Consider the following 57,671-nt stretch of genomic DNA (forward strand, 5'->3'; position numbering starts at 1 on the left):
CGGGGCGCGGCGGGCAGGGGAGGCGGGGCGCGGCGGGCAGGTGAGGCCGGGCTCGGCGGTCAGGTGGGGCCGGGCGGCGGCGGGCAGGTGGGCTAGGCGGCGGTGGGGGCGAGCAGCCCGGGCCACCAGGCCAGGGCGAGCGGGTAGCCCACGAACGAGACGATGTCGAGCACCCAGTGCGCGATCACGAGCGGCATCGTGCGGCCCCAGCGGAGGTAGCACCAGCCGAACACGACGCCCATCACGGCGTTGCCGAAGAACGGGCCGATGCCCTGGTACAGGTGGTAGCTGCCCCGCAGCACGGCCGACGACACGATGATCGTCCAGGTCGACCAGCCGAGCTCGCGCAGCCGGGTGAAGAGGTAGCCCACCACGATCAGCTCCTCCGTCAGCGCCGAGCGAAGCGCCGAGAGCACCAGGATGGGGACCGTCCACCAGAACGTGTCGATCGGCGACGGCACGACCGCGACCGTGAAGCCGAAGAACCGCCCGGCCAGGTACAGGCCGAGGCCCGGGATGCCGATGGCCGCGACCAGGCCGAGCCCGCGCAGGAGGTCGCGCCGCGGCTCCGTCAGGTCGAACCCGAGTCGCCGGAACGCGCTCTGCCCGGGACGCCACAGCAGGTACAGCACCAGGGCCACGGCGAAGAAGGCGAAGAAGATCCCGAGGAACTGGTAGGTGAAGTCGAGCCATTCCCGCGGCGACTGCGAGCCGTTCAGCGTGGCCGACTGCTCCGAGAGCGGCCGCGTGTCGGTCAGGCGGGCGATGATTGAGACCACCGAATAGATGGCGGATGCCCCGAGCGAGAGCCCGAGGACGATTCCTACCTCCCAGCGAAGAGCGTTCCGAGTCACGTGCCCGGCTTCATCCGGCAGGCCGGCGTGCCCCCGGGAAGCCGGTGGCGGTAGCGCGCCACCAGCCGGTAGCCGAGTTCGGCGGCCCAGGACCACGGCGGAACCGTGCCCAGCCAGCCGAGGATGCGCAGAACCGTGTTCGGCTGGTGCCGCAGCAGGGCGGCGACGGCCGCGGCGCCGCCGTACTGGTGCCCGTCGATCACGAGCCAGACCCGCGACTGGGCGTCCTTCGTCGTGAGGGCGTACGACCCGAGGTCGGTCCACTGGTACGGGGCCGCATCCGGCATGGCCGGAAGGAGGCGGGTCATCAGGTTCACGGAGGTGGTGCAGAACGCGCAGTCGCCGTCGAAGATCAGCAGCGGCGGGCGGGCGGGGGAGACGAGCGTCATGTCTCAATCCTCCCACTGCCCTCCGACTGCGCAGAACGCGGATGTTGCGGGGTACGGCGGAAGGATCGGCCGAAAGAACCTGCCGTGGTGCAACTATCCTGCGCAGAATGTTTCGCCTGTGTAACGTTTCCTCATTAGATTGTGCGAACGCAGTCCCGGCTCTTTAGGGTCAATATAACTGACGTGTCGGCGCGGTGATGAGCCGCGTGGCACATCCCTGCGCACAGGAGGAAAATTGAAAATCAGGAGACTGGGCATACCAGCCATCGCTCTGGCCGCCGCGGGAGCACTCATGCTCTCCGGGTGCGCGAGTGGAGAATCCACCCCGAAAGCCGCGACCGGCGACACCGCGGCGATCATCAGCACGAACGGCTCTGAGCCGCAGAACCCGCTGATCCCGACGAACACCACCGAGACCGGTGGCGGCAAGATCACCACCTCGCTCTTCGCCGGACTCGTTTCCTACAACGCCAAGGGCGAGACCGAGAACGAGGTCGCGAAGTCCATCGAATCGGACGACGCGCAGAACTGGACCGTCACGATCAACGACGGCTGGAAGTTCACCGACGGCGAAGCCGTCACCGCTTCCTCCTTCGTGGACGCGTGGAACTTCGGCGCGAAGTTCAGCAACGCCCAGAGCGCTTCCTACTTCTTCGACGACATCGCCGGCTTCAGCTACGACGCCGACTCCGAACTGACCGGCCTCAAGGTCGTCGACGACAAGACCTTCACGGTCGAGCTGGCTTCCCCCGAGGCCGACTGGCCGCTGCGTCTGGGCTACACGGCGTTCATGCCGCTGCCCTCCTCCGCGTACGCGGACATGGCCGCCTTCGGTGAGAACCCGATCGGCAACGGCCCGTACATGCTGGCCAAGAAGGGCGCCTGGGAGCACGAGGTCAAGATCGACCTCGTCACCAACCCCGACTACGACGGCGTGCGCAAGCCCGTCAACGGCGGCCTGAGCATCGTCTTCTACGCCTCGCAGGATGCCGCCTACGCGGACGTCCAGGGTGGAAACCTCGACGTGCTCGACGCCGTCCCGGATGCCGCATTCGCCTCCTACGAGTCGGACTTCCCGGACCGCTTCGTCAACCAGCCGGCCGCCATCTTCCAGGGCTTCAACATGCCGTACTACCTCGAGCACTGGAGTGGTGAGGAAGGCAAGCTGCGCCGCGCCGCCATCTCGATGTCGATCGACCGCAAGGAAATCACCGACGTCATCTTCCAGGGCACCCGCACCCCGGCCACCGACTTCACCTCGCCGGTCATCGACGGTTACTCCGACTCTCTCAAGGGTGCCGACGTCCTCGCCTACAACCCGAAAGAGGCCAAAGCCAAGTGGGCCGAAGCCGACAAGATCGCGCCCTACACCGGCACGTTCGACCTCGCCTACAACTCCGACGGCGGCCACGCGGCCTGGGTCGACGCTGTGACCAACAGCATCAAGAACACCCTGGGCATCGAAGCCATCGGCAAGCCGTACCCGACCTTCGCCGCAGCCCTCGACGACCGCAAGGGTGACAAGCTGACCGGTGGAACCCGCGCCGGCTGGCAGGGCGACTACCCGTCGCTGTACAACTTCCTCGCCCCGCTGTACCAGACCGGTGCCGGCTCGAACTACGAGGACTACAGCAGCCCCGAATTCGACAAGCTGATCAAGGATGGCGCAGCGGCGTCGTCCGTCGAAGCCGCAACCAAGAAGTACCAGGAAGCTCAGGAAGTCCTGCTCAAGGACCTCCCGACCATCCCGCTCTGGTACTCCAACGTCACCGGCGTCTGGTCTGACAAGGTCGATAACGTCGTCTTCGGCTGGGACTCCGTGCCGCTGTACAGCAACATCACCAAGAGCGAGTAATACTCGTTCAATCCGTTTGACAGCAGTGAATAGATAAGACGTGTGGGGCTCGGGGCGTCAGCCCCGGGCCCCACACTGACTAGACTCAACCAGTGATTGTGAATCTCATGTACATACGTTCTGGCTTGGGAACCTGATGCTCTGGTATACGGGCAAACGCCTGCTCCAGATGATCCCGGTGTTTTTCGGTGCAACGCTGCTGATCTACTTCATGGTGTTTTCGTTGCCCGGGGACCCCATCGCGGCTCTCTACGGCGACCGGCCCCCGGCGCCCGGCGTGATCGAACAGATCCGCGCCCAGTACAACCTGGACAAGCCGTTCATCGTGCAGTACTTCATCTACATCGGCAACTTCTTCCAGGGTGACCTGGGCACCACGTACTCCGGCCGTCCCGTGAGCGACGTGATGGCCAAGGCCTTTCCGATCACCGCCCGTCTGGCTCTGCTCGCGCTGGCCATCGAGGCCTTCTTCGGCATCCTCGTCGGACTGATCGCCGGCCTCCGCAAGGGCAAGTTCTTCGACGCGAGCGCCCTCGTGGTCAGCCTCCTCCTGATCAGTGTTCCCACGTTCGTAATCGGCTTCGTGCTGCAGTACGTCTTCGCCGTCAAGCTCGGCTGGGCTCGTACGACGGTGAGCAGCGAGGCTCCCTTCAACGAGCTCCTCCTCCCCGCGCTCGTGCTGGCCTCGGTCTCGTTCGCCTACATCGTGCGGCTCACCCGCGCGAGCGTCTCCGACAACCTCAACGCGGACTTCGTGCGCACCGCGACCGCGAAGGGGCTGTCCCGCCGCCGCGTCGTGGGCGTGCACGTGCTGCGCAACTCCCTTGTTCCCGTCGTCACCTTCCTCGGCGTGGACCTCGGTTCACTCATGGTCGGTGCCATCGTCACAGAGGGCATCTTCAACATCAACGGCGTCGGCGGCACCGTCTACAAGGCGATCAAGCTGGGTGAAGGCCCCACCGTCGTGTCGTTCATCGCTGTCATGGTCGTGATCTTCGTGCTCGCCAACCTGCTCGTCGACCTCCTCTACGCAGCACTGGACCCGAGGATTCGTTATGCCAAATAAGAACCCGAACGCACAGACGCACTACGTCGCCGCGCTGGAAGAAACCCCGGTCGAAACCGTCGACCGCCTCGACGAGTCGCAGAAGGCACGCAGCACCTGGGCGGATGCCTGGGACGCGATGCGGGTACGGCCCTCCTTCTGGATCTCCTCGGCGCTGATCTTCCTGATCGTGATCGTCGCTCTGTTCCCGAGCCTGTTCGCCCACGTCTCGCCCACATCCTGCGACCTCGGCGACAGCCACGGTGCACCCTCAGACGGGCATCCGCTCGGCTACACTCGCCAGGGCTGCGACATCTACGCCCGGATCATCTTCGGCACGCAGGCCTCGCTCACCGTCGGCCTGCTCGCCACGATCCTCGTCACCTTCACGGGCATCATCGTCGGCGCGCTCGCGGGCTACTACGGCGGCATGCTGGACTCGATCGTCTCCCGCATCGGCGACATCTTCTTCGCCGTCCCCACCGTGCTGGGCGCCATCGTGCTCATGTCGGTCCTGCCGGAGCGCACCCCGGTGACCATCGCTCTCGTGCTCTCGCTCTTCGCCTGGCCGCAGATCGCCCGAATCATGCGCGGCGCTGTGCTCTCGGCCCGCAACTCGGACTACGTGACGGCATCCATCGCCCTGGGCGTCAGCAAGTTCAAGATCCTGCTGCGTCACGTGGTGCCGAACTCGATCGCGCCCGTGATCGTCATCGCCACGGTCTCGCTGGGCACGTTCATCGTGGCCGAGGCCACCCTGTCATTCCTCGGGATCGGCCTTCCGCCGAACGTCATGAGCTGGGGTAACGACATCGACGCAGCGAAGAGCTCCCTCCGCACCAACCCGCAGGTGCTGCTCTACCCCGCGGCGGCGCTGTCCGTGACCGTTCTCGCGTTCCTCATGCTGGGCGACGTCGTGCGCGACGCCCTCGACCCCGAAGCGAGGGCCCGCCGATGAGCCAGACCGTCATCGAACCCGTCAGCGAGAACGCCGACGCGTCCACGGAGCCTCTGCTCCAGATCCGCGACCTCGAGGTCGGCTTCCAGACCCAGCACGGTGTCGTCCCTGCCGTGCGTGGGGTCAGTCTGACCCTCTACGCCGGCCAGACCCTCGCGATCGTCGGTGAGTCCGGCTCGGGCAAGACCACGACCGCGCAGGCCATCATCAACCTCCTCGCCGGCACCGGCAAGATCACGGCCGGACAGATCCTGTTCGAGGGCCGCGACCTCACCGCCCTCTCGGCCAAGGAGATCCAGGATGTCCGCGGCCGCCTGATCGGCTACGTGCCGCAGGACCCGATGAGCAACCTGAACCCGGTGTGGAACATCGGTTTCCAGGTCGAGGAGGCCATCAAGGCCAACAACGTCGCCCAGGGCAAGGCCGCACGCGAGCGCACCATCCAGGTGCTGCAGGAGGCCGGGCTCAGCGACGCCGAGGACCGGCTCAAGCAGTTCCCGCACCAGTTCTCCGGCGGCATGCGCCAGCGCGTGCTGATCGGCATCGGCCTGTCCGCACGGCCCAAGCTGCTCATCGCCGACGAGCCCACCTCGGCACTTGACGTCACCGTGCAGCGACAGATCCTCGACCACCTCGGCACCCTCACCCGCGACTACGGCACCTCCGTGCTGTTCATCACGCACGACCTCGGCCTCGCGGCCGAGCGGGCCGAACAGCTCGTGGTGATGTACAAGGGCAAGGTCGTCGAATCCGGCCCGTCGCAGGAGATCCTCGCCAACCCGCAGCACCCGTACACCCAGCGTCTCGTCGCGGCGGCCCCCAGCCTCGCGTCCCGTCGCATCCAGTCCGCCAAGACGGCCGGCGCCGGAGGAGAAGCCATCTTCTCCGAGGGCTCGCTCGACGCCACTCTCGTGGCCCGAGCGGCCGAGCGGGAGGCGGATGCGGCGGCGAAGGACCTGATCTCGATCCAGAACATCTCCAAGCTGTACCGCATCCGCACCAAGGGCCTGAAGTACAACGAACTGCTCGCCGTCAACGACGTCTCCTTCGGCATCAGGAAGGGCACCACCACGGCGCTCGTCGGGGAATCCGGGTCGGGCAAGTCCACCGTCGCGAAGCTCATCCTGCAGCTGGAGAGCATCACCAGCGGCCAGATCGAGTTCGACGGCCAGGATGTCGCCGGGCTCAAGGGGGCGGCGCTGCTCAAGTTCCGCCGCCGCGTGCAGCCGGTGTTCCAGGACCCGTACGGCTCCCTCGACCCGCAGTACAACGTGGGCAACACGATCGCCGAGCCCCTGCTGGCGCACAAGATCGGCTCCTCCAAAGAGCGCCAGGACCGCGTGCGCGAGCTGCTGGACCAGGTATCCCTGCCCTGGGCCACCCGGTACCGCTACCCGAGCGAACTGTCCGGCGGGCAGCGCCAGCGGATCGCGGTGGCCCGTGCCCTCGCGCTCAAGCCGGACGTGCTCGTGCTCGACGAGGCGGTATCCGCCCTCGACGTGCTCGTGCAGGGCCAGATCCTGAACCTGCTCACCGAACTGCAGACCGAACTCGGCCTGACCTATTTGTTCATCACGCACGACCTCGCAGTCGTGCGGCTCGTGGCCGACAACGTCTGCGTCATGCAGAAGGGGCGGATCGTCGAGACCGCGTCCACGGACGAGGTCTTCGACAACCCGCGTGAGGCGTACACCCAGGAACTGCTCGCAGCCATCCCGGGCGGCAACTTCCAGTTTGGCCGCTGACCGCGGTTCGGCGGCGCGGGAGTGACTCCCGGGCGCGCGGCGATCGTCCTGCGGTCGCCGGCATCCGTCGCCGTCTTCGCGGCCGTGGCGCTGCTGTGCGCCGCGCTGCTGGTCGACGCGCTCCTGCGTGCGCGGGGGGCCGTGGCCCTGGTGTCCCTGCCGGCGGTGACGCTGGTGCTGTGGTCGGCCTGGCTCGTCTTCGCCCGGCCGTGCCTGCGGCTGTCCGGCACCGGGCTGACCATCGTCAACGTGCTGCGCACGACGACCGTGCCCTGGGGTGCGGTGGACGAGATCGTGCTGCGCCACCAGGTCGTCGTGGTGACCCGGTCAGGCGAGCGGCTGCGGTGCTGGGGAGCGCCGTCATCCGCCCGGTCGTCGATGCCGGTCCGGTCGTCCGGGCCGGCCCCGCGGGCGGCGCAGGTGCGCGAGCCCAGCGGACGGATCAGCGGTAGCGCCGCCCACCGGGCGATCCAGGGCTATTGGGAACGGCATGAGCGGCCGCAGGGCCCCACGGATGCCGCTGCACGCCGGTGGAACGGATGGTCGCTGCAGGTCGGCGTGGCGCTCCTCCTGGTCGTCGTCGCGCAGCTGATCTGGGCGGCGCAGGTCTGAGCGTTGCTCAATCCTCTGACCCCGGACTCAGCAAATTGCGACTTAAGTTTCGAAAATGTTACATGTTTTGTCAGGATCTGCCGCAGACTGTGATCTGGGGCAAAGGAGCTTCGCGCAGGCACAGGCTCGCCCCGTAACAACATTTGAAACGGTTCTGCCGCCGGGAATCCTTCGGGCGGGAGCGCGACGGGGGAGTAAACAATGGGATCACTTCGTAGAACCATTCCGGCTGCCGTCTCTCGTTCCCCGTTCTAGGTTGACCGCGCGTGGCCTTCTACATCTTCCGACGTTTCGTCAACTACTTCTTCCTTTCGCTCATCGCGACGTGTCTGGCGTATGTCGTGTCCAGCCTGGCCCTCGACCCTGCTGCCAAGTACTACGGCCGCAACCCCCAGCCGACGCAGCAGACGATCGACAACATCCTGGACGGCCTCGGCGTCAACCCGAACGTGCCCGTGCTCCAGCGGCTCTGGGACTGGCTGGTGAACCTGGTCGTGCACGGCTCGCTGGGCACCGGGGTCAACGGCGTTTCCATTGGCGACCAGATCATCTCCCGCGCCGGTGTCAGTCTGCGACTGCTCCTGATCGGCTCGCTGATCGGGGCCCTCGTCGGGGTGACGCTGGGCGTCTGGGGCGCGGTGCGTCAGTACAAACTGAGCGACCAGGTCGTCACCTATGGCTCCTACCTGATTTTCGCCACGCCGACCTTCGTGATCGGGGTCCTACTCATGATCGCGGCGACCGCGCTGAACGGCGCAGCGGGAGCCCAGCTGATCAACTTCACCGGCGAATACTCGGCCGGGCTGAGCGGATCCTGGTGGGATCTGACCCTGGACCGCGGCGTCCACCTGCTCCTGCCCACGATCGCGCTCGTGCTGATCGGCGCGGCCGGCTACTCCCGCTACCAGCGCAGCGTCATGCTCGACGTGCTCTCGGCCGACTTCATCCGCACCGCCAGGGCCAAGGGGCGCTCCCGCAACTCGGCGCTCGTTCGCCACGGCGTGCGGGTCGCGCTCATCCCGATGTCCACGTTCTTCGCCTACAGCTTCGGCACGCTGGTCTCCGGCTCGATCATGCTCGAGATCGTCTTCTCCTTCCACGGGATGGGCGAATTCGCCCTGAACGCGATCAGCCAGAGCGACATCAACGCGGTCGCCGGGACCACGCTGTTCGTGGCCATCCTGATCCTGTTCTCCTCGACGCTCTCCGAAGTGCTCTACGCCGCGCTCGACCCGAGAGTGAGGAACTGAGATGTCCCTGGTCGAAGAAACCAACGCCGAGCTCGGCTCCCCGGTCGTTCCGCTTCCCCCGCAGCCTCTCGGCACCGAGGTCACCCCGCCGAAGAAGGCGCGCTCCCGCGGGCGGCTGATCTGGTGGCGGCTGACCCAGACCTCGCGTTTCTGGGTGGGGGCGGTCACCATCGCCGTGATCCTGGCCTGGGCGCTGCTCGGTCCCCTGCTCTACCCCTACAACGCCACCGGCCGTGACCCGCTCAACATGGGGCTCGGCCCGACGCAGCTGCACTGGTTCGGCACCAACGGCATCGGCCAGGACCTCTACGCGCAGACGCTGGTGGGGCTGCAGAAATCCCTGGTGATCGGCCTGATCGCCGGCCCGCTCGGCACGCTCATCGCCGCGGTCGTCGGCTCCGTGGCCGGCTACATGGGCGGCGTCGTCGACCGGGTCCTGGTCTGGTGCATCAACCTGCTGCTGGTGCTGCCGTCGTTCATCCTCCTGGTGATCCTGAGCCCCCTCTTCAAGGGGCTGTCCTGGGTCTTCCTGACCGTCTTCATCGCGGGCTTCAGCTGGATGATCATGGCCCAGGTGGTGCGGTCGCAGACCAAGTCGCTGCGCGACCGCGACTTCGTCAAGGCCGCCCGGTACATGGGCGTGCCGATGCGGAAGATCCTCGGCCGCCACATCATCCCCAACGTCGCGTCGCTCCTGATCATCGACGCGACGCTCGGAGTGGTGGCGGCGATCCTCGCCGAGACCAGCCTCAGCTACTTCGGCTTCGGTATCCGGGCACCCGACGTGTCCCTCGGCACCCTCCTGGCGGAGGGGACGAGTGCGGCCGTCACCCGGCCCTGGCTGTTCGTGTTCCCGGCCGGCGTGCTGATCGTGACCCTGTTCGCCGTCAGCCTGATCGGGGACGCCCTGCGCGACGCCGTCGACCCTACCTCGGGAGTCAACCGTGACTAATCTTCTGCTGAACGGGAGCCCGGCGCGGCCCGGCCGTGGCCAGACGCCGCTGCTGGAGGTCACCGACCTCTCGGTCACGTTCCCCCAGCGGGGAGGCCCCGCGGTGCAGGCCGTGCGCGGGATCAGCTACCAGGTGCACAAGGGCGAGTTCCTCGGCATCGTGGGCGAGTCCGGCTCCGGCAAATCGGTGTCCTCGCTCGCGTTGATGGGTCTGCTGCCCAGTTCGGCGGTTGTCACCGGCAGCATCATGTTCGGCGGCCGGTCGCTGCTGGACCTGAACGACCAGCAGCTCTCCCGCATCCGTGGCCGCGAAATCTCGATGATCTTCCAGGACCCGCTGTCGGCGCTGACCCCGGTGTACACCGTGGGCGACCAGATCGCGGAGGCCCTGCTGCTGCACGACCCCGCGTTGACCAAGCGTGCGGCGCAGGTTCGGGCGGTCGAGCTGCTCACGGTGGTCGGGATCCCGGCGCCCGAACGACGCGCGCGGGCCTTCCCGCACGAGTTCTCCGGCGGGATGCGCCAGCGCGCGATGATCGCCATGTCGATCGCCAACGACCCCCTGCTGATCATCGCCGATGAGCCCACCACGGCCCTGGACGTCACGATCCAGGCCCAGATCCTGGAGGTACTGGAGACGGCGAAGAACCTGACCGGCGCCGCCGTCGTGCTGATCACCCACGACCTGGGCGTGGTGGCCGGCCACGCCGACCGGATCGCCGTGATGTACGCCGGGAAGCTCGTCGAGAACGGCACCACCCAGGAGGTCTTCGCGGCCCCGCACATGCCCTACACGATCGGCCTGCTGCGCTCGGTGCCCAATATGCAGACCGCCGGAACGGAACGACTGGTGCCGCTCGAGGGACGCCCGCCGTCGCTGACGGCCCTGCCGCGCGGCTGCCCGTTCGCGGCCCGCTGTCCGATCTCCCTCGACGCCTGCCACGAGACCGAACCGGTGCTTCTCGTGCACGGGAACGCCGGCCCGGCCGGCATGACCGCGCCCGGCACGGCCGCTCCCGGCGCGCCCGTGGCCGGTCTGGCGGAGGCCGCGCACGTGGCAGCCTGCCACCGCTCGGACGAGATCGCCGACGGTGTTTTGACCCGCCCCGACGTCTTCCCCCGCCCGGCACCGCTGGCCGTGGCGCACCGGGAGAAGGACCAGGATGCCCAGCCGGTCCTGACGGTGACCGGGCTGGTGCGGCATTTCCCGCTCACCAAGGGCGGGGTGTTCTCCCGCCAGATCGGCACCGTACGCGCGGTCGACGGGGTGTCCTTCTCGATCCTGCCCGGCCAGACCCTGGGCCTGGTCGGCGAGTCCGGCTGTGGCAAGTCCACGACGATCCTCGAGATCCTGGAGATGACGAAGCCGCAGGCCGGCCAGATCCTGATCGACGGCCGGGATGTCACCGGGCTCGGCCGGGCCGAGCTGCTCCGGTTGCGGAAGGACGTGCAGATCGTCTTCCAGGACCCGATGGCCGCCCTGGACCCGAGGCTGCCGATCGGCGACATCATCGGCGAACCCCTCACCGTGCACGGGGTGAAGCCCGCGGCCCGGCGCGCCCGGGTGGCTGAACTGCTCGACCTCGTGGGACTCGACCCGCAGATGGCGGACCGTTACCCGCACGAGTTCTCCGGCGGACAGCGGCAGCGCGTGGGCATTGCCCGGGCTCTGGCGACCAACCCCCGGCTCGTCGTCCTCGACGAACCCGTGTCCGCCCTGGACGTCTCGATCCAGGCCGGGGTGATCAACCTGCTCGAGGACCTCAAGGAGCAGCTGAACCTCTCCTACCTGTTCGTCGCGCACGACCTGGCGATCGTGCGCCAGATCGCGGACACGGTCGCCGTGATGTACCTGGGACGAATCGTCGAGTACGGGCCGGTCGCCGAGGTGTTCGCCCGCCCGCGGCATCCGTATACCCAGGCCCTGATCTCGGCGGCGCCGATCCCGGACCCGGTGATCGAGCGCAGCCGCAAGCGGGTGCTGCTCCAGGGCGACCTGCCCAGCCCGACCGAGCAGATCGACGGCTGCAACTTCCGCAGCCGCTGCCCCCTGTACGCGCTGCTCGCGCCGCAGGACCGCTCGCTCTGCGAGAGCGTCGACCCGGTTCTGGAACTGCACGCCACCGTGCAGACTGCCTGCCACCACGTCGAGCAGAACGAGCTGGCCATCTCGGCGTCGCTGGCCGGCCGCGAGGAAGACCTCGTGCTCTAAATTCTCAGTACTTCCATCCTTACGTCCCTCACCAGGAAAAGTCCCCACCAAGAAATGGAGAATCACATGAAACGGAAAACTACTGTTTTTGCAGCAGTGGCCGTTCTGAGTGCGTCCGCCTTGTTGCTCACGGCGTGCGCCCCCGGAAACACCGCAGGCAGCACCTCCCCGAAGGCGAGCAGCAAGGCGCTGCCCACCACCGCGTGGGAGGCTGCCGCCGCCGCCGACGTGCAGGTCGGCGGAACCCTGAACCTCGCCATCAACGCGATGCCCTCGAACTGGAACATCTACGAGGTCGACGGCAACGAGTCCGACACGGTCAACACCGTGGCGCCGACGTCCGGCGGCCCGATCCGGGTCGCGGGCGACGGGACCACCCTGGTCGACCCCAACTACGCGACCAGCGTCGAGGTCGTCAGCGACGACCCGCAGGTCATCGAGATCAAGTTGAACCCGAAGGCGGTCTGGGAAGACGGCACCCCGATCACCTACAAGGACTACGCGGCCACCTGGGCGGCCATGAACGGCAGTAACGAGGCCTATTCCCCGGCGTCCACGGCCATCTTCGAGCAGATCAGCGCGATCGAGTCGAAGGGCAGCGATTTCGACTTCACGGTGACCTTCGACTCGATCAACGCCGACTGGGCGTCGATCTTCACGGGTGTTCTGCCCGCGGCGGTCGCATCCGATCCTGAGGCGTTCAACGCGGGGTACGTCACCACCCCGGTGCCGTCCTCCGGCCCGTTCGTGATCTCCTCGATCGACACGGTCGGCCAGGTCGTCACCCTGACCCGCAACCCGAAGTGGTGGGGCGAGGCGGCCAAGCTGGACACCATCGTCGTCAAGGTCGTCAGCGGCGCGTCGCAGGCCACCTCGTTCGGCAACTCCGAAACGGACGTGCTCTACATCTCGTCCAACGCTGACGCCTACCAGACGGCCGAGAAGCGAAAGGATGCCGAGATCCAGGCATCCGGCGGCCTCACCTGGACGCACGTCACCATGAACGGCTCCAAGGGTCCGCTCAAGGACGTGTTGGTGCGCCAGGCCATCGGCCACGCGGTCAACCGCGAGCTCATCTCCGAGTCGGCCAACACCCCCGTCGGCGTGGACGCCACCACCCAGGGCAGCTACATCTTCATGCCGGGACAGAAGGGCTACGAAGACAACGTGGGCGACGCGATCGGCTATGACGTCGACGCGGCCAAGAAGCTCCTCGACGAGGCCGGTTACAAGGCCGGAAGCGACGGCACCCGCGAGAAGGACGGCAAGGCACTCAAGCTGTCCATCACCGTGCCCGCCGACACCCCGACGAACAAGCAGCGCGCCGTGCAGGTGCAGGCCGACCTCAAGGAGGTCGGCGTCACCGTCGAGCTCAACGAGGTCCCCGCCGCGAAGTACTTCTCGGATTACATCATCCCGGGCGACTTCGAGATGACGAGCTTCTCCTGGGTCGGCACCCCGTGGCCGATCTCCTCGAGCGAGGCGCTGTTCTCCCCGGTCGATTCCGAGTCGAACTTCACCGGCATCACCGACAAGAAGCTGTCCGCACTCTTCGACGAGGCCAACACCGAGCTCGACGCCGACAAGCGGATCGTCATCGCCAACAAGATCGACAAGGTGCTCGCCGCCTACGTGCCGATCATCCCGATCGCCCCGCTGCCGAACGTGTACGCGGTGAAGACCGGCCTGGTCAACTACGGCGCCACCCAGTTCGAAACGGTCGACTGGAGCATCGTCGGCTGGAAGAAGTAAGCAGCAGAACCAGCGATACACCCGAACAGTGACACGCGGGGCGGGAACTTCGGTTCCCGCCCCGCGTTTCTTTTTGCCCGGTTGCCGGGCCGATTTTCCTGTCACGATGTCGAAGCTGAATCCGCACTCAGCCTCCCGGCAGGGAGAGTGCGGTAGGATTATCCGTTGGGTCGGACCCTGACCACATACATCCACTCTTAGTCGCACGCGGTACTCTGCGGCATCATTCTTCGTAAGGATCTACTTCATGGCGATTGCCACGCGCAATAACCTCCGAAATGTCGCAATCGTCGCCCACGTCGACCACGGCAAGACCACGCTGGTTGACGCGATGCTCCAGCAGACCAACTCGTTTGCCGAGCACTCCCACACCGAGGAGCGCGCCATGGACTCGAACGAGCTCGAGCGCGAAAAGGGCATCACGATTCTCGCCAAGAACACGGCGATCTCGTACAAGGGCATCCACGCGACCGACGGTCCCATCACCATCAACGTGATCGACACCCCCGGCCACGCCGACTTCGGTGGCGAGGTCGAGCGCGGCCTGTCCATGGTCGACGGTGTCGTGCTCCTCGTCGACGCCAGTGAGGGCCCGCTGCCGCAGACCCGTTTCGTGCTGCGCAAGGCCCTCGAGGCCCACCTGCCCGTCATCCTCCTGGTCAACAAGACCGACCGTCCCGATGCGCGCATCGACGAGGTCGTCGAGGAAAGCCAGGACCTGCTCCTCGGCCTCGCCAGCGACATGGCCGACGACGTGCCCGACCTCGACCTCGACCTGGTGCTGAACGTGCCCGTCGTCTACGCGTCCGGCCGTAACGGTTCCGCCAGCCTGAACAAGCCCGAGAACGGCCAGCTGCCCGACAACGAAGACCTCGAGCCGCTGTTCGAAGCCATCCTCCAGCACATCCCGGCGCCGGTCTACGACGACGAGCACCCGCTGCAGGCCTGGGTCACCAACCTCGACTCCTCGCCGTTCCTCGGTCGCCTCGCGCTGCTGCGCATCTTCCAGGGCACCATCAAGAAGGGCCAGACGGTCGCCTGGATCAAGCACGACGGCACCATCGCGAACGTGCGTGTCACCGAGCTCATGATCACCCGGGCCCTCGACCGCTACCCGACCGAGAGCGCCGGCCCCGGCGACATCGTCGCCGTCGCCGGATTCGCGGACATCACCATCGGTGAGACCCTCGCCGACCCCGAAGACCCGCGGCCGCTGCCGACCATCACGGTCGACGACCCCGCCATCTCGATGACCATCGGCACCAACACCTCGCCGCTGATCGGCAAGGTCAAGGGCCACAAGCTCACCGCCCGCATGGTCAAGGACCGTCTCGACAAGGAACTCGTCGGCAACGTCTCGCTCCGTGTGATCGACATCGGACGCCCGGACGCCTGGGAGGTTCAGGGCCGAGGCGAGCTCGCCCTCGCCATCCTGGTCGAGCAGATGCGCCGTGAAGGCTTCGAACTCACCGTCGGCAAGCCGCAGGTGGTCGTGAAGCGCGTCGACGGCAAGATCCACGAGCCGTACGAGCACCTCACCATCGACTCGCCCGAAGAGTACCTCGGCGCGATCACCCAGCTCCTCGCCGCCCGCAAGGGTCGCATGGAGAACATGGCGAACCACGGCACCGGCTGGGTCCGGATGGAATTCATCGTTCCGTCGCGCGGCCTGATCGGCTTCCGCACCGAGTTCCTCACGGACACCCGCGGAACCGGTATCGCCAACGCGATCTTCCACGGCTACGAGGCCTGGGCCGGCACCATCACGACCCGCACCAACGGCTCGATCGTGGCCGACCGCTCCGGTGTCGTCACGCCGTTCGCCATCATCGCCCTGCAGGAGCGGATGTCGTTCTTCGTCAACCCGACCGAAGAGGTCTACGAGGGCATGGTCATCGGCGAGAACTCGCGCGCCGACGACATGGACGTGAACATCACCAAAGAGAAGAAGCTGACCAACATGCGTCAGTCCACCTCCGACACGTTCGAGTCGATGACCCCGTCCAAGCAGCTCACGCTCGAGCAGTGCCTCGAGTTCGCCCGCGAAGACGAGTGCGTCGAGGTCACCCCCGCCGTCGTGCGCATCCGCAAGGTCGAGCTGGCCGCTTCGGCACGTCAGCGCAACGTCTCCCGCTTGAAGAAGCAGGACGCGAACTAGCACCCCAACGTAAACCGCAGCGGGTCTGGGGATGGATTCTCATCGCCCGGCCCCTGCGGTTTCGTGGTTTAACGACAACGCGTGGTTTCACGACCACGCACAAACGACACCAGAAACGAGCCTGACGATGGAAATGAAATGTGCACGAGTGGCGGCCGTTGCCGTGGCAGCGATGCTCCTGCTCTCCGGCTGTTCCGGCGCAACGGTCGGCGGTGCGGTCAACGGAGCCGTGAAAGAGGCCACCGGCGGCGACGTGAGCCTCGCCGGGGAGCTGCCGGCGGGCTGGCCCAAGGAGATCCCGGTCATCGACGGGAACCTCGGCTTCGGCGCCGCAAACACGACGAACGGCGACACGGGCTGGGTGGTCACGGTCGCCACTTCGGCCGCCGACCCCCTCGCCGATGCCAAGAAGAAGCTCGAGGACGCCGGCTTCAGCTCCGACACGAGTGCCACCGCGAACGTCGGCGAGGCCGGCGTGGCCGCTCTGACGAACGGCACCTGGTCCGTCGTGCTCGCCGGCACCCCCGAGGGCGTGCTCTACACGGTCAACCCGGCCGCCTAATACCCGGCCCCTCCCCGCCCTCCCTTTAGTGCCCGTTCCGGTCGAGAGTGACCGCTTCGCCGGTCACTCTCGACCGGAACGGGCACTGTCGGCGGCAAGCTCGGGAACGGTCAGTGCGTGACCGAGGCGGGCCCCCGGTCGGACGCCGCCTGTTCCGGAGCGGCGAGGCGCGGCCGGCTGCCCTGGCGGCCCTGCCGGATGAAGAGCGTCATCACCGGGATCGTGTACCCGAGCCAGGCGACCAGCTGCAGCCAGGTGGTGGCGGGGGAGAAGTTGATGGTGCCCGGTCCAGGTGAAGAACCTCGCGAGGTTGATCTTCACCATGCCCGCGTAGATCAGCCAGCCGAGGACGACTGCGGTGAGGATGCCCAACGCGGCTCCGGCCAGCGGCAGCGTGGACTCGCCGGTGGCCTGAACGGCGGCCGATCGTCGACGTCGGCCACGAGGATGGTCACGATCAGAGCGGCTTCGAGACCTTCGCGGAGGCCGATCAGGTAGTTGGCGAGCACGGTACGTCCTGGTTCACATTGCTGGTGGCCTGGCGGGTAAGTGTGGTTAGGTTAACCTAACCCAGCACACTCTAGCTTCGATTCCGCGCCTGTGTCCAGCTATTATGCATCGGTGGGTGTCCGCCCGTCACAACCGCAGTGGAGCTCATCGATGGTCATGTCCGGCAGCGCAGAGCGAGTCGTGTTCCTGCACGACCGTCCCGGTCAGGAGGCCCTGCTCACCGGAGGCACTATCTCCCGGCTGCGCTCCGACGGAGCCGAGGTCGTCGTGCTGTTCGGGGCGTCCGGCGCCGCCGCCGGGGGCGACGACGCCGCCGTGGGCTCGGCGATGGCGGAGTTGGACGTGAGCGACTGGCGGATGCTGCCCGCGGCATCCGTCGCCTCGCCGGAAGCCGGGCCGGACCGGCAGGCCCTGGCCGCGGCCGTGGCCGACGTGCTCGACGAGATTCAGGCCACCGCCCTCGTGATCGGCACCGAGGACGAGCGCCTCCGCGACGCGGCCGTCGGGGCCGCCGACACCCTGCACGTGCCCGTCTTCGCCAGCCGCAGCGTGTCGGGGGCCATCGGCCAGCGCATCGTCGCGATCGACGTCAGCGACCACGTCGAGCAGAAGCTGCGAGCCGTCTGGGCCTACCCCGGGCGCTGGAGCGTCACGGGTCACACCGTGCTCCCGGTCGGCGCCGGCACGGGCCCAAACACCGGCACGGGCTCAGGCACGGGCGCCGTGCCGGTCGTGATCGGCGGCACCGAGACCTATCTGCGCCTGGAATCCCCGCACCGGGCCGCCGCCGAGGTCGCCGCGGAGCCGGGACTGGTCAGCCGCGCCCTGGCCGGCGTCTTCGCCCTGCTGATCGGTGCGGCCTTCGGCGTGGTCGGCACCATCGCGCACCAGGCCACCGTGCCGATCGGACCGGTCACGATCCCGGTGGGACTGATCCTGGCCCTGACCGGAGTGACCGCGCTGCTGGTCGGCCTCCGTCTGGTGCTCGGCGACCGCATGATCGTCCTGTTCTGCGCGCTGGGGCTGCTCGGCAGCATCTTCCTGCTGTCGCTGCGCAGCACGGGGGGCTCCGTGCTCGTTCCCCAGGGCCTTCCCGGCATGCTGTGGACCGTCGTGCCGGCGCTGGTGGCCACCCTCGTGCTCGCCTGGCCTCGAATTCCGGCCCGGCCGGGTTCGCAATAGACTGATATTCCGCTCGTGAAGGGAGCTCCCCACCCGTGACATACGTCATTGCACTGCCGTGCGTCGATGTGAAAGACCGCGCCTGCGTCGACGAATGCCCGGTCGACTGCATCTACGAGGGTGACCGCTCGCTCTACATCCACCCCGACGAATGCGTCGACTGCGGTGCCTGCGAGCCCGTCTGCCCGGTCGAGGCCATCTACTACGAAGACGACACCCCCGAGCAGTGGGCCGAGTACTACAAGGCCAACGTCGAGTTCTTCGACGACCTCGGCTCTCCCGGCGGCGCGGCCAAAATCGGCGTGATCCACAAGGACCACCCCATCATTGCCGCCCTGCCCCCGCAGGTCCAGGCGTGACCTGCGCGTGCTGAAGCCGCTCCCCGACTACCCGTGGGACCAGATGGTTCCGTTCGCGGCCCGGGCCCGCGCCCACGCCGACGGCATCGTCGACCTGTCGATCGGCTCCCCGGTCGACCAGACGCCCGAGGTCATTCGCACGGCGCTGGCGGCCGCCACCGACGCCCACGCCTACCCGCAGACCGCCGGGACCCCGGAGCTGCTGCAGGCGATCATCGCCTGGTACGGGCGCCGGCGCGGCGTCATCGGCCTCACCGAGAAGAATGTGCTGCCGACCATCGGGTCCAAGGAGATGGTGGCGCTGCTGCCGTTCATGCTCGGCGTCGGTGAGGGCGACACGGTGGTGCACCCTTTGGCCGCCTACCCGACCTACAGCATCGGCGCGGCCATCGCCGGGGCCGAGGCGCTCGCCTCCGACGACCCGGCCGAGTGGCCGGCCACGACCAGGCTGATCTGGCTGAACAGCCCGGGCAACCCGGACGGCCGGGTGCTCCCGGTCGCGCACCTCCGTGCCGCGGTCGATCGGGCCCGGGAGCTCGGCGCGGTGATCGTCTCGGACGAGTGCTACGCCGAACTGGGCTGGACCGACGGCTGGGACACCGAGCCGATCCCCAGCATCCTCGACCCTCGGGTCGCCGGCACCGACCGAAGCAACGTGCTGGCGATCTACTCCCTGAGCAAGCAGTCGAACATGGCCGGCTACCGCGGGGCGTTCGCCGCCGGCTGCGCCGACCTGCTCGCGCGGGTGCTGACCGTGCGCAAGCATGCCGGCCTGATGCTTCCCGCACCCCTGCAGGCCGCCATGGTGGCCGCGCTGGGCGACGACGAGCACGTGGCCGTGCAGCGTGAACGGTACCGGTCACGCCGTGCCGTGCTGCTGCCCGCCGTGGTCGCGGCCGGCTTCCGCGTCGAGCACAGCGAGGCGGGGCTGTACCTGTGGGCCACCGAGGGTGTCGACGCGTGGGAATCGATCGCCCGTCTGGCGGATCTGGGCATCCTCGCCGGCCCCGGCCATTTCTATGGCGACGGATATCCCCAGCACGTGCGCTTCTCGCTCACGGCCACCGATGAGCGAATCGGGGCCGCCGCAGCGAGGCTCCGGGCCGGGTGAATCAGGCATCCGCGGCCTTGTCAACTACCTCTAACCGAGAGGGGGCATTCTTGGCGAATGCAACAGTAGGCGGCTGAGCCTATTAGGCTGTATCCGCGTTGACGTCTACAGACACATCGGTGTGCTGTGGCCAATCGCCACAGACGGTCAGTCACCAGACGGTTAGGTAGTGATATTCAGTGACACTCAGTCAGACCCAGGGAGCCGCCGTGAGCGACATTGCGCAGCGAACACCAGCCAGCGAGCCGGCCGATGAGGCCGCGAACGTACCGGCCGGCGAACCGTCCATCGAACCCCAGCGAGCCACGCTGACGTTCCCGGGCGGGTCCGCAGACTTACCGATCGTGCGCGGCACCGCCGGCGCGTCGGGCATCGACATCTCCACCCTCACCCGCCAGTCGGGCCTGATCACGCTCGACTCCGGGTTCGTGAACACCGCGGCGACCCGCTCGGCGATCACCTTCATCGACGGCGACAAGGGCATCCTCCGCTATCGCGGCTTCCCGATCGAGCAGATCGCCCAGAACTCGAACTTCCTCGAGACCGCCTGGCTGCTGATCTACGGCACCCTGCCCAGCGCGAGCGAACTCGAAGCGTTCGACACCCGCATCCGTCGCCACACCCTGCTGCATGAAGACCTCAAGGGCCTCTTCGACGTGCTGCCCTACAACGCCCACCCGATGGCCGTTCTGTCCGCCGGCACGTCGGCGCTGGCCGCGTACTACCAGGACTCGCTCAACCCGAACGACCCGGAACAGGTCGAACTGGCCACCGTGCACCTGCTCGCCAAGCTGCCCGTGATGGCCGCCTACGCCTACAAGAAGAGCATCGGCCAGGCGTTCCTCTACCCCGACAACTCGCTCGGCTACGTGGACAACTTCCTGCGCCTCATCTTCGGCACCCTCGCCGAACCCTACGAGGTCAACCCCGTGGTCAGCAAGGCGCTCGAGCGCCTGCTGATGCTGCACGAGGACCACGAGCAGAACGCGTCGACCTCGACGGTGCGCCTCGTCGGCTCCACCGAAGCCAACCTGTTCGCCTCGGTGTCCGCGGGCATCAACGCGCTCTCCGGCCCGCTTCACGGCGGCGCGAACGAAGCCGTCCTGAAGATGCTCGGCGAGATCAAGGCATCCGGTGAAGGCGTCGAGAAGTTCGTCGAGCGCGTCAAGAACAAGGAACAGGGCGTTCGCCTGATGGGCTTCGGCCACCGGGTCTACAAGAACTACGACCCGCGGGCGACGCTGGTCAAGGAGAGCGCCGACGAGGTGCTCGCCGCCCTGGGCGTCAAGGACGACCTGCTCGACATCGCCAAGGAACTCGAGCACATCGCCCTGAACGACGACTACTTCAAGGAACGCAAGCTGTACCCGAACGTCGACTTCTACACCGGCGTCATCTACAAGGCCATGGGATTCCCCACGAGCATGTTCACGGTGCTCTTCGCGATCGGCCGCCTGCCCGGGTGGGTCGCCCACTGGCGCGAGATGAACGAGGACCCGACCACCAAGATCGGTCGCCCGCAGCAGCTCTACATCGGTTCCCCGGCCCGCGACTTCCCGCGCCGCTAGGCAGCCGAGCCGGCACCGCTCACCTGGTTCGGGTGAGCGGACGCAGCACGAGGGTGTTGGTGGCCGCCGCCTTGACGGCGCCGAGCGAGAAGAGCCACGGCCGGGTCTCCTGGCGTTGCCAGAGCTCGGTCTGGTCGTCGTAGTTCGGGTGGAACGCATGCCCCGAACTGCCGGTCAGGTTCAGCCAGGTCGACCTGTCCCAGTCCGCCAGGCTCACGACCTGGCGCATCGACGGCACCCAGTCGACCGCGTAACCGGCCGTCGCGTCCCAGCCGACCGCGTCGACGACGGATGACCCGCCCGCGACCTGATACGGCCCGCGGTTGAAGAGCCACTCCAGCGGTGCGATCCCGGATTTGCCGAAGCTCGCATGCGTCATCTCGAGGGTGTGGATGCGGCCCCACTCCCAGCCGGAGACATCCGGCCCCATCAGTTTCTCGGCCTCCGCGGCGGCCTGACCGACCACCTTTTTGAGCATACTGTCGCGGCCCGCGGCCCCGACCTTGTCGTTGTTCCACCAGGGCGAGTCGGGGGTGTTGAGCAGTCCGATCACGATCGCGAACGAACGGTCACCGCCGGTGAGCGAGGTTCCTTCCGGGAGCTTGCCGTCGAACATGTTCACGAGCAGGTTGCGCCAGATGATGTTGAAGTAGGCGGCTGCCGCGCTGTCCGCGTCGAGGTGGTAGTCCCAGTGGTCGAAGAGGGCGAGGGCGGCCCGGGTCTTGTCGGTGGGCGCGATCTTCTTCAGCGCGGGCACGAGGGCGGCCGCCAGGGGGCTGTAGGTGTCGGCCTGGATCTCGCTCATCATGGCTGTGGTGAGGGGGGTGGCGGCATCGATGCTGGCCTGCAGGCGTTTCGTGATCTCCGTCGCACGGTAGCCGAGGTCCCAGTCCTTGGTGATGAGGTACGGGTAGTCCGGGCCGACGGGGGAGTTGTTGGCGGTCACGATGAAGCCGGCCGGCGGGTTGTATGACTGCGGCAGCTCCTCGAACGGGATGTAGCCGGTCCACCCGTACTGGCTGGTCCAGCCGGGCGCCGGCACGGTGCCGTCCCCGGCGCGGCGGATCGGGATCAGGCCGGGCGCCTGGTAGCCGACGTTGCCGTCCACGTCCGCGTAGACGAGGTTCTGCGACGGCACGTCGAACAGCTGGGCCGCCGCCCGGAAGCTCGCCCAGTCGGTGGCGGCGTCGAGAGCGAAGACAGCGGATGCCGTGCGCCCGGGTGTCAGTGCCGTCCACTGCAGCGACAGCTGGTAGCTCGTGGGTTCGGGAGCCGGCGCCGCTGCGGGTGCCGCCGCGGCCGGGTCGGCCGGGGCTGCCGGGGCCTCCGGCACGGCGAGGTCGGGCAGGTCGATCGCCGACGGGTACTCCGTCGCGATCCCCGGAAAGGCGGTGCCGTCCAGGCCGCTGACGATCGGGCCGTGCTCCGTCGCCCGGATCTGGATCTTCACCGGGTCGCCGCCCGCCACCTTGATCCGCTCGTTGCGCACCAGCAGGGGCTTCTGTGCCCCGTCGTATTCGTAGGTGCTGCCGGTGACCTTTTCCAGGTAGAGGTCCGCGACATCCGGCCCCAGATTCGTGAAGCCCCAGGCGATGCGGCTGTTGTGGCCGATGATGATGCCCGGCAGCCCGGAGAAACCGTACCCGGCGAGGTCGAACGGGCACTCCGCGCTGAGGGTGCGGCACCGCAGGCCCACCTGGTACCAGACCGAGGGCATGACCGCGCCCAGGTGCGGATCGTTGGCCAGGATCGGTTTGCCCGTGTCCGTGTGCGCGCCGGACACCACCCAGGAGTTCGAGCCGAGCTCGTTGTCGGCACCGGCCGGGCCGAGCAGCTCCGGCACCCCCGCGAGCGTGCCGTGCAGCCCGGTCAGGGCGGAGGCGAGAGCGGTTTGGGCCGGCTCCCCGGTTATCCCGTCGGCCGAACCGTCGGCCGAACCGTCGGTCTGTCCGTCGCTCACGTTCCCGTCGTCCGCTGCGGCCTCCGCCTGCTCGGGAGGCGCCCCGTCGAGGATCGTCGGATGATCCGCGTAGGAGTACGACGGATGCAGCTGCGCCACCTCGTCCGGGCTGAAACTACCGGCGAGGAGGGCCCGGTCCACCTCGTCGTCGAGGTTGGAGCGCAGGTCCCAGGCCATGGCCTTCAGCCACGCGACCGAGTCGGCCGGGGTCCACGGTTCGGGCGTGTAGCCGGGATTCTGCAGGGCCAGCGCCACGTACTCGAGGGAGAGGTCGGCGCCCTCGTGCGTGGCCAGGTAGGAGTTCACGCCCTCCGCGTAGGCCTGGTAGTAGCTCAGCGTGACGGGGTCGAGCTGGGCGACCTCCTGCTCGGCCACCGCGCGCCAGCCGAGGGTGCGGATGAACGTGTCCGTGCCGACCTGGCTCGCCCCGAAGAGCTCGGAGAGCCGCCCGCTGGTCACGTGCCGGCGAAAGTCCATCTCCCAGAACCGGTCCTGGGCGTGCACGTAGCCTTCGGCGCGGAACAGGTCGGTCGCGGTGTTCGCGACGATCTGGGGGATGCCGGCCTCGTCCCGGTACACCGTGACATCCGCTGCCAGGCCGCGCAGCGCGATCTCGCCGAACACCGTCGGGAACGACCGGGTCACGGTCCAGACGCCCGCCCCGGAGGCCAGCAGCACGAGGCTCAGGCACACGGCCAGGACGGTGACGGCCAGCCCGAACCTGCGGTGGCGTTTACTGCGCGGTGCGTCGGTTCCCACGTCACTCCTTCTCGATTCGCAGCGTACCCCGAGAAGGATGCCGGAATCGAGGTTATGCGTGCAATTGGTCGTTCAGGACGATGCCGGTTCCGTCGCGCTGCAGGACCTCGACCGCGCCGGAGACCGAGTTGCGACGGAACAGCAGGTTGGGCACCCCGGAGAGTTCGACGGCCTTCACAGCGCGCAGGGCGCCATCCGCCGTGCGCGGCGCGCCGGGCAGCAGCACCTTGGTGCCGGCCGTCACGTAGAGGCCCGCCTCGACCACGGTGTCGTCGCCGATCGAGATGCCGACGCCCGAGTTCGCGCCGAGCAGGGCGCGCTTGCCGATCGACACGCGTTCGGTGCCGCCGCCGGACAGCGTCCCCATGATCGAGGCCCCGCCGCCGATGTCGGCGCCGTCGTCGACGACGACGCCCTGGGAGATCCGGCCCTCCACCATGGAGGTGCCGAGCGTGCCTGCGTTGAAGTTGACGAACCCCTCGTGCATGACGGTCGTGCCGGGGGAGAGGTGGGCCCCGAGGCGCACCCGGGACGCATCCGCGATCCTGACCCGGTCGGGCGTGACGTAGTTGAGCAGCGGCGGGAACTTGTCGATCCCGGTCGTCTGGATGCCGTGACGCTGCAGCGAGGGGCGAAGCCGGGTGAAATCGGCGGGCAGCATGGGGCCCGCGTTGGTCCAGGCCACGGCGGGGAGGTGGCCGAAGATGCCGTCGAGGTTGATGCTGTTCGGAAGCACGAGGAGGTGGGATAGCAGGTGCAGGCGCAGGTAGGCGTCGGAGGTTCCGGTCGGCGCGGCAGCGAGATCGATCTCCACCGTGACGGCTTCCACCCGGACGTTCCGGCGCGGATCCTCGCGCGCGAATTCCTCCAGCTCGGACGGCACGATCCAGCGGTCGCGGCCCGCCGGCAGGGTGCCGAGCCGGGGAGCCGGAAACCAGGTGTCCAGCACGGTGCCGTCGCCAGCGACCGTGGCCAGGCCGTAGCCCCAGGCGTTCGAGGGGACGGCGGGCGGCGGGGACACGGCGGTGGTCATGGCTCTAGATTAGTAGAGTGCCCCAGAACCCCGTGACTCTAGACCTGTCCGCGTCCTCGATCGAACTCACCCGCGTGATCTGCGACATCGAGTCGGTCTCCGGCAACGAAACGGCCCTGGCCGATGCCATCGAGCAGGCGCTCGCCGGGTTCGATCACCTCGAGATCATCCGCGACGGCGACACGGTGGTCGCCCGCACGAACCTCGGCCGGGCCCAGCGCGTGGTCATCGCCGGCCACATCGACACGGTTCCGCTGAACCGCAACCTGCCGACCCGGTTCGAGACCATCGACGGTGTCGACTACCTCTGGGGCCGCGGCACGGTCGACATGAAGGCCGGCGTGGCCGTGCAGCTGAAGCTGGCCGCCGAACTGACCGAACCCGTCGTCGACGTGACCTGGATGTGGTACGACCACGAGGAGGTCGCCGACGACCTCAACGGCCTCGGCCGCCTGGCCCGGAACCGGCCCGACCTGTTCGAGGGCGACTTCGCTATTCTCGGCGAGCCGACCAACAGCCGGATCGAGGGCGGCTGCAACGGCAATGTGCGCGTCGAAATCCGCACCTTCGGTTTGCGCGCGCACTCGGCGCGCAGCTGGGTCGGCGACAACGCCATCCACAAGGTCGGACCCATCCTCGAGATCCTTGCCGGCTATCAGGCGCGCGAGGTCGAGGTCGAGGGTCTCGTCTACCGGGAGGGCCTGAACGCGGTCGGCATCAGCGGCGGCATCGCCGGCAACGTGATCCCCGACGAGTGCATGGTGCACGTCAACTACCGGTTCGCCCCCAGTCGCACGTCGGCGGAGGCCGTCATGCACCTGGAGGACCTCTTCCAGGGTTACGAGATCACGATCGTCGACCGGGCGGAAGGAGCCCACCCCGGGCTCGACGCGGTCCTGGCCCGGGAATTCATGGCCGCGGTCGGCGGCGAGGCGCGCCCCAAATACGGCTGGACGGATGTCGCACGCTTCTCCGCGCTCGGCGTCCCGGCCGTCAACTACGGCCCGGGTGACCCGCTCAAGGCCCACGCGGACGACGAGCGCGTCGCCCTGCAGCAGATCACGGAGTGCGAGGACGGCCTCCGTTCATGGCTGAGCGCACCCGTCGGGTAGCCGTGCTGCCCGCCCCGTGGCGGGCCCGTTATTGCGCCACCCCGTGGTGGGCGCGGGTCACCCTGATCTGGGCGGCGTCCCGGATCGTCACCACCGCGCTGGTGCTGCTCCTGGCGAACGTGCAGGGACCCAACGCGTGGACGTCCGCTTCGCCCGGATACGCGGACTTCGCGAACATGTGGGACGGCCGCTGGTACAACATCGTTGCCGTCGTCGGCTACCCCTCCACCCTGCCGTTCACCGCGGACGGGCACGTGGGGGAGAGCGCCTGGGCGTTCATGCCCGGATATCCGGCGATCGTGCGCCTGCTGATGGTGCTGGTCGGGCAGCCGTGGGCGCCCATGGCCGTCCTCGTGTCCGTGGCCTTCAGCCTCGGCGCGGCACTGCTGTTCTACCGGCTGATGCGACGGGTGCTGGACTCGTCGACGGCTCTGTTCTCGGTGGTGTTGTTCTGCGTGGCGCCGCTGTCGCCGCTCCTGCAGTTCGGCTACGCCGAGTCGATGTACCTGTTCCTGCTGACCCTGGCCCTGCTCCTGCTGCTGCAACGTCGCTACGCCTTGCTGTTCCCGGTGATCACCGTGATGGCCCTGACGCGGCCGAGTGGCCTCGCCTTCGCGCTCGCCCTGGGGCTGCACACGGTGTGCCGCGCTGTCACGCGCCGGCAGGACCCGTTCCCGGCGGCGGACCGGGTGCTGGCGGCATCCGTCACCGGGTACAGCCTGCTCGCGGGACTCGCCTGGCCGGCCATCGCCTGGATCGGCACCGGGTCGATCACCGCGTACACCGACACCGAACTCGCCTGGCGGGCGCCGTACATCGGTTACCAGGAGCTCATCCCGTTCACCGCGTGGTTCCAGAGCGGGGTCTGGTGGCTGGGGATGCCGCTCGGCATCGTCGCCGTCATCGTGCTGATTCTCCTGTTCGGCGCGGCGTTATTCCTGCCCCCGGTGAAGCGTCTCGGCGTCGATCTGCGCCTGTGGTTGGCCAGCTACGCGCTGTACCTGCTCGCGGTCTTCTTCCCGCAGTCGAGTACGTTCCGGCTGCTGATGCCGATGTTCCCGCTGCTCGGAGCGCTCGCCCCGCCGCGGAACACCGGGTACCGCATCGCCCTGGTGCTGGCGGGCATCCTCGGGCAGTGGGGCTGGTTGTTGCTGTGCTGGGGCGTCGACGGCGCGGACTGGACGCCGCCCTAGCGGCTGGCGGGGCCGCTAATTACTGTCTCGGGCCGCAATGGTCGATAATGGAGGTTCAGACGAATGAATGGAAGGGGAGTTCATGGCGGCCATGAAGCCACGGACCGGAGACGGGCCAATGGAGGCTGTAAAAGAGGGGCGCCTCATCATCGTGCGGGTTCCGCTCGAAGGTGGAGGCCGACTCGTCGTCTCTGTGAACGACGCTGAAGCAAAAGAGCTTCACGATGCACTCGCCGGCGTAGTCCAGTCGACCGTGTAGTCACGTCCCAAAACATCACCGAAATCGGCTACGCGGCTCAGGCTGCGTGGCCGATTTTCTTGTGCCCAGGCGGACGGCCGCTTGGCCGGACGGTCGCCGATCAGCTCAGGCCCGGATCTTGGTGATCTGCAGCAGCCCGTCGCCCACCGGCGAGAGCGCGCTGATCACGGCGGTCGAGGATGCGATCTCGGTCAGCAGGGTGCGGAAACCGGTGGCCACATCGTCGCGCTGGGCGGGGTTGGCGACCCGGCCGCGCCAGAGCGCGTGGGCCACGAGAACGGTTCCACCCGGACGCGCCAGGCGCAGGGCATGCTCGACGTACTCGATCACGGACTGCGGGTCGGCGTCCACGAAGACGATGTCGTAGGAGTTCTCATTCATCCGCGGCAGCACATCGGCGGCGCGGCCCGTGATCAGGCGCACCCGGTTCGCGGGGATGCCGGCCTCGAGGTAGCTGGCCCGGGCGTGCAGCTGGTGGTCGACCTCGGTGTCGATCGACGTGAGCGTGGCGCCGGGAGCGCCCCTGAGCAGCCAGATGCCCGAGACTCCGGCCCCGGTACCCACCTCGAGGATGCTCCGTGCCCCGGTCGCCGCGGCGATCACGGCGGATTGCGCACCGACGGCCGGCGAGATCGAGTCGATCCCGAGCTCGAGGGATTGCTGCCTGGCCCTGGCCACAGCGTCGGATTCCACGACGGAATCGTCGGAGAACTTCCAGTTCAGATCTTTGTCAGACACAGTGCAACTCCAGTAGGTGAATGGGTCAAGCCTAGGGGTGGGCCGGGCCTGGTCGGGGGAGGCCTCGCCGGGGGTTATTCTGAGTGAATGTTTGGACTGACGTTCGAGAAGATCCTCCTGATCGGGATTGTCGCCGTCTTCCTGCTCGGACCGGAGAAACTGCCCCACTACGCGGCGCAGCTCGCGCGCCTGGTGAAGCAGCTCCGGAACATGGCGAACGGCGCCAAAGACCGGATGCGGGACGAGATGGGTCCGGACTTCGACGACGTCGACTGGAAGAAACTCGACCCGCGTCAGTATGACCCGCGCCGGATCATCCGGGAAGCACTCAGCGATGACGAGCCGGTGAAGGAACAGTCCGCCGTCGTCTCCCGGGCCGGCGTCAACCCGGACGGGGCCTACCTGCAACGCAAGCGCGCCCGTGAAGCGGCCGCCTCGCAGCAACCGGCGCCGTTCGACTCCGAAGCCACCTGACCGGTTCGCGGGGCGCCGAACCAATTCGACGGAGATTTTGAGTTCGAAGTCGGTTTCAGGGCCGATTAGGGCCGATTTGGGGCTGATTCGGAAAAATCTCCGTCGAATTCGTTAGGGGAACCGCGGGGAGGGCGTGCGGGAGGGGGAGCGGGGGAGGGCCGCCGAGGTGGGCGACCCGGTGGGCCACTAGGTCAGGGGGGAGGCGCCCAACTGGCACGAGAGGATGTCGGCGGCGACCCGCAGCCGCCGCACCACGGCTCCGGCGTCGACCCCGTCACCCGGCACGGAGACGGCCAGGACCGCGATCAGGCCGGGGGCGCGAACCGGGACCGCGATGCAGGCGGCGAGCCGGTCCGGATCGGGCGAAACGGGGGCATCCGTGCCGGGTGGTCGCTGGCCCCGAAGCACTCGCCGGTTGCCGGCGGAGTGCGCGGGCGGCGGCTCCGACGGATGCCGGGACAGGTAGTCAGAGCGCTGCTCCCGGCTGAGCTGGGCCAGGATCTGTCGCCCGACGGCGGCCGGCGGTGCACCGGCCCGGAAGCCGACCCTGGGCGCCCCGGCGGCGTCGACGCTGTCCACCAGGTGCACCTCGCCGGCCTGGTAGCGCGTGAACTGGGCCGGTGAGGCGTGCTCCCGGGCGACCCGGCGCAGGGTCTGCCGCACGAAGGCGGTGAACACGCCGGGACCGTCGTCGCCGCGCAGGCTCGGGAAGCGCGCCCCGAGCACGAGGCCGTCCGGCTCGGCGGCCAGGTAACCCTCGTGCACGAGGGTGCGGGTGAGGTTGTAGGCGGTGCCGAGGCTGAGTCCGGACGCGCGCGCGATGGCCTTCACCGGCAACGGCCCGGCCGCGTCGGCGACGATGTCCACCAGCTTGAGCGCGCGCTGGACCGACGAAATGAGGGTTTGGGGCTGTGGCAAGATCCTGCTCCCGTGTTCGTCGGCAGGTGCTGGACACACCTGTCCTGCACAGAGTAATCAGGCCGTCCGGATCGGGCTAGGCGCTCACGCTACGCTGAAGCCAGGTGTATGAGGAGCGTGCCCATGTCGAACCCCGAGTCGAATCCGCGAACGAAGCCCAAGCGGGTCAACCTTGCCGTCTACAGCGCCGAACTGCGGCGTTTGCAGACCGAACTGGTCGCCATGCAGGAGTGGGTCAAGGATTCCGGGGCCCGGATCGTCGTGATCTTCGAGGGCAGGGACGCGGCCGGAAAAGGGTCGGCGATCAAGCGGGTGACCGAGTTCCTCAACCCCCGGATCGCTCGCATCGTCGCGCTGCCCGTGCCGACCGAGCGCGAGCGCGGGCAGTGGTACTTCCAGCGCTACATCGAGCACCTGCCCTCGACCGGTGAGATCGTGCTGATGGACCGGTCCTGGTACAACCGCGCCGGCGTCGAGCACGTGATGGGCTACTGCACGCCGGACGAGTACCGCCGGTTCCTGCACCAGGCACCGCTGTTTGAACGGATGCTGGTCGAAGACGGCATCCTGCTCGTCAAGTACTGGTTCTCGGTGTCCGACCACGAGCAGGAGGCGCGCTTCCGGTCTCGGTTGAAGGACCCGATGCGGCGGTGGAAGCTCTCGGGGACGGACCTGTTCTCGATCACCAAGTGGGTGGACTACTCCCGGGCCAAGGACGAGATGTTCGTGCACACCGACCTGCCCGAGGCGCCCTGGTGGGTGGTCGAGAGCGAGGACAAGCGCGCAGCCCGACTCAACATGATCAGCCACCTCCTGTCGATCGTGCCGTATGAGCACCGTGAACCGCCCACGGTGAACATCCCGTCGCGGCCCGTCGCGGCGGACTACGAGCGCCCGCCCCGCGAGCTGAACCGTCCGGTTCCGGACTACGCCGCGACGCTGGCCCAGCCGGGGCAGACGAAGCCCGCGTCCAGGAAATCGAAATCGGGGTCCGCGTCGAAATCGAGGTCCGCGTCGAAGTCGGCCGCCAAGGAGACCGCCAAGAAGACGGCGGCGACGTCCAAGTCGCAGTCGAAGCAGGAAAAGTCAAAGCAGGAGAAGTCGAAGCAGGACAAGGCCGCCAGGAAGGCGGCGGCAGGGCAGGCCGGGTCCCCGGCGGAGACCGCAGCCCCCTAGCGCGGCGCCGGACGCCCGGCCTCAGGGCCTCCGCCTCAGGGCCGCCGGAGGCCCTTCAGTGCGGCGGACAGCAGCAGCATCGGGCCTGCCAGCCGCTCGAAGTCACGGCCGGTGCGCGGCAGCTGGAGGATGCCGGTCGCGCGCGAGATCGTCACCGGCTCCACGAACCGGAGCAGGCCTTCCGGGCCGTTGCGCCGGCCGAGGCCGGACTGCTTCACCCCGCCCATCGGGGCGGCGACCGAAGAGAGCGAGCCGCGGTATCCCTCGTTGATGTTCACGCTGCCGGCCTCGATGCCGGCGGCCACGCGCAGGGCCCGTCGCACGGAGCCGGAGAACACCGACGCGTTGAGCCCGTAGTCGCTGTCGTTGGCGGCGAGGATCGCCTCCTGCTCCGTGTCCACCACGGACACGGCCACCACCGGCCCGAAGGTCTCCGACGCGAAACACTCCATCTCGGCGGTGACCCCGGTGAGCACGGTCGGTTCGTAGAAGTAGGGTCCGAGGTCGGGGCGGGCCCGGCCGCCGGCTTCGAGCACGGCGCCTGCGGCGACCGCGTCGGCCACCTGCCCGCTCACCCGGTCCAGCTGGGCTTGCGAGGTGAGGGAACCGACATCCGTCGAATAGTCGTAGGCGGCGCCGGACACGAGGGCGCGCGTGACCGCCACGAATTCGCGCAGGAACGCGTCCGCCACGCCCCGCTGCACGTAGATGCGCTCGATCGACACGCAGAGCTGGCCCATCGCCGTGAAGCAGGCCGTGGCGGCGTCGGCCGCCGCCCGGGCCGGATCGGCGTCATCGAGCACGATCAGGGGGTTGTTGCCGCCGAGTTCGAGGGAGACGCCGGTGAGATTCCCGGCCGCCTGGGCCGCGATCGTGCGCCCGGTGGCGGTCGAACCCGTGAAACAGATGTAGTCGGCCGCGTCGGTGACCGCGCCGCCGATCTCGGGACCGTCGCCGGTGACCACCGACCAGAGGGCCTCGGGGACCCCGGCGTCGATGAACGCGCGCCGTAGGGCGAGGATGCTCAGGGCGCCCTGGTCGTCCGCCTTCTGCACCACCGCGCAGCCAGCGGCCAGGGCCGGGGCCACGTCCATGGCGCCGAGGCTGAGCGGATAGTTCCATGGCGTGATCACGCCGACGGTGCCCTTGGGCCGGTAGCGCACCCGCGTGGTGATCACGAGGGGGAGGGCGGAGGAGCGCCGATCGCCCCGCAGCACCCGGCCGGCGGCGATGGCGTTGTACCGCGTGGCGCCGGCCGCCTGGACGACCTCCTCGAAAGCCTGGCCGCGGGTCTTCCCGCTCTCCGCCTGCACGATGTCGAGCAGCAGCTCGGTGCGCTCGAGGATCAGGTCGTGGGCGCGCAGGAGCACCGCGCGGCGGTGGGTGAACCCGGCCCGCGCCCAGGCCAGCTGGGCGAGGCGCGCCCGGGTGTAGGCCTCCTGCACATCGCTGACCCGGCTGACCGGCAGGTCGTGCAGCAGCTCGCCTGTGAACGGGGTGATCACCGCGATCGTGGCGCCCGCCCGCGAACGGATGTCCCGGGTGAGCGCGGCGATGTCGGCGGCGCCCAGCCTGGCGGGAAGCAGCGTGGCGGGAGTCGACGCGGCGGGGGTCAGCGCGGCGGGGTTCCGCGGGGAGGGGACAGGCGGGTTCGGTGGGGAGGCAGGCATGCCCGCAGTCTAGGCGGGCGGCGGCTGCCGGGGAGTGACGCCGAGATTCATCCCGGAGAGGCCCCTGGCCCGGGTGGCGAGCCGGTCGGCGACCGCCCGGATGGCGATGGCCGCTGGGTCGTCCGGGTCGCCCAGCACCACGGGCACCCCGCTGTCCCCGCCGCTTCGCAGCGGCACGCTCAGCGGCACCTGCGCGAGCAGGGGAACGGGAGCATCCTGGCCGGCGCCGAGCCGGCGGGCGACCTCCGCGCCGCCGCCCGACCCGAACAGCTCCAGCACGCTGCCGTCCGGCTGCACGATGCCCGCCATGTTCTCGATCACGCCGTAGATGCTCTGGCCGGTCTGCCGGGCGACGACGCCGCTGCGTTCGGCGATGTCGGCGGCGGCCGGCTGCGGGGTCGTGACGACGATGACCTCGGCCTGGGGGAGCAATTGGCCGATGGAGATGGCCACGTCTCCGGTTCCCGGCGGCAGGTCGAGCAGCAGGATGTCCAGGTCGCCGAAGTAGACGTCGGTGAGGAACTGGGTGATGGTGCGGTGCAGCATCGGACCGCGCCAGGCCACCGCGACGGACGCGTCCTCGACGAACATGCCGATCGAGATGACCTTCACGTCGAAGGCGATCGGCGGCAGGATCATCTCGCCCACCTGGGTCGGCTTCACCGCGGCGGCCTTGCCCGTCTCGGGGGAGGGCGCGGTGACGAGACCGAGCAGTCCGGGGATCGAGAACCCGTAGACATCCGCGTCGACGATGCCGACCCGCAGCCCGCGCGCGGCCAGAGCGACGGCCAGGTTCGCGGTGATGGTCGACTTGCCGACGCCGCCCTTGCCGCTGGTGATGGCGTAGACCCGGGTGAGTGACGTGGGACCGAACTGGTTGCTGCGCTGCGAGGCGCCGCCGCGGAGCTTCTCCGTCATGGCCCGGCGCTGTTCGGGGGTCATCACGGTCACGTCCACGGTGACGTTGCCGGCCCCGGCCACGGACTCCGCGGCCTGGAGCACGTCGCGCTCGATCTGGCGGGCGGCCGGGCAACCGGCGATGGTCAGGCGGATGCCGACGGCGGCGTGGCCGTCGACGACGTCGACCCCGGCGACCATGTCCAGGTCGGTGATCGGCCTGCGGATTTCGGGGTCGATCACCCGGCCCAGAGCCGTCAGGACCTGGTCGGCGGAGAAATCAGGCACCCGGCGACCGCTCGTCCCGGTCGCGGTCACGGTCGCCCTTGCGGGAGCGCTTCCGCGCGGGCTTGTCCTGATCCTCGCGTTCTTCCAGGTTCTCGAGCAGGGCTCGCAGTTCGGACCGGAGGAAATCCTTCGACGCGAGGTCCTTCATCCCGAGGCGCAGGGCCACGACCTCGCGGGCGAGGTATTCCGTGTCGGCGAGGTTGCGTTCGGCGCGCTGCCGGTCCTGTTCGAACTGCACCCGGTCGCGGTCGTCCTGGCGGTTCTGCGCCAGCAGGATCATCGGCGCCGCGTAGGAGGCCTGCATCGACAGGACCAGGGTGAGCGCGATGAAGCCGAGCGAGACGGAGTCGAAGCGCCACGCCGGCGGGGCCAGCGTGTTCCAGGCGATCCAGCCCACGGCGAAGAAGGTCAGCCCGAGCAGGAACCAGGGCGTGCCCATGGCGCGGGCGATGGCCTCGGTGAAGCGGCCGAACCGGTCGCGGCTGGCGCGGTCGCGGTTACGGCGGCGCTTGCGGCCGAGGGCGGGGGTGCGGAGACCCTTCGGTGAGTCGAGACGGAGATCGGAGCGGTTAGCTCGGGCCATTGCCGGTCCTCCTTCCGTGTTGCAGCGGGATGCTTCCCGTGGTCAGTTCGGTGCGGGCGGCGGCCCGGCGGCGCACATCGTCGTTGCCGTCGTGGCTGCGCCAGTCGTCGGGCAGCAGATAGTCGAGGACATCGTCAATCGTCACCACCCCGACGAGTCGGTGGTTGTCGTCGACGACGGGCACGGAGACGAGGTCGTAGCTGGCGAGGATGCGGGTGACCTCCGCCGCCGACGTGTCAGCGGTGACGGGATCGAGACCCTGGTCGAGCAGCGTGCCGAGGCGTTCGTGGGGCGGGTAGCGCAGCATCCGTTGAAAATGCACCATGCCGAGAAAGCGGCCGGTCGGCGGCTCGTAAGGCGGCAGGGTGACGCAGATGGCCGCGCCGAGGGCCGGGGCCAGATCGTGGCGACGGATGAGCGCGAGCCCCTCCGCGACGGTGGCATCGGCCGAGACGATGATCGGCTCCGGCGTCATCAGGCCGCCCGCCGTGTCGGGGGCGTAGGTCAGCAGGAAGCGGACGTCGTCGGCCTCCTCCGGTTCCATCAGGTCGAGCAGCTGCTCGCCGAGTTCTTCCGGCAGCTGCGCGATCAGGTCCGCGGCGTCGTCGGGCTGCATGTGGTCGAGAACGTCGGCGGCGCGGGCGTCGCCGAGCCGGGTCAGGATGCTGACCTGCTCGCGCTCGGGCATCTCCTCGAGCGCGTCGGCGAGGCGGCCGTCCGGCAGCTCGCCGGCGACCTCGTGCATGCGCTCCGGCGGCAGGTCGAGCAGCGTGTTCGCGAGGTCGGCTGGTTTGAGGTCGGAGTAGGTCGCGATCAGCTGTTCGGCCGACTGGGCCTGGCCGGCGGTGGTCTGCTCGCGCACCTCGTTCCAGGCGGCGAAGGTCGTGGCGCCCTTGGCGAAAAGGGACAGGCTGGTCTTGGGCCGGCGCACGAAGAGCTGGCTGATCGCCCAGCCGCCCTGCGGGGCCTGCTCGATCGAGACGTCCTCGATCGTCGCTTCGCCCGAGCCGTCGTTGAAGACGACCGTGCGGCCGAGCATCTCGGCGATGACGCGCACTTCGCCGCCGCGCTGCTCGAACCGGCGAACGTTGATCAGGCCGGTCGTGATGATCTGGCCGGAGCCGATGCTGGTGACCCGTCCGATGGAGACGAACACGCGGCGTTTGCCCGGGATCTCCACGATCAGGCCGACGACGAGGGGCGGGTCGTTTTTTCGGTAGACCACCAACACGTCGCGGACCTTGCCCACGCGGTCTCCCGCGGGGTCGAAAACGGTACACCCGGCCAAACGGGCAACAAAGACTCTGGTGGCACTCACAGTACAAATCTAGGCCACCTTCAGGGGATATCGGTCCTGTGGGAGAATGGCGCCATGAGTAACCAGAGTCCGTTCGGCGGGCGGAGCCCCGCATTGTTCCCCGTTCTGCCCAAAGGCGAGGTCCTGGCGACGTATGCGACGTACTTCGAGGCGCAGGAAGCCGTGGACCAGCTGGCGAAGGCCGACTTCCCCGTGAAGCAGCTTTCCATCGTCGGAAACGACCTCAAGAGCGTCGAGCGGGTCACCGGCAAACTCACCTGGGGGCGCGTCGCGCTCGCCGGGGCGGCATCCGGGGCCTGGCTGGGCGTCTTCTTCGGACTGCTGTTCTTCATCTTCTCGCCCGCCGGGGCCGGCCTGCCGTTCGTGCTGGCCGCCGTGCTGATCGGCGCCGGGTTCGGCATGCTGTTCGGGCTGGTCAGCTACGGGCTCAACCGTCGCCGCCGCGACTTCACCTCCACCATGCAGGTCATCGCGAGCAACTACCAGGTGATCGTCGAGTCGGCCCTGGTCAATCGGGCGCGCAACCTCCTGCACGGGCACGTCGCCGACGTCGCCGCGGCGCCCCTGCCGCATCCGTCGGAGCCGCCGTACTCCGCCGCCCCGCCGACCGAGCCGCCCGCTGCGCCGCCCGCAGCCCCGTTCGCGCCGCCGTCCCGCGACAGCGTGTAGCGGCGCCGGCTGCAACGCAAGAACGCCCCTTCACGGTTCGTGAAGGGGCGTTCTTCGCGCTCTCGCGACGGGCGAGAAGGGCTTTAGGCGGTGAGGGTCGCGATCCAGGCCTCGACGTCGGCCGCGGAGCGGGGGATGCCGGCCGAGAGGTTCTCGGGGCCGTCGGCGGTGATCAGCACGTCGTCCTCGATGCGCACCCCGATGCCGCGGTATTCCAAGGGCACCGTCAGGTCGTCGGGCTGGAAGTACAGGCCGGGTTCGATCGTGAACACCATGCCGGGCTCGATCACGCCGTCCATGTACATGTCGCGGCGTGCCTGGGCGCAGTCGTGCACGTCGAGGCCCAGGTGGTGGCTGGTGCCGTGCACCATGTACCGGCGGTGGTGGCCGTTGTCGGGCAGCAGGGCTTCCTCGGCGGTGACGGGTAGCATGCCCCACTCCGCGGTGCGGCGGGCGATGACCTCCATCGCGGCGGCGTGCACGTCGCGGAACACCGCGCCGGGTTTCGCGACGGCGAACGCGGCATCCGCTGCCTCGCGCACGGCCTCGTAGACGCGGCGCTGCACCTCGGTGAAGGTGCCGTCCACGGGCAGTGTGCGGGTGATATCGGCGGTGTAGTAGCTGTCGACCTCGACGCCGGCGTCGATCAGGATCAGGTCGCCCGGCACCACGGCGCCGTCGTTGCGGGTCCAGTGCAGGATGCAGGCGTGCGGGCCGGAGGCCGCGATGGTGTCGTAGCCGACGGCGTTCCCGTCGGACCGGGCGCGGGTGTTGAACACGCCCTCGACCAGTCGTTCGCCGCGCAGGTGCGCGCTCGAGCGGGGCAGGTCGCGGATGACGTCCTCGAAGCCGCGCGCGGTGGCCGCCACGGCGAGGCGCATCTGGGCGATCTCGTAGGAATCCTTGACCAGGCGCAACTCGGACAGGTCCCGAGCGAAGTGGTCGTCCGGTTCGTGTTCGGCGTTGATCTCGAGGCTGAACGGGGAATCGGCCGCGTTCGTGGTGAGCACCTTCTCGGCGGCGAAGCGGAGGCGGGCCTCGTCCACGTCGTCGGTCAGGGCCGGGTCGGCCTCCCTCAGCACGAGCGTTTCGGTGTCGACCGCGGCGAAGACGGCGGCCAGGTCGGCGATGCCGCGCACGGAGACCGCGAGGTCACCGGCGACCTGGGCGATCGACGGGCGCGGGCCGATCCAGAACTCGCCGATCTCGGAGTTGGCGTAGAACTCGTCCGAGTCGCGCCCGGCGCGCTCACGGAAGTAGACGGTCGCGTCGTGGCCGTCGGCAGTGGGCTCGAGCACCAGCACGGCGCCGGGCTCGGCGTCGCTGCCCCACCCGGTGAGGTGGGCGAACGCAGAGTGCGCGCGGAACGCGTAATCGGTGTCGTTGGAACGCTGCTTCAGACGTCCGGCCGGGACGATCAGGCGCTGCCCCGGGTACATCGCGGAGAGGCGGGCGCGGCGGGCGGCGGCGAAGCCTGCCTGCTCACGCGCCGGCGGCACGACCTCGGCGCGTTCGGCCCAGCCGCTGGAGATGTAGTCCTTGAACCCCGCCGAACCGGGCGTGGTCGAGCGGTTCTCGTTCGTGCGCGGGGCGGGGGTGATCGCGGTTTCGGTGGAATGAGCCATACGGCCATTGTCCCATTGCTCCCCGCATAGTGCCTGTTCCGGTCGAGAGTGACCCGCGCACCGGCCACTCTCGACCGAAACGGGCACTCTGGCCGGGCCGATCGGGGATCAAGCGGGCGGATTCCGGGGGCGGGATCAGGCGGGCGGGTTCAGGGGGCGGGATCAAGGGGCGGGATCAAGGGGCGGGGGAGAGCGTGGCGACGAGGGGGCGGTGATCGCTGCCCGCGGCATCCTCGGTCTCGATCACCCTCATGCTCTGCGTCTGCCAGTTCGGGGTCGAGAGCACGTGGTCGATCGGGGCGCCGAGCAGGGCAGGCGCGAAAGCCGGCCAGGTGCCCACCGCGCCCGAGCCCGTCGCCAGGCCGGCGTCCCGGCAGCGGCCGAGAACGGCGCCCACGGATGCCTCCCGGCCGCTCAAATGGTCAACCGTCGCATTGAAATCCCCGGCCATGATCACATTCCCGCCGCCGCACTGGGTGGCCAGCCAGTCGAGGTCCGAGCGCCAGTTGGACATCTCGAACCGGATCGGGGCGACGGCGTGCACGGCGATGATGGTCGGACCGGTGCCGTCGGCCGGGACCGCGACCACCGTGGGCAGAACGTTCGTGTTGCCCGGCGGCCCGGAACCGGCCGCGTTCGCAACCCTGTAGTCGCCGAGGTCCGGGCTGATCAGCAGGGTCGTGGAGCGTGCCTTCGAGATCTGGTCGAAGGCGAGGGTGTGCACCCACATCGGGCGTCCGCCGGCCTTCATGGCCTCCGCGACGGCCTCCCCGGTCGCCTCGGTGGTCTCCGGCAGGGTCACGACGTCGGCGCCCTGCTCGAGGGCGAGCGCTGCGATGGCGGCGGCACCCGGAGCGTCGCCGAGCGTGTTCCAGCTGAGCACGGTGACGGCATCCGTCGTCTCGGTGGCTGTGGCAGTGGCGGCAGTGGCAGGTACCCGGGTGCCGAGCCCGCGCACGATCAGGAGGCCCGCGTTGCCGGCGCCGAACAGCAGCAGGAGCACGATCAGGGCGCCGAGCAGGCGACGAAGCGGGCGGGCGCGCGTGAACAGCAACAGCACGAGGGCCAGCACCACGGCACCGACGGCCACGGCCGCCTCGAGTCCGCGCAGGGACACGGCGTGCGCGGCCACCCAGGTGTTCTGCAGCCTGAACAACTGCGGCCAGCCGAGCACGGCCAGCGCGGCGGCGGTCGCCAGGACGAGTGGAACGGTCAGGGCGGTCAGCAGTCGGGTCATGGCCAGACCACGCTAGACGAGCCGGCTGGGCGAAGCCTCCGTCGTTGCGGCTGCAGCACCGCGGCGGTGCCCACACGCCTGCACCCGCGCGGCTGCAACTAACATGGGGGGATGCCAGGTGAGCGTCGATTCCGCAGTCCGATTGACCTGCATACGCACTCGAGTGTCTCCGACGGCACCGAAACCCCGTCGCAGCTCGTGCGGGCCGCCAAGGCCGCCGGACTCGGCACGGTCGCCCTCACCGACCATGACTCCACCGCCGGCTGGGTCGAGGCCGCCGGCGCCGCGCGCGCCGAGGGGATCACGCTCATTCCCGGCATGGAGTTCAGCACCCGGGTGGGGTTCGCCAGCGTGCACATGCTGGCCTACCTGTTCGACCCGTCCGACGCCGGCATCGTGGCCGAGACCGCCCGCGTGCGGCAGGCCCGGCTCGTGCGCGCCGAGCAGATGGTGGAACGCATCGGCGCCGACTACGCCCTCACCTGGGACGACGTGCTCGAGCAGACGACCCCGGATGCGACGGTCGGCCGCCCGCACATCGCCGACGCCCTGGTGGCGCGCGGCTTCGCGCTCACCCGGAGTGAGGCGTTCGCGGGCATCCTGCACTGGGACGCCGGCTACTACCAGCCGCACTACGCGCCCGAACCGCAGCGGGCCATCGCCCTGGTGCGGGCCGCCGGGGGAGTGCCGGTCATCGCGCACCCGGCGACGCGGGGCGTGGACGACGTGATCCAGGAAGCGAACCTGGCCCGGCTGGTCGAGGCTGGACTGTTCGGCCTCGAGCTCGAGCACCGGGAGAACCGGCCGGAGGCGAAAGCCAGGCTCTACGAGCTCGCCGAGAAGTACGGACTCTTCGTCACCGGGTCCAGCGATTACCACGGCGAGGGCAAGCCCAACCGCCTGGGGGAGAACACGACCGCTCCCGAGGTACTCGAGCGCATCATCGAGCAGGCCACGGGTGCCGAGCCGGTCTACGGCTGACGCCCGCTCCCGCTCCCGCCGTCCCCGCTCCCGCTCCCGCCGTCCCCGTCCCCGCTCCCGCTCCCGCTCCCGCCCCCCGCTCCCGCCCCCGCTCCCGCTCCCAAACACGAGCTCCGAACCAATTCGACGGAGATTTTGAGGCGAACCGGCCATTTCAGGCCGAAATTGGGCTTTTTAATGCAAAATCTCCGTCGAATTCGTTCGGCCGTCGGCACTTAGGTGGACCGGTAGGTGGACGGGGATGAGGACGGGGAGGAGTCCAGACCGGATGTCGGTCGGGAATCGGAGGGGTCTACGGTCGGGCAGCTCAGCGTCCGTCAGCGTTTCTTTACTCGAACTTTTTCGCGCCACGCGGTCTGAGCCGCTCGCGAAGGCGGCGTGTCGCGAATATGCCCGAGTTTAGGTAACGACGGATACAGCGTTTCCGATTCGACGACTGTCGTTGCAACGGATGCCGCGTGCAGGGTTCCGGCCACCCTGCGCACGTCCGGTCCGGGCGGTCAGCATCCGGTGGCCGGTCTGGGGGCGCACGATGTGGCCCGGGGCGCATGGTCTAACGTGCGCCGCGAGCCGCAAGGTGCGCCGCGAGCACGAGGGATGCCGCGGGGCCGGCAACCGCTGGAGCGCGGGGTCTCGACCGGCTTGACGCGTGGCGATCGACCAGGGGGCGCGGACACGACAGCGCCCCCGCCGAAGCGGGGGCGCTGTCGTGTCCGCAGCAGCTGGTTAGCTGGGGGTGCCGGCCTGCGGGGCGTGGCGACGGGTACGGCTGCGGCGGCGCGGTGCGCTGTTGCCGTCGTGGTGCTCGGCTCCTCCGCCATCGTGGGTCCCGGCGGCGGGCGCGGTGGCCGGGGCATCCGGGTTCGTGCCCGAGCCGACGCGGGTGCGGGAGCGTGGCGGGCGGCCCCCGGCCTGCTCGCCGGAGCGGCTCGCGCCGGACCGAGCGGCGTCGGAGTGGCCGGCACCGGAGCGTCCCGCAGCGGAGCGTCCCGAGTCGGAGCGTCCCGCGTCGGAGCGTGCGGCACCGGATCGTCCGGCGCCGCCGGTGCGTCCGCCGGCCGAGCGGCCGGCGTCGGAGCGGCCCGCGCTGGCCGCGGTTTCGCGGATCGGCGAGGCGCGCAGGCGTCCCTTCGACCCGGCGGGGATGTTCAGGTCGGTGTAGAGGTGCGGTGAGGAGGAGTACGTCTCCATCGGAACCGGCGTGCCGAAGTCGAGCGCGTTGTTGATCAGCGTCCACTTGTGCATGTCGTCCCAGTCGACGAACGTGACGGCGATGCCGGTCTTGCCGGCGCGGCCCGTGCGGCCCACGCGGTGCAGGTACGCCTTCTCGTCTTCCGGGATGGTGTGGTTGATCACGTGGGTGACGTCGTCGACGTCGATGCCGCGGGCGGCGACATCCGTGGCGATCAGGATGTCTTTCTTGCCCGCCTTGAACGAGGCCATGGCGCGCTCGCGCTGTTCCTGGTTCAGGTCGCCGTGCACGGCGGTGGCGTTGAAGCCGCGGTCGCCGAGTTCTTCGACGAGCTTGGCGGCGGCCCGCTTGGTGCGGGTGAAGATGACGGTCTTGCCGCGGCCGTCGGCCATCAGGATGCGGCCGATCACCTCGTCCTTGTCCATGTTGTGCGCACGGTAGACGAGGTGCTCGATGTTGGCCTGCATCAGGCCCTCGTCGGGGTCGCTGGCACGGATGTGAATGGGCCGGTTCATGAACCGGCGCGCCAGGGCGACGATCGGGCCCGGCATGGTCGCCGAGAACAGCATCGTGTGGCGGGTGGAGGGCGTCTGCGAGAACAGCTTCTCGATGTCGGCGAGGAAGCCGAGGTCGAGCATCTTGTCGGCCTCGTCGAGCACCATCTCGGTCACGTTGGCGAGGCTGAGCAGGCGCTGGCTGGCCAGGTCGAGCAGCCGGCCGGGGGTGCCGACGACGATCTGCGCGCCGGCCTTGAGGGCTTCGATCTGGCCCTCGTAGGCCTTGCCGCCGTAAATCGAGACGACCTTGGTGTTGCGGTTGCCGGAGGCCATTTCGAGGTCTTCGGAGACCTGCACGCAGAGCTCGCGGGTGGGGACGACGACGAGCACCTGCACGCCCGGTGCCGGGTCGAGTCCGAGGCGCTGGATGATCGGGAGGCCGAAGCCGAGGGTCTTGCCGGTGCCGGTCTTGGCCTGGCCGATGATGTCCTGGCCGGAGAGGGCGAGGGGGATGGTCTGCACCTGGATCGGGAAGGGCTCGATGATGCCTTTATCAGCGAGAGCCTGGACCATGTCCTGGTCGATATTGAGTTCGGAGAAAGTCACGAATTATTGCCTTGTCATTAGCTGGAAGCGGGATGCGCCCGTCTTTTGCTTCGGGCACCTGGCCACCGATCCCTGCCGATGGCGTGGTCCAACCATATCGGGCGGCCCTGTGAACTGGCTTATACCGCACCACGGCGAGTCGAATGGCCCGACCCGAGCGCGCCAGCGGTGATCGGCGCGGGGCACTGTCCTAAGCTGAGCGTGTGATCTCGTGGATTGATCGGCGCACGAAGCGCGTGGAGGCTCCCCGGCCGTCGAGGCGGGCGGAACGTCAGTCGACCAGGAAAGTGGACATCGCCGGCTTCACGCCCGAGCTGCTGCCCTATCTCGGTCAGGCGGCCTACTTCGAGCTGGGGATGTTCGAGAACCTCTCCCGCGCGATCGCGATCGCCCCCGACCTCGCTGCGAAGGAGGCGCTGAGCGCCGCCGCCGGACGGGCCCTGTCCAAGCACCAGGGACTGGTCGCCGAGATCCGTCGCCGCGGCGGGGAGCCCTCCGAGGTGATGGCCCCCTTCACGGCCGGACTCGACCTGTTCCGCTCCGAGACGGCCGGCGCCGACTGGCACGAGCTGCTGCTGACCTGCTACCTCGCCGGAGGCCTGCTCGACGACTTCTTCATCCGGCTGTCCGCCGGGCTGCCCGGCGACGTGGGGCCGCGGGTGGCGCACCTGCTCGGCCAGGACGCCGGCACGGACGTGCTCGTCACCCACCTCAAGGCGGCCATCACTGCCAACCCGGCGCTCGGCTCGCACCTGGCGCTCTGGGGTCGACGACTGGTCGGCGACACACTCCTGGTCGCCCGCTCGGCGCTGCCGACCCCGGGGCAGACCCCGGACGAGGACCGGATCGAACCGGTGTACACCGAACTCATCGCCGCGCACACGCGCCGGATGGACGGCCTCGGCCTGACCGCCTGAGGCAGCGCCCGATCGTCTGACCGCGTGACGACCGGAGCAGCCGCCTGACGACGGACCAGCTCGGGCGGACCAGCTCGGGCGGACCAGCTCGGGCGGACCAGCACGGACGGACCAGCCGGTCAGGCGTGGTGCGGCTGGCCGGACCTCATCAGGGTGTGCAGCATCCGTTCGTCGCCGCGGGTGCGCGAACGCGTCACGACCAGGTCGGCGCCGACGGATGCCAGTGCGGCCACCCCGAGGGTGACCCACCAGATCCAGCCCTGGTCCCAGGCCAGGCCGAGCCAGGTCAGGGCGACCCAGACGACGGCCGCGACCATCGTGCCGATGGCCGGCACCAGCACCGAGCCGTGCGTGTGGCGCCCGGGCAGCGCATAGCGCGCCGCGAGCCCCAGCACCGCGCCGCCGAGGGCGATGAAGAGGAGTTCCATGGACCGGTTAGGCGACGAAGCCGACGCGGCGGGACTCCTCGGAGCCCAGCTCCACATACGCGAGACCGATGGTGGGAACGATGTAGACGCGTCCCTTGCTGTCGGAGAGCTTCAGGTACCCGGTCTGACCGGCGAGGGCGGCCGCAACCGTTTCCTCGATCTCGTTCGCGGGCTGTGAGGTCTCGAAGCCAATCTCACGGGGAGAGTTGAAGATGCCAATGCGGATATCCACCAGATGCGCCTTTCGTTGCCTAAGCGCCCAGATTACGACAGAACCGCGCGGCTGCCCGACATCGTTCACTGTCGGCGCAACCCGCTAGCTTTGAAAACGTGACAACCCAGGCAATCCCGCTCCCGGCCGACGTCGATTCCCGCGTTCTCGACGACTCCCAGCGCGCCGTGCTGCGACTCGTCGCGGGCGGGAATCCGAGCGACGGCGCGACCGCGGGTGTCGGCGTCAGCCCTGCGGTGAGCGCCGCCGTGGTCGGCGCCCCCGGCACCGGCAAGACCACCACCCTGGTCGAGCTGGTGGCCGACTGCGTGCTGCGCCAGGGGTACTCGCCCAGCGAGATTCTCGTGCTGGTGCCCACGCGCATGGGCGCCACGGCCCTGCGCGACCGTCTCGCCCTGCGGCTCGGCGTGCCGACCAACGGCCCGCTCGCGCGCACCGCCAACTCCGTCGCCTTCCAGATCGTGCGGGACGCCGTCACCCGGGCGGGCGGCCCGCCCCCCACCCTGCTGACCGGCGGGGAACAGGACCAGATCATCGCCGAACTGCTGGAGGGCCACCGGATCGAGGGCACCGGTCCCGAGTGGCCGGCCACCCTCAGCGCCGACGTCCGGGGCCTCCGCGGTTTCCGCACGCAGCTGCGCGACCTGATGATGCGCGCCGTCGAGTACGGCGTCACCCCGGGTGGCCTGGCGGACCTCGGCCGGCGCACGCAGCGCCCGGAATGGGTGGCCGCCGCCGAGTTCATCCGCGGCTATGAAGAGGTGAAAGACCAGACCAGGCCCGGACAGTACGACTCAACCGAGCTGGCCCAGTTCGCGGCGGCCGTGGTGGCCGGGGCCCCGGCCGGGACGTGCGTGCTCGGCACCCTCGGCGGCCTCCGCCTGATCGTGCTCGACGACGCGCAGGAGCTCACCCAGGCAAATCTGACACTCCTGGCCCAGTTCCGGGCCCGCGGCGTCGGCATCGTCGCGTTCGGCGACCCCGACATCAGCACCGGGTCCTTCCACGGCGCGCACCCGGATGCCCTCGGTCGCCTCGGCGCCTACCTCGGCGCCTACCTCGGCGCCCCGGCGCTGCCGACCCTGGTGCTCGGCACGGTGTACCGGCACGACGGCGTCATCCGTGGCGTGGTCCGGGAGATCACGCATCGCATCGGCGCCGCCTCGGCCGGCACGCAGCGGTTCGCCCCGAGCGCCGAGCCCACCGCCGAGCCCGGCGCCGATCGCGCCGATCGCGCCGAGCCCGCGCAGCCCGGCCGGGTGCAGACCATGCTGGCCGGCAGCCCCGCCGACCAGCTCGCCCTGATCGCCCGCCGGCTGCGGGAACGGCACGTGATCGACGGCGTGCCGTGGGGCGAGATGGCGGTCATCGTGCGCAGCGGGTCGCTGGTGCCGTCCCTGTCCCGGGGGCTCGCCGCCCTGGAGGTGCCCACCCAGGTGTCCTCGGCGCAGACCGCGCTCCGCGACGAGTTCGCGGTCAAGGCCTTCATCCTCGCCCTCGACCTCACCCTGGGCCGCCGGAGCCTGAACGCGGAGACCGCGGTCGAACTGCTCCGCGGCCCGCTCGGCGGCCTCGACCCGATCACCCTCCGGCGCCTCCGCGCCGCCCTGCGCCAGCAGGATCTCGGCGCCGACGCTACCGACGCTACCGACGCCGCCCCCGCCGCCTACCGCAGCGCAGACGAGCTCCTGGTGCAGGCGCTCACCACCCCGAGCCTGCTGGCCGGCATCGACAATCGCACGGCCCGCCGGGCCGCGAGCTGCGGGGAGAGCCTGCGCACCGCCGCCGTGGAGCACGCGGCCGGGGCGACCATCGAAGAACTCCTCTGGGGGCTGTGGCAGCGCAGCGGCCTGGCCCGGGAATGGAAGGAACAGGCGGCCGGCACCGGAATCGTCGCCGACGAGGCCAACCACAACCTCGACGCCGTGGTCGCCCTCTTCTCCGCCGCGCAGCGCTACGTGGAGCGCACCCCGGCCGCCCCGCCGGTTCTCTTCGTCGGGCACCTCGTCGACACCGACGTGCCCGAAGACACTCTGGCCCCTCGCGCCCTCGGCGACGCGGTCGTCATCTCCACCCCGAGCGGGATGATCGGCCGCGACTTCGACCTGGTCGTGCTCGCCGGGGTGCAGGAGAACGTCTGGCCCGACCTGCGTATCCGTGGGTCCCTGCTCGGCGCCGGCGACCTGGCCGCGCTCGCCTCAGGGCAGGACCCGCAGGAGGCGGGGGAGCGCACCGCCGTGCTGCACGACGAACTGCGGATGTTCGCCCAGGCGGCCAGCCGCGCCCGCACCGAACTGCTGGTGAGCGCGATCGACAACGAGGAGAACCAGCCGTCGGTCTTCCTGCGGCTGCTGCCCGATCCGGTCGTCGACGACAGCCTCGACCCGGCCGACATCAGCCGGTACCCTCTGTCCCTGCGCGGGCTCGTGGGCCGGCTCCGCCGCGACCTCACCCGCGACCTCACCCGGGCCGGCGCCTCGGTGCGTCACGACGACGACACCGCCAGGCGGGCAACGGATGCCGCGGCCACCCTCGCCCGGCTCGCCCGCGAAAACGTGCCCGGCGCCGCCCCCGGCCAGTGGTACGGCATGACCCCGCCGAGCACACTGCGCCCCCTGAACGACCCGGATGCCGGCGACCAGCCGGTGCGCGTCTCGCCGTCGCGGATGGCCGCGTTCGAGACCTGCCCGCTGCACTGGGTGATCGGGCAGGTCGGTGGCGGCACCTCCAACACGGCCGCGAACCTCGGCACGATCATCCACAAGGTGATGGAGGACTCCACCGACCGGAGCCCGGAGTCGTTGTGGCAGGGGGTCGAGGCGCGTTGGGGCGAACTGCAGTTCGACGCCGAGTGGCAGTCCCGGGTGCAGAAGGTCGAGGCCCGGGCCCTCACCGACCGGCTGGCCTCCTACCTGCTCGACTTCGAGCGCGGCGGCGGCAGCCTGCTCAGCGCGGAGGGTACCTTCCAGCTCGACGTCGGCGGAGCCGTGCTCTCCGGCACGGTCGACCGGGTCGAACGGCTCGGCGACGGGCGCGCCGTGATCGTCGACCTGAAGACCGGCCGCGGCGACCCCACCAGCGATGCCGGGGTGGTCGACCACCCGCAGCTCGGCGCCTACCAGCTTGCCTTCAACGAGGGTGCCATCGACGGCATCCCGGAGGGCACGGACCTCGCCGGGGCCCGCCTCCTGATCGTGTCCAGCGGCACCGTCAAACAGAACTACCGCAACCCCACCCAGCCCACGTTCAGCCCCGATGAGCTCGCGGCCTTCCGCGCCCGGGTCGGCGCGGACGCCGTCGGCATGGGCGCCGCCACCTTCGTCGCCGAAATCAGTTCCCACTGCCTCGACCCGCGCTCGCACGGGTCCTGCCGAATCCACGTCATCAAGCAGGTCAGCGCATGAACCAGTCCCTCATCCCGGCGCCCAACTCCGCCGTCCAGATCTCCGCCCTTCGCATCGCCGAGGCGCTCGAGATGTTCCCGCCCACCCGCGAGCAGCAGGCGGTGATCGAGGCGCCCCTGGCGCCGACCCTCGTGGTCGCCGGGGCCGGGAGCGGCAAGACTGAGACCATGGCCAACCGGGTGCTCTGGCTGCTCGCCAACGGCCACGCGAGGCCCGACCAGATCCTCGGACTCACCTTCACCCGCAAGGCCGCCGGCGAGCTGAACGACCGCATCCGCACCCGCATCGGCCAGCTCGACGCGAAAGGCCTGCTGCCCGCGCCGCCCCGGCCCGCCGCCGACCAGGTCACGATCGACTCCTCCGACCTGTTCAACGCGCCCACCGTCTCCACCTACAACTCGTTCGCCAGCCGCCTGTTCACCGACAACGCCCTGCTCCTCGGCCGCGAGCCCGAATCGGTGCTGCTGAGCGAGACCAGCGCCTGGCTCCTCGCCCGGCGGGTCGTGATCGAGCACGGCGACAACCGGCTCGTCCCGTTCGGCAAGAAGCTCGACCTGGTGACGGATGCCGTGCTCTCCTTCAGCCGTTCCCTCGCCGAGAACCCCCCGCGGTTCGTCTCCGGCGAGGCGACCGCCCCGCACGACCTGGCCGGGCTGGCGCACGGTTTTGCCTACCTGCGGGACCTGCCCTACGGCAACCCGCGCAAGAAGATCCCGTACTCCTCGGTCGTGGAGTCCCTCGCGGCAGTGGAACCCCTGCCGGTCCTGTTCGAGCTGGCCGAACGGTACAGCAGCGAGAAACGACGCCTGGGGCTGATCGAGTTCTCCGACCAGGTCGCCCTGGCCCTGCAGGTCTGCCAGAAGGTCGAGCAGGTCGTCACCCGCTACCGCGACCAGTACCGGGTGGTGCTGCTCGACGAATACCAGGACACCTCCGTGCTGCAGACAGAACTGCTGCACACCCTCTTCAGCCGGCACCCGGTGATGGCCGTGGGCGACCCGCACCAGTCCATCTACGGCTGGCGCGGGGCCAGCTCCGCCAACCTGCTCGGCTTCTCGCAGAGCTTCGCGGGCCTCTCCAACCGGGAGGCGCCGTCGATGAGTCTCTCCTATACCTGGCGCAACCCGGTCGCCGTGCTCGACGTCGCCAACGCCCTGGTGTCCCCGCTGAGCGACGCACTGCGCGCCCGGCCCGACGGCATCCAGGTGGACACGCTCAAGGTGCCGGCCGGCAAAGAATCCGGCCGGGTCGAGGCTTCGATGCGGGAGACCATGGCCGACGAGGCCCGCGCGGTGGCGGACTGGTTCGCGACGCGCCTGCCGCCGGGCAGCGAGCGGTCCGGCGCGATGCTGTTCCGGGCCCGCCGGGACATGGAATACTTCGCCGAGGTGCTGCGCGAGAGGGGCGTCCGGGCCCACGTGCTCGGCCTCGGCGGGCTGCTGTCCACCCCCGAGGTCACCGACGTCGTGTGCGTGCTGCGGGTCGTGCACGACCCCTCCGCCGGCAGCGAGCTGGTGCGGCTGCTCGGCAGCGGCCGCTACCGGGTGGGCCCGCGCGACCTGCAGCACCTCGCCGCCGTGGCCCGCTGGCTGGCCGCGCACGACTGGGCGCAGCAGGCCGTGACCCAGGACCTCAAAGACAAGATGCGGGCATCCGTCGCCGTCGACGAGGGCGCTTCCCTCGTCGACGCCCTCGATTTCGTCGCCTCGGCGCCGGAGACGCACGGGCAACTGCAGGGCTTCAGCGACCAGGGCCGCTCCCGGGTGCGCGCGGCCGGACGCCAGCTGGCCTGGCTCCGAGCGCGGGCCGGCCTGCCGCTGCTCGACTTCGTGCGGCTGATCGAACAGGAACTCCTGCTCGACGTCGAACTGGTCGCCAACGAGTCGAACGGCCTCGGCCTGGCCAACCTGTACGCCTTCCACGACACCGTCTCCGCGTTCCTGGCCAGCGACGAGCAGGGCAGCCTCTCCGCTTTCCTGCGCTGGCTGGACCGGGCGGCCCTCGCGGACGACATGGGCCCGCGGCTCGAGATGAGCGAGCACGGCACCGTGCAGCTGCTCACCATCCACGGGGCCAAAGGGCTCGAATGGGACTACGTCGCCATCCCCAACCTGACCGAGAAGAGCCTGCCGGCCCAGACCAGGGAGGGCTCCGGCTGGCTGCGCTTCGGCGAACTGCCCTACCCGTTCCGGGGCGACCGGGCCGAACTGCCGGAGCTGGCCTGGCGCGAGCACGAGACCCAGCTGTCGTACGAGACCGAGTTCCTCGCCTACAAGGAGCAGCTCGCGGCCCGCCACGACGACGAGGAGCGTCGCCTGATCTACGTGGCCACGACCAGGGCCCAGCGCGAGCTCCTCCTGACCGGCTCGTTCTGGGGCGGCGGCACCACCGTGCGGAAGCCCAGCCGGTACCTGGCGGAACTGGCCGAGGCCGGCCTGATCGACCCGCTGCCGGAGGGCAGTGTCGACGACGAGTTGCCCGGCGCCGACCAGGACAGCGCCGAACTCTGGCCGTTCGACCCCCTCGGCGCCCGGCGGGCGCTGGTCGAGGCCGCCGCGGCCCGGGTCAACGGGGAGGCGGACTCCGACGGCTCCGACCGGGAGACCCGCTGGACCCACGCGGTCACCCTCCTGCTCGAGGAGCGTGCGCTGCGGCTCGCCGGCGCGGCCTGGGCCCCGCCGCCGACCCGCATCCCGGCCTCCCGGTTCAAGGACTACCTCGACGACCCCGACGGGGTGGCCGCCCGGCTGCGGCGGCCGATGCCGGAACGGCCCTACCGGGCCACCCGGCTCGGCACCCTCTTCCACTCCTGGGTGGAGCAGCGCGCCGGCGGGGCGTCCGGCGGCGACCTGATCGACGCGGGCGAGAACGAACTGGACCTGGGCGACCTCGACCCGGACGCGTTCGACCTGGACCTCGACCAGAACCAGCCCCTGGAGCAGGCGCAGCTCGAGCGGCTGCAGCGCACCTTCGAGCAGTCACCGTGGGCTGCTCTGGCGCCCGAGGACGTCGAGATCGAGATCCACCACGTGCTGGCCGGGCAGGTCTTCGTCTGCAAGCTGGACGCGGTCTACCGCACGGAGACCGGGTACCAGGTCGTGGACTGGAAGACCGGCCGGGCGCCGAAGAATGCGGCGGACCTCGAGCTCAAGCAGACGCAACTGGCCCTCTACCGGCTCGCGTACGCGCGCTGGAAGGGCATCGACCCAGGTCTCGTGGACGCGGTGTTCTACTTCGTCGCGGACGACACGATCGTCGCGCCCGCCCGGCTCTACTCGGAGGAGGACCTGGTGCGGGCCTGGTCGTCGGTCCGGCCGGCCGTGTCGCTGGCGGAGCCCGCCACGATGTCGATGGGGCCGGTGACCGCGTCGGCTCCATGACCGGCGGGCGCCGCCCCGGCGGACGAGGCCGCACCCGCACCGGTGCGGTCCCGGGTGGCTCCGTCGGCGTCGTCGTCATCGGCGAACTCGCTCGGCCCGAAGTCGGAGAGGTTGTAGGCATCCGTGTGCAGCGACGAGCTGAGGTCGCGCCGAGGGGTGTTCCGCGGTGTCGAGGCCAGCATGTTCTCGACGCCGGCGACGTCGAGGATAGGGCCGGTGTCGGGGGACAACGGATGCGAGGCGCTCCGGTGTACGTTGTCGACCAGCCCGTCGAGCATGGCGACGGCGTCGTCGACGATGCCCTGGTTGCGGGTGTCCGTGCCGTGCAGCAGCCAGCGGGCCAGCTCCAGTTCGGCGTAGAGCATCGCGCGCTGCGTGATCCGCGGATCGTTGCCCTGGCGGGCGGTCGCGTAGGAGGCGACGGCGGTTTCGCCGGCCGCCCCGCGGGAGGCGAGCAGCCAGTGCAGGTCGCGGGCCGGGTCGCCCACGCTGAGCGCCGACCAGCCGAGCACGCCGGAGACGGAGTCCTCGCTGATCAAGAACGAGTCGGCGGACAGCGAGCCGTGCACCACGCACGGAGCGAACTGCCACAGGGAATCGTCGTCCGTGGCCTGCTCCCACCGGCGGAGGAGGGCGGCGGGGAGGTAACCGGTGGCTGATGCGCGGTCGATCAGGTCGATGGCCCCGGTGCGGCAGTCCTGCGCGCTCTGCTGGGGGAGGCCGGCGGTGCCCACGAATGCGGTCGGCAGACCGTGGATCGCGGCGATGGCACGCCCGATCGACCCGGACACGCCGGCGTGGCCGGTCAGGGCATCCGCGTCGAACGAGTCGCCGTCCAGCAGCTCGTAGACGACGGCCCGGGTGCCGCTGAGCGGGGCCTGGCCCACGAACTCGGGCACGTCGAAGGGGAGGCGGCTGCGGGTGCCGACCGTGAGGGCGCGCAGGGCCACGAGGTCGGCGGACTGCTCCGTTTCGGCGGCCTGGGAGACCGGTACGCGGATGATCAGCGACCGTCCCTCGGTGTCGATCAGCAGGGCGGAATCGAAGGAGCCGTTGGCTCCGGGAGTGCGTGCGCTGGAGCCGTAGGACCGGGCCCGGACGACGTCCAGTCCGGGAACGGCGGCAGTGGCCAGCGCGGCTAGAGTGAGAGGGGATCTGACCATACCTTCTAGGTTAGGTCGACTTCCTCCCGGCGCGGTCGTTCGCCACGCCTCCACACAACTTCGGCAGAACTGCCCGAGCCCGGAGGGCACCATGTCGTTTGCTTTCACGTCCCGCTTGCCGCTGTCGCGCCAGGCGGTGGATCGCGACCACGAGGCCCGGGCCACGCCAGACCTGCTCGACCGGCTGTGGGCGGATGCCTCCACGCGCGTGCTCGCGCTCCACCGCGGTTCCGCGCTGATGAGCCCCACCGGCGGCCCGGCGCGGCTCCGGCTGCTGGCGCCCGACCGGGTGCCGAGCGCGGAGCTGCGGCTCTACCTCGGTCGGTCCCTGGCCCCGGAGGAGTCCGAACCGGTGGGCACCCGGCTCGTCGCGGCCGTCCTGTCCGACGACGCGGCCGCGGCGCTCGAACCGGACCCGGCGCGCTGGGCGTCGCTCCGCACCGTGGCCACGGCCCTGACCGACCGCGACGCCGGCCTGCTGACCGAGACCCTCGGGGTGGTCAACTGGCACGGCTCCCACTCCCACTGCCCGCGGTGCGGCACGGCCACCCTGCTCGAGACCGCCGGCTGGACCCGCCGCTGCCCGTCCTGCGGCGGCCAGGTCTTCCCGCGCACCGACCCGGCCGTGATCGTGCTGATCACCGACGCCGACGACCGCATCCTGCTCGGCTCCAACGCCCTGTGGGAGAACAACCGCTACTCCCTCCTGGCTGGTTTCGTCGAACCGGGCGAGTCGCTCGAAGCGGCCGTGATCCGGGAGATGTTCGAGGAATCGGGCCTGCGGGTGACCGACCCGGTCTACCTCGGCTCCCAGCCCTGGCCGTTCCCGGCCTCGATCATGTTCGGCTTCACCGCGAGCCTCGCCGACGGGCAGCCGGCCTCGGGCCTGCTCCCCGACGGCGAGGAGATCCTCGACCTGCGCTGGTTCAGCCGGGACGAGCTCCGAGCCGCCGGCGACAGCATCATCCTGCCCGGCCGGTCCTCGATCGCCCGCGCGATCATCGAGCATTGGATGGGCGAGCCGCTGGACTTCGGTCCGGACGAGGTGCACGGATGGCGCTGACCGCCGCCTCCCTCCTGGCCGGCCTCGACGAGCAGCAGCGGGTGGCCGCCGAGGCCCTGGTCGGCCCGGTGTGCATGCTCGCCGGCGCCGGCACCGGCAAGACCCGCGCCATCACCCACCGGATCGCCTACGGCGTGATGACCGGCGCCTACTCGCCCGGCCGGGTGATGGCGCTCACGTTCACGGCGCGCGCCGCCGCGGAACTGCGCGGCCGGCTGCGCCAGCTGGGCGCGGGCGGCGTCGCCGCGCGCACGTTCCACGCGGCCGCCCTGTCCCAGCTGAACTATTTCTGGCCGCACGTGGTCGGCGGCCAGGCTCCCCGCATCCTCGACGGCAAGGGCCGTCTGCTCGGCCACGCCGCCGAAACCCTGAAACTCAAGCTGGACACCGCCACCCTGCGCGACCTGGCCGCCGAGATCGAGTGGCGCAAGACCTCCGGCCTCAGCATCGAGGCCTACGGCGCCGGGATCGCCCGGCGGAGCCTGCCCGGGCGGCTGGACGTGGACCAGGTCCTGACCATGCAGGAGACCTACGAGCGGCTCAAGGACGAACGCAAGCAGATCGACTTCGAGGACGTGCTGCTGGCCATGGCGGGGATGATCGAGGCGGAGCCGTCCGTGGCCCTGCAGGTGCGCGAGCAGTACCGCTTCTTCGTCGTCGACGAGTACCAGGACGTGTCGCCGCTGCAGCACGACCTGCTCTCGCTCTGGCTGGGGGAGCGGCGCGATCTCTGCGTGGTGGGCGACGCCAGCCAGACGATCTACTCGTTCACCGGCGCCCGCAGCGACTACCTGCTCGACTTCCCGAAACGGTGGGAGGACGCGACCGTGGTGCGGCTGGAGCGCAACTACCGTTCCACCGCGTCGATCGTGTCCACCGCCAACCAGCTGATGCGCGGGCGGGCGGGGGCCCTGACGTTGCAGGCCAACGCCGCCGAGGCCGGCATCGAGCCGAGCGTGCGCGAGTACGCCAATGACATGGCCGAGGCGCGCGGCGTCGCGCAGAGCATCCTCGACCTGATCGAGGCCGGGACCAAGCCGGAGCAGATCGCCGTCCTGTTCCGGGTGAACGTGCAGGCGGCCTTTCTGGAGACCGCCCTCGGCGACGTCGGGGTGAGCTACCAGATCCGGGGCTCCAAGCGGTTCTTCGACCTCGCGGAGGTCAAGCAGGCGGTGATGCAGCTGCGGGCGGCATCCGTGTCGATCATTGGCGAGCCCCTGTTCAAATCCGTCAGCGATGTGCTGCGCTCCCTCGGCTGGAGCCAGAGCGCGCCGGAGGCCCCCGGGGCGGTGCGCGATCGCTGGGAGTCCCTCAACGCCATCATGGGCCTGGTCGATCAGGCGGCTCCGGGGACCACGTTCCGCCAGTTCACCGACGAGCTGATGGAGCGCCAGGCCGGCCAGCACGAGCCGACGGTGTCCGCGGTGACGCTGGCGACCATGCACTCCGCGAAGGGTCTCGAGTGGGAGGCGGTCTTCCTGATCGGGCTGTCGGAGGGTCTGGTGCCAATCAGCTACGCCGGCACCTTCGAGCAGATCGACGAGGAACGCCGCCTGCTCTATGTGGGCATCACCCGGGCCCGTCGCCGGCTCGCGCTGAGCTGGTCGGCGGCCGGACACCAGCAGCGCGCCCCGCGCGAGCGGTCCCGTTTCCTCGGCGAGATCGGCCTCCGCACCGCCCGTGCGGCCGGCGCCCGCGGCGCCTGACCTGCCTGCCCAGTCCGCCGCGCCTGACCTGGCCGCGTCCGCGGCGCCTGCCCGCCCTGCCCGCCTGACCTGCCTGCCCAGTCCGCCGCGCCTGACCTGGCCGCGTCCGCCGCGCCTGACGTTGCTTACCGGTCTGCCCGCTCGCTTCTACCCCCGCCTCGCCCTCGACCTGGTTAGCACCACCACCAGCAGCACCCGAGGCCACGGTGGCTAATTCAGGAGATCCGCGCGGAATCGCAGGTTCCGCCGCACTGCTTCGGCGCCGAGGTCCGGCGGCCGGCCGACTTCTCCTGAATTAGCCACACTCGGCGTCGGTCATTGGGCCTCCGGGCATCGCGGCATCGCGGCACCGCGGCATCGCGGCATCGCGGCACCTGGGCACATACGCACCTGGGCACTTACGCACCTGGGCACCTACGCACCTGGTAGGCCTCGCCCGATCGCCCGACGGGATATCAGTGGCGAACGAGGGACGAGAGACGAGGAACGAGGAACGCGGGGTGGGGGACGAGGTGTGTGGACCGCGCGGCCTGAGCATAACTCCTGCAGATTCTCAGAGGGGGCCGGGGCGCCGCCCAGTGAATTCGGGCTGCAGCGCACCCCGGCCGAGCAGATTGCAGGAGTTATGCACGGGAGCCCGGCCTGCCTGCAGCTGTGGTTGCGGCTGTAGCTGACGGTGGTGGTGGTGGTGGTGGTGGTGGTGGTGGTGGTGGTGGTGGTGCGGGCGCCGGCGAGGCCGCCTCGCGGGCGGCTCCTCGGGGCGTCGGGGTAACCTCGACCCGTGAATCCGTTTCCGTACACGCGACTTGCCGCGGTCCCGCTGGCGCCGCTGCTTGTGACCCAGGCACGGGCGCTTCGGCGCGACACCCCGCGGCTACCCGACGCAGCCCTGCCCTGGACCGGGTCCCGCCCCGGCCCCGACCCGCTGCGGATTCTGGTGCTCGGTGACTCGACCGCGGCCGGGGTCGGCGCCCTCACCCAGGACGAGGCGCTTCCGGGCTGGATCGCGCACGAGGTCGCCGTGCGCTGGGGCCGCGGAGCCAGCTGGCGTGCGATCGGGGAGAACGGAGCGACGGCCAAGGACGTGCGCGAGCGGTTCGTGGCGGAGGCGGCAGCGGTTCCCTTCGACCTGGCGCTGCTCACGATCGGCGCGAACGACGCGCTCGGCCTGCGGTCCCGCTCCGCGTTCACCCGCGACGTGCGGTCGATCGTGCGCACCCTGCGCGCGGCGGCCCCGCACGCGGATGTTCTCGTCTCGCTGATGCCGCGGTTCGACCGGTTCGACCTGCTGCCCGAACCGCTGCGCGCCACTCTCGCCCGGCACGCGGCCAGCCTGGACACCGGCGCCCGCCTCGCGGTGCAGGGCCTCGACCGGGTCGTGGCGATCCCGACGCCGCCGCCCTATGTCGACGGGTTCTTCGCGAGCGACGGCTTCCACCCGAGTGCGCTCGGCTACCGGCTCTGGGCGGAATTCGTGTTCGATTCGGCGCCGGGCCTCGACCTCGGCCACTGACCGGCGCGCCCGGTTTCATACTGGGACCATGCCCCTGCTCCGCACTCTCGACGAGATCATCGCCGTCGTCACGACCGCCACGGCTATCACGACCGCCACGGCTGTCACGGCCCCCACGGATGCCGGCCCGCGCCCGCATTCCCCGGCCGCAGCATCCCGCGCCGACGGCCCTGCGCGCACGATCATCGGCATCACCGGTTCCCCCGGGGCCGGCAAGACGACGATCGCCGAGGCCCTCGTCGCGTGGCTCAACACGCCGGTGTCGCGCGCGCAACTGGTCTCGATGGACGGCTTCCACCTGCCGCAGGCCCGGCTGGTCGAGCTCGGCCGCCGCGACCGCATGGGCGCGCCGGACACCCTCGACGTCGACGGCTTCGTGCACCTGCTGCGCCGGCTGCGGTCCACCGACGGCCCCGTCACGGCGCCCGGCTTCGACCGGGAGACCGAGGAGGCGACCCCCGGCACGGTTCAGATCGACCCCGACCGGCGCATCCTGGTGGTCGAGGGCAACTATCTGCTGCACGACCGGGCCGGCTGGAAGCGGGTAGCGCCGCTACTGAACCTGAGCCTGTTCGTGGGAGTGGACCGTTCGCTGCACCTGGCCCGGCTCGTCGCCCGGCACGAGCGCTACGGCAAGTCGGCGACGGATGCCCGCGCCTGGGCCCTCGGCCCCGACGAGGCCAACGCGCGCCTGATCGAGCTCACCCGGGCCCGCGCCGATCACGAGATCCGGCTCGGCTGAGGCCGGCTCGTCTGAGGCCGACCCCGGCACGCGTCACAACCGGTCGGCGCCGAGTGCAGTCGAGGCGGACAGGCTTCCCGGCACGGAGAGGCAGCCGCACCGCTCATGCGGCTGGTGCACGCGGCGCCGCAACAGACTGTTCTCCGCGTCGATCACCAGCGACGTGCCGGTCAGGACCGATCGGCCCGACGCCAGCCGGTCGTGCACGAGACCGGCGACGCGCGTGGACACATCGATGCTCTGACGCGGGGTCTCCGTCGGTGCCCGGCGGGTGAGCAGCTGGCAGGCGATGGCGGGCCAGGCCGGGTCCGCATCGATGTGGGCGAGCTCCAGGCAGGAGAGGCAGGCGCCGGTCCCGGGTTCGACCAGCGGCCCGATCCGCACCTGGCAGTCGCTGAACACCACGGGCAGATGCGGGATGTCCCGGCGCAGCCAGCGTCCGTGCCGGTCGGGTTCGAGCGCGAAGTGGGCCACCTCGACGGCCAGGGCCGCACCGTCGTTGTCTGCCCGCTCGGTCACCCGGAAGCCCAGATCCTCGAGTAGCCTCTTGATTCGCTCGGCGGTCGGGCCGTTCCCGCCCACGAAGACCGGGCCCGGAACAATCGCCGGGGGAGCCGGCTCCCGGGCCGGCGCGGACCCGGGAACAGACCCCGGCACGGATTCCCCTGCGATCTCGTCTGCCGGACGGCTCTCCCCCGTGACCAGCAGCACCGGGGCCAGGGCGTGGAGCAGCGCCAGGATGTCCTCGTCGGAGGCCCCGCCCTGCCGGCCGAGCATGAGCGCCCCCGAGTGGGGGATACCCACGAAGAGGGCGGAGATCACCCGTTCGAGTCCGTCGGCCACGGCGGAGAGCACGACGAGGGG

At 69.7% G+C, this 57,671-nt stretch carries 45 protein-coding genes and 1 pseudogene (1 of these 46 running past the window's edge); 29 read left to right on the top strand and 17 right to left on the bottom strand.

The features are described 5' to 3' along the window. Positions 1–92: 92 nt before the first annotated feature. Complete coding sequence (locus E3T42_RS09795) at positions 93–854, bottom strand: CPBP family intramembrane glutamic endopeptidase (RefSeq protein ID WP_241975991.1); 762 nt, start codon at positions 852–854, stop codon at positions 93–95. Beyond that, positions 851–1,243, bottom strand: coding sequence for a thiol-disulfide oxidoreductase DCC family protein (locus tag E3T42_RS09800; protein ID WP_134365585.1), 393 nt, complete (start codon positions 1,241–1,243; stop codon positions 851–853). The genes E3T42_RS09795 and E3T42_RS09800 overlap by 4 nt, the downstream gene beginning before the upstream one ends. Before the next feature lie 235 nt (positions 1,244–1,478). Between E3T42_RS09800 and E3T42_RS09805 the strand changes: the two genes are divergently transcribed. The 15 genes from E3T42_RS09805 to E3T42_RS09880 all read left to right on the top strand — a co-directional run bounded on the left by E3T42_RS09805 (position 1,479) and on the right by E3T42_RS09880 (position 21,074). After that, positions 1,479–3,098, top strand: a complete 1,620-nt coding sequence (locus E3T42_RS09805) for an ABC transporter substrate-binding protein (RefSeq protein ID WP_134365584.1) — start codon at positions 1,479–1,481, stop codon at positions 3,096–3,098. Between the two features lie 136 nt (positions 3,099–3,234). After that, on the top strand, positions 3,235–4,164 hold the full coding sequence (locus E3T42_RS09810; protein ID WP_134365583.1) for an ABC transporter permease: 930 nt from the start codon (positions 3,235–3,237) through the stop codon (positions 4,162–4,164). Then, on the top strand, positions 4,154–5,101 hold the full coding sequence (locus E3T42_RS09815) for an ABC transporter permease (protein WP_134365582.1): 948 nt from the start codon (positions 4,154–4,156) through the stop codon (positions 5,099–5,101). The genes E3T42_RS09810 and E3T42_RS09815 overlap by 11 nt, the downstream gene beginning before the upstream one ends. Then, the gene (locus tag E3T42_RS09820; RefSeq protein WP_134365581.1) at positions 5,098–6,846 is read left to right on the top strand and encodes an ABC transporter ATP-binding protein; all 1,749 of its coding nucleotides are present in this window, start codon (positions 5,098–5,100) and stop codon (positions 6,844–6,846) included. Before E3T42_RS09815 ends, E3T42_RS09820 begins: the two co-directional genes overlap by 4 nt. A 21-nt stretch (positions 6,847–6,867) precedes the next feature. Further along, positions 6,868–7,458 (top strand): PH domain-containing protein, encoded by a 591-nt coding sequence (locus E3T42_RS09825; protein WP_134365580.1) that lies wholly within the window; start codon positions 6,868–6,870, stop codon positions 7,456–7,458. A 266-nt stretch (positions 7,459–7,724) separates the two neighbouring features. Continuing rightward, on the top strand, positions 7,725–8,708 hold the full coding sequence (locus tag E3T42_RS09830) for an ABC transporter permease (protein WP_134365579.1): 984 nt from the start codon (positions 7,725–7,727) through the stop codon (positions 8,706–8,708). Between the two features lies 1 nt (position 8,709). Continuing rightward, positions 8,710–9,660 (top strand): ABC transporter permease, encoded by a 951-nt coding sequence (locus E3T42_RS09835; RefSeq protein ID WP_134365578.1) that lies wholly within the window; start codon positions 8,710–8,712, stop codon positions 9,658–9,660. Next, positions 9,653–11,872, top strand: coding sequence for a dipeptide ABC transporter ATP-binding protein (locus tag E3T42_RS09840; RefSeq protein ID WP_134365577.1), 2,220 nt, complete (start codon positions 9,653–9,655; stop codon positions 11,870–11,872). Before E3T42_RS09835 ends, E3T42_RS09840 begins: the two co-directional genes overlap by 8 nt. 96 nt (positions 11,873–11,968) lie before the next feature. Next, entirely contained in the window at positions 11,969–13,624 is a 1,656-nt protein-coding gene (locus E3T42_RS09845) for an ABC transporter family substrate-binding protein (RefSeq protein WP_134402939.1), read from the top strand. Positions 13,625–13,871: 247 nt separating this feature from the next. Next, the gene (gene typA, locus E3T42_RS09850) at positions 13,872–15,782 is read left to right on the top strand and encodes a translational GTPase TypA (protein WP_134365575.1); all 1,911 of its coding nucleotides are present in this window, start codon (positions 13,872–13,874) and stop codon (positions 15,780–15,782) included. Between the two features lie 133 nt (positions 15,783–15,915). After that, positions 15,916–16,344 carry a hypothetical protein gene (locus tag E3T42_RS09855; protein WP_134410005.1) on the top strand — a complete coding sequence of 143 codons (429 nt, stop codon included), beginning with the start codon at positions 15,916–15,918 and terminating at the stop codon, positions 16,342–16,344. A gap of 666 nt (positions 16,345–17,010) precedes the next feature. After that, positions 17,011–18,036 carry a hypothetical protein gene (locus tag E3T42_RS09865; RefSeq protein ID WP_134365573.1) on the top strand — a complete coding sequence of 342 codons (1,026 nt, stop codon included), beginning with the start codon at positions 17,011–17,013 and terminating at the stop codon, positions 18,034–18,036. A 35-nt stretch (positions 18,037–18,071) separates the two neighbouring features. Continuing rightward, positions 18,072–18,395 (top strand): ferredoxin, encoded by a 324-nt coding sequence (gene fdxA, locus E3T42_RS09870; protein ID WP_134365572.1) that lies wholly within the window; start codon positions 18,072–18,074, stop codon positions 18,393–18,395. A 7-nt stretch (positions 18,396–18,402) separates the two neighbouring features. Then, the gene (gene dapC / locus E3T42_RS09875) at positions 18,403–19,506 is read left to right on the top strand and encodes a succinyldiaminopimelate transaminase (RefSeq protein ID WP_277612481.1); all 1,104 of its coding nucleotides are present in this window, start codon (positions 18,403–18,405) and stop codon (positions 19,504–19,506) included. A 287-nt stretch (positions 19,507–19,793) separates the two neighbouring features. Further along, positions 19,794–21,074 (top strand): citrate synthase, encoded by a 1,281-nt coding sequence (locus tag E3T42_RS09880; protein ID WP_134365592.1) that lies wholly within the window; start codon positions 19,794–19,796, stop codon positions 21,072–21,074. Between the two features lie 19 nt (positions 21,075–21,093). Here the strand turns inward: E3T42_RS09880 and E3T42_RS09885 are convergent, their stop codons facing one another. Both E3T42_RS09885 and dapD read right to left on the bottom strand, forming a co-directional pair. Then, positions 21,094–23,793 carry a penicillin acylase family protein gene (locus E3T42_RS09885; RefSeq protein WP_241976002.1) on the bottom strand — a complete coding sequence of 900 codons (2,700 nt, stop codon included), beginning with the start codon at positions 23,791–23,793 and terminating at the stop codon, positions 21,094–21,096. A gap of 52 nt (positions 23,794–23,845) precedes the next feature. After that, positions 23,846–24,826: a 2,3,4,5-tetrahydropyridine-2,6-dicarboxylate N-succinyltransferase gene (gene dapD, locus E3T42_RS09890; RefSeq protein WP_134365571.1), complete on the bottom strand. Its 981-nt coding sequence runs from the start codon at positions 24,824–24,826 to the stop codon at positions 23,846–23,848. A gap of 32 nt (positions 24,827–24,858) precedes the next feature. Between dapD and dapE the strand changes: the two genes are divergently transcribed. From dapE to E3T42_RS09905, 3 genes are all read left to right on the top strand, one after another. Continuing rightward, the gene (gene dapE / locus E3T42_RS09895) at positions 24,859–25,938 is read left to right on the top strand and encodes a succinyl-diaminopimelate desuccinylase (RefSeq protein ID WP_134365590.1); all 1,080 of its coding nucleotides are present in this window, start codon (positions 24,859–24,861) and stop codon (positions 25,936–25,938) included. After that, on the top strand, positions 25,914–27,131 hold the full coding sequence (locus tag E3T42_RS09900; protein ID WP_241976004.1) for a hypothetical protein: 1,218 nt from the start codon (positions 25,914–25,916) through the stop codon (positions 27,129–27,131). The genes dapE and E3T42_RS09900 overlap by 25 nt, the downstream gene beginning before the upstream one ends. Before the next feature lie 82 nt (positions 27,132–27,213). Next, positions 27,214–27,390, top strand: coding sequence for a DUF3117 domain-containing protein (locus E3T42_RS09905; RefSeq protein ID WP_134365588.1), 177 nt, complete (start codon positions 27,214–27,216; stop codon positions 27,388–27,390). Positions 27,391–27,495: 105 nt separating this feature from the next. Here E3T42_RS09905 and E3T42_RS09910 read toward each other — a convergent pair whose 3' ends face one another. Further along, the gene (locus tag E3T42_RS09910) at positions 27,496–28,128 is read right to left on the bottom strand and encodes an O-methyltransferase (RefSeq protein ID WP_134365570.1); all 633 of its coding nucleotides are present in this window, start codon (positions 28,126–28,128) and stop codon (positions 27,496–27,498) included. Between the two features lie 87 nt (positions 28,129–28,215). Between E3T42_RS09910 and E3T42_RS09915 the strand changes: the two genes are divergently transcribed. After that, complete coding sequence (locus E3T42_RS09915) at positions 28,216–28,602, top strand: twin-arginine translocase TatA/TatE family subunit (protein ID WP_134365569.1); 387 nt, start codon at positions 28,216–28,218, stop codon at positions 28,600–28,602. Between the two features lie 186 nt (positions 28,603–28,788). Here the strand turns inward: E3T42_RS09915 and E3T42_RS09920 are convergent, their stop codons facing one another. Beyond that, positions 28,789–29,520, bottom strand: a complete 732-nt coding sequence (locus E3T42_RS09920) for an IclR family transcriptional regulator (protein WP_241976006.1) — start codon at positions 29,518–29,520, stop codon at positions 28,789–28,791. 123 nt (positions 29,521–29,643) lie between these two features. Between E3T42_RS09920 and ppk2 the strand changes: the two are divergent. Then, positions 29,644–30,471 (top strand): annotated as a pseudogene (ppk2, locus tag E3T42_RS09925) (polyphosphate kinase 2); the annotation flags it as partial. Positions 30,472–30,731: 260 nt separating this feature from the next. On the opposite strand, the gene E3T42_RS09930 reads toward ppk2, so the two are convergent. The 4 genes from E3T42_RS09930 to E3T42_RS09945 are packed head-to-tail and all read right to left on the bottom strand — an operon-like array spanning position 30,732 to position 35,452. Then, the gene (locus E3T42_RS09930; RefSeq protein WP_134402940.1) at positions 30,732–32,366 is read right to left on the bottom strand and encodes a succinic semialdehyde dehydrogenase; all 1,635 of its coding nucleotides are present in this window, start codon (positions 32,364–32,366) and stop codon (positions 30,732–30,734) included. Positions 32,367–32,375: 9 nt separating this feature from the next. Beyond that, on the bottom strand, positions 32,376–33,551 hold the full coding sequence (locus tag E3T42_RS09935; protein ID WP_134365566.1) for an Mrp/NBP35 family ATP-binding protein: 1,176 nt from the start codon (positions 33,549–33,551) through the stop codon (positions 32,376–32,378). Then, positions 33,544–34,134, bottom strand: a complete 591-nt coding sequence (locus E3T42_RS09940; RefSeq protein ID WP_134365565.1) for a DUF1003 domain-containing protein — start codon at positions 34,132–34,134, stop codon at positions 33,544–33,546. Before E3T42_RS09940 ends, E3T42_RS09935 begins: the two co-directional genes overlap by 8 nt. Further along, entirely contained in the window at positions 34,121–35,452 is a 1,332-nt protein-coding gene (locus E3T42_RS09945) for a magnesium transporter MgtE N-terminal domain-containing protein (RefSeq protein ID WP_134365564.1), read from the bottom strand. Before E3T42_RS09945 ends, E3T42_RS09940 begins: the two co-directional genes overlap by 14 nt. A gap of 54 nt (positions 35,453–35,506) precedes the next feature. Here E3T42_RS09945 and E3T42_RS09950 point away from each other — a divergent pair, with 54 nt between their 5' ends. Beyond that, on the top strand, positions 35,507–36,121 hold the full coding sequence (locus tag E3T42_RS09950) for a general stress protein (protein WP_134365563.1): 615 nt from the start codon (positions 35,507–35,509) through the stop codon (positions 36,119–36,121). A gap of 83 nt (positions 36,122–36,204) precedes the next feature. Here the strand turns inward: E3T42_RS09950 and E3T42_RS09955 are convergent, their stop codons facing one another. Beyond that, on the bottom strand, positions 36,205–37,746 hold the full coding sequence (locus E3T42_RS09955; protein ID WP_134365562.1) for an aminopeptidase P family protein: 1,542 nt from the start codon (positions 37,744–37,746) through the stop codon (positions 36,205–36,207). Positions 37,747–37,921: 175 nt separating this feature from the next. Then, positions 37,922–38,983 (bottom strand): endonuclease/exonuclease/phosphatase family protein, encoded by a 1,062-nt coding sequence (locus E3T42_RS09960; RefSeq protein WP_174235671.1) that lies wholly within the window; start codon positions 38,981–38,983, stop codon positions 37,922–37,924. 111 nt (positions 38,984–39,094) lie between these two features. On the opposite strand from E3T42_RS09960, the gene E3T42_RS09965 reads away from it, so the two are divergent. Further along, positions 39,095–39,964 carry a PHP domain-containing protein gene (locus E3T42_RS09965; RefSeq protein ID WP_134365561.1) on the top strand — a complete coding sequence of 290 codons (870 nt, stop codon included), beginning with the start codon at positions 39,095–39,097 and terminating at the stop codon, positions 39,962–39,964. A gap of 726 nt (positions 39,965–40,690) precedes the next feature. Here E3T42_RS09965 and E3T42_RS09970 read toward each other — a convergent pair. Further along, a complete protein-coding gene (locus tag E3T42_RS09970) occupies positions 40,691–42,259 on the bottom strand; it encodes a DEAD/DEAH box helicase (protein WP_134402941.1) in 1,569 nt (522 codons plus the stop codon). 203 nt (positions 42,260–42,462) lie between these two features. Here E3T42_RS09970 and E3T42_RS09975 point away from each other — a divergent pair, with 203 nt between their 5' ends. Next, entirely contained in the window at positions 42,463–43,176 is a 714-nt protein-coding gene (locus E3T42_RS09975) for a ferritin-like fold-containing protein (RefSeq protein ID WP_134365247.1), read from the top strand. A gap of 119 nt (positions 43,177–43,295) precedes the next feature. On the opposite strand, the gene E3T42_RS09980 is transcribed toward E3T42_RS09975, so the two are convergent. Both E3T42_RS09980 and E3T42_RS09985 read right to left on the bottom strand, forming a co-directional pair. Continuing rightward, on the bottom strand, positions 43,296–43,604 hold the full coding sequence (locus tag E3T42_RS09980) for a hypothetical protein (protein WP_134365248.1): 309 nt from the start codon (positions 43,602–43,604) through the stop codon (positions 43,296–43,298). A gap of 7 nt (positions 43,605–43,611) precedes the next feature. Continuing rightward, positions 43,612–43,836: a DUF3107 domain-containing protein gene (locus tag E3T42_RS09985; protein WP_134365249.1), complete on the bottom strand. Its 225-nt coding sequence runs from the start codon at positions 43,834–43,836 to the stop codon at positions 43,612–43,614. A gap of 98 nt (positions 43,837–43,934) precedes the next feature. Between E3T42_RS09985 and E3T42_RS09990 the strand changes: the two genes are divergently transcribed. Both E3T42_RS09990 and E3T42_RS09995 read left to right on the top strand, forming a co-directional pair. Next, positions 43,935–47,240 (top strand): ATP-dependent DNA helicase, encoded by a 3,306-nt coding sequence (locus tag E3T42_RS09990; RefSeq protein ID WP_134402942.1) that lies wholly within the window; start codon positions 43,935–43,937, stop codon positions 47,238–47,240. Then, positions 47,237–50,620 carry an ATP-dependent DNA helicase gene (locus tag E3T42_RS09995; RefSeq protein ID WP_134365251.1) on the top strand — a complete coding sequence of 1,128 codons (3,384 nt, stop codon included), beginning with the start codon at positions 47,237–47,239 and terminating at the stop codon, positions 50,618–50,620. The genes E3T42_RS09990 and E3T42_RS09995 overlap by 4 nt, the downstream gene beginning before the upstream one ends. Here the strand turns inward: E3T42_RS09995 and E3T42_RS10000 are convergent. After that, positions 50,512–51,783 carry a phosphotransferase gene (locus tag E3T42_RS10000; protein WP_134365252.1) on the bottom strand — a complete coding sequence of 424 codons (1,272 nt, stop codon included), beginning with the start codon at positions 51,781–51,783 and terminating at the stop codon, positions 50,512–50,514. The two genes, E3T42_RS09995 and E3T42_RS10000, sit on opposite strands and share 109 nt — an antisense overlap. Positions 51,784–51,874: 91 nt before the next feature. Here E3T42_RS10000 and nudC point away from each other — a divergent pair, with 91 nt between their 5' ends. From nudC to E3T42_RS10025, 4 genes are all read left to right on the top strand, one after another. Continuing rightward, complete coding sequence (gene nudC, locus E3T42_RS10005; RefSeq protein WP_134365253.1) at positions 51,875–52,846, top strand: NAD(+) diphosphatase; 972 nt, start codon at positions 51,875–51,877, stop codon at positions 52,844–52,846. Next, entirely contained in the window at positions 52,837–54,552 is a 1,716-nt protein-coding gene (locus E3T42_RS10010; RefSeq protein ID WP_134365254.1) for an ATP-dependent helicase, read from the top strand. Before nudC ends, E3T42_RS10010 begins: the two co-directional genes overlap by 10 nt. 781 nt (positions 54,553–55,333) lie before the next feature. Beyond that, positions 55,334–56,065, top strand: coding sequence for an SGNH/GDSL hydrolase family protein (locus E3T42_RS10020; RefSeq protein ID WP_134367578.1), 732 nt, complete (start codon positions 55,334–55,336; stop codon positions 56,063–56,065). 28 nt (positions 56,066–56,093) lie between these two features. After that, entirely contained in the window at positions 56,094–56,807 is a 714-nt protein-coding gene (locus tag E3T42_RS10025; RefSeq protein WP_134402944.1) for a nucleoside/nucleotide kinase family protein, read from the top strand. A gap of 33 nt (positions 56,808–56,840) precedes the next feature. On the opposite strand, the gene E3T42_RS10030 is transcribed toward E3T42_RS10025, so the two are convergent. Further along, positions 56,841–57,671, bottom strand: partial view of a hypothetical protein gene (locus tag E3T42_RS10030; RefSeq protein WP_134402945.1) — the 3' portion only. It continues 75 nt past the right edge of the window; only the last 831 of its 906 coding nucleotides appear in the window; its start codon lies beyond the right edge, outside the window — the gene reads right to left on this strand; its stop codon occupies positions 56,841–56,843.

Source organism: Cryobacterium sp. TMT4-10, from assembly GCF_004403275.1.
GTDB classification, from domain to species: Bacteria; Actinomycetota; Actinomycetes; order Actinomycetales; family Microbacteriaceae; genus Cryobacterium; species Cryobacterium shii.

What these genes read in the sequence shown, in the direction of transcription:
- E3T42_RS10010 (WP_134365254.1), top strand. Translation starts at nt 52,837, where the DNA reads ATGGCGCTGACCGCCGCCTCCCTCCTGGCCGGCCTCGACGAGCAGCAG.
- typA (WP_134365575.1), top strand. Translation starts at nt 13,872, where the DNA reads ATGGCGATTGCCACGCGCAATAACCTCCGAAATGTCGCAATCGTCGCC.
- E3T42_RS09820 (WP_134365581.1), top strand. Translation starts at nt 5,098, where the DNA reads ATGAGCCAGACCGTCATCGAACCCGTCAGCGAGAACGCCGACGCGTCC.
- E3T42_RS09865 (WP_134365573.1), top strand. Translation starts at nt 17,011, where the DNA reads ATGTCCGGCAGCGCAGAGCGAGTCGTGTTCCTGCACGACCGTCCCGGT.
- E3T42_RS09900 (WP_241976004.1), top strand. Translation starts at nt 25,914, where the DNA reads ATGGCTGAGCGCACCCGTCGGGTAGCCGTGCTGCCCGCCCCGTGGCGG.
- E3T42_RS09960 (WP_174235671.1), bottom strand. Translation starts at nt 38,983, where the DNA reads ATGACCCGACTGCTGACCGCCCTGACCGTTCCACTCGTCCTGGCGACC.
- E3T42_RS10000 (WP_134365252.1), bottom strand. Translation starts at nt 51,783, where the DNA reads ATGGTCAGATCCCCTCTCACTCTAGCCGCGCTGGCCACTGCCGCCGTT.
- E3T42_RS09810 (WP_134365583.1), top strand. Translation starts at nt 3,235, where the DNA reads ATGCTCTGGTATACGGGCAAACGCCTGCTCCAGATGATCCCGGTGTTT.
- E3T42_RS09965 (WP_134365561.1), top strand. Translation starts at nt 39,095, where the DNA reads ATGCCAGGTGAGCGTCGATTCCGCAGTCCGATTGACCTGCATACGCAC.
- E3T42_RS09980 (WP_134365248.1), bottom strand. Translation starts at nt 43,604, where the DNA reads ATGGAACTCCTCTTCATCGCCCTCGGCGGCGCGGTGCTGGGGCTCGCG.
- E3T42_RS09955 (WP_134365562.1), bottom strand. Translation starts at nt 37,746, where the DNA reads ATGGCTCATTCCACCGAAACCGCGATCACCCCCGCCCCGCGCACGAAC.
- E3T42_RS09800 (WP_134365585.1), bottom strand. Translation starts at nt 1,243, where the DNA reads ATGACGCTCGTCTCCCCCGCCCGCCCGCCGCTGCTGATCTTCGACGGC.
- E3T42_RS09995 (WP_134365251.1), top strand. Translation starts at nt 47,237, where the DNA reads ATGAACCAGTCCCTCATCCCGGCGCCCAACTCCGCCGTCCAGATCTCC.
- dapD (WP_134365571.1), bottom strand. Translation starts at nt 24,826, where the DNA reads ATGACCACCGCCGTGTCCCCGCCGCCCGCCGTCCCCTCGAACGCCTGG.
- E3T42_RS10025 (WP_134402944.1), top strand. Translation starts at nt 56,094, where the DNA reads ATGCCCCTGCTCCGCACTCTCGACGAGATCATCGCCGTCGTCACGACC.
- E3T42_RS09915 (WP_134365569.1), top strand. Translation starts at nt 28,216, where the DNA reads ATGTTTGGACTGACGTTCGAGAAGATCCTCCTGATCGGGATTGTCGCC.
- E3T42_RS09815 (WP_134365582.1), top strand. Translation starts at nt 4,154, where the DNA reads ATGCCAAATAAGAACCCGAACGCACAGACGCACTACGTCGCCGCGCTG.
- E3T42_RS09905 (WP_134365588.1), top strand. Translation starts at nt 27,214, where the DNA reads ATGGCGGCCATGAAGCCACGGACCGGAGACGGGCCAATGGAGGCTGTA.
- E3T42_RS09950 (WP_134365563.1), top strand. Translation starts at nt 35,507, where the DNA reads ATGAGTAACCAGAGTCCGTTCGGCGGGCGGAGCCCCGCATTGTTCCCC.
- E3T42_RS09835 (WP_134365578.1), top strand. Translation starts at nt 8,710, where the DNA reads ATGTCCCTGGTCGAAGAAACCAACGCCGAGCTCGGCTCCCCGGTCGTT.
- E3T42_RS09930 (WP_134402940.1), bottom strand. Translation starts at nt 32,366, where the DNA reads ATGCCTGCCTCCCCACCGAACCCGCCTGTCCCCTCCCCGCGGAACCCC.
- E3T42_RS09940 (WP_134365565.1), bottom strand. Translation starts at nt 34,134, where the DNA reads ATGGCCCGAGCTAACCGCTCCGATCTCCGTCTCGACTCACCGAAGGGT.
- nudC (WP_134365253.1), top strand. Translation starts at nt 51,875, where the DNA reads ATGTCGTTTGCTTTCACGTCCCGCTTGCCGCTGTCGCGCCAGGCGGTG.
- E3T42_RS09855 (WP_134410005.1), top strand. Translation starts at nt 15,916, where the DNA reads ATGAAATGTGCACGAGTGGCGGCCGTTGCCGTGGCAGCGATGCTCCTG.